Source organism: Paenibacillus sp. GbtcB18, from assembly GCF_019091125.1.
Lineage (GTDB): Bacteria > Bacillota > Bacilli > Paenibacillales > NBRC-103111 > Paenibacillus_F > Paenibacillus_F chitinolyticus.
The window spans coordinates 804,777-862,447 of sequence record NZ_JAGXJX010000001.1; the positions used below are offsets into that span (position 1 = coordinate 804,777).

The 57,671-nt window shown below is 54.8% G+C and carries 48 protein-coding genes and 1 other annotated feature (2 of these 49 cut by a window edge); of the genes, 32 read left to right on the forward strand and 16 right to left on the reverse strand.

Annotated features, from left to right (window positions below; genetic code table 11):
* The 4 genes in view from KVT34_RS03715 to KVT34_RS03730 are tightly spaced (at most 58 nt apart) and all read right to left on the reverse strand, a layout consistent with a single transcriptional unit that may run on beyond the window.
* Window positions 1–374, reverse strand: the 5' end (the start) of a protein-coding gene (locus KVT34_RS03715) for a Ger(x)C family spore germination protein (RefSeq protein ID WP_217556739.1). The gene continues 751 nt to the left of window position 1, outside the view; the window shows 374 of its 1,125 coding nt (coding positions 1–374); the start codon lies at window positions 372–374; its stop codon lies off the left edge, out of view.
* Window positions 371–1,468, reverse strand: a complete 1,098-nt coding sequence (locus KVT34_RS03720) for a GerAB/ArcD/ProY family transporter (RefSeq protein WP_217556741.1) — start codon at window positions 1,466–1,468, stop codon at window positions 371–373. Before KVT34_RS03720 ends, KVT34_RS03715 begins: the two co-directional genes overlap by 4 nt.
* A complete protein-coding gene (locus KVT34_RS03725) occupies window positions 1,458–2,993 on the reverse strand; it encodes a spore germination protein (protein ID WP_254634515.1) in 1,536 nt (511 codons plus the stop codon). The genes KVT34_RS03720 and KVT34_RS03725 overlap by 11 nt, the downstream gene beginning before the upstream one ends.
* 58 nt (window positions 2,994–3,051) lie before the next feature.
* Window positions 3,052–3,780 carry a MerR family DNA-binding transcriptional regulator gene (locus KVT34_RS03730; protein ID WP_217556742.1) on the reverse strand — a complete coding sequence of 243 codons (729 nt, stop codon included), beginning with the start codon at window positions 3,778–3,780 and terminating at the stop codon, window positions 3,052–3,054.
* Window positions 3,781–3,965: 185 nt separating this feature from the next.
* Here KVT34_RS03730 and KVT34_RS03735 point away from each other — a divergent pair, with 185 nt between their 5' ends.
* The 3 genes from KVT34_RS03735 to KVT34_RS03745 all read left to right on the forward strand — a co-directional run bounded on the left by KVT34_RS03735 (window position 3,966) and on the right by KVT34_RS03745 (window position 6,200).
* Window positions 3,966–4,589 (forward strand): DUF5701 family protein, encoded by a 624-nt coding sequence (locus tag KVT34_RS03735; protein ID WP_217556743.1) that lies wholly within the window; start codon window positions 3,966–3,968, stop codon window positions 4,587–4,589.
* 185 nt (window positions 4,590–4,774) lie between these two features.
* A complete protein-coding gene (locus tag KVT34_RS03740) occupies window positions 4,775–5,377 on the forward strand; it encodes a nitroreductase family protein (RefSeq protein ID WP_217556744.1) in 603 nt (200 codons plus the stop codon).
* A 187-nt stretch (window positions 5,378–5,564) separates the two neighbouring features.
* Entirely contained in the window at window positions 5,565–6,200 is a 636-nt protein-coding gene (locus KVT34_RS03745; protein WP_217556745.1) for an FMN-dependent NADH-azoreductase, read from the forward strand.
* Window positions 6,201–6,425: 225 nt separating this feature from the next.
* Here the strand turns inward: KVT34_RS03745 and KVT34_RS03750 are convergent, their stop codons facing one another.
* Window positions 6,426–6,806 (reverse strand): winged helix-turn-helix transcriptional regulator, encoded by a 381-nt coding sequence (locus tag KVT34_RS03750; RefSeq protein ID WP_042227503.1) that lies wholly within the window; start codon window positions 6,804–6,806, stop codon window positions 6,426–6,428.
* A 149-nt stretch (window positions 6,807–6,955) separates the two neighbouring features.
* On the opposite strand from KVT34_RS03750, the gene KVT34_RS03755 reads away from it, so the two are divergent.
* From KVT34_RS03755 to KVT34_RS03775, 5 genes are all read left to right on the forward strand, one after another.
* Window positions 6,956–7,372, forward strand: coding sequence for a BlaI/MecI/CopY family transcriptional regulator (locus KVT34_RS03755; RefSeq protein WP_217556746.1), 417 nt, complete (start codon window positions 6,956–6,958; stop codon window positions 7,370–7,372).
* Window position 7,373: 1 nt separating this feature from the next.
* Window positions 7,374–8,222 (forward strand): M56 family metallopeptidase, encoded by an 849-nt coding sequence (locus KVT34_RS03760; protein ID WP_217556747.1) that lies wholly within the window; start codon window positions 7,374–7,376, stop codon window positions 8,220–8,222.
* 94 nt (window positions 8,223–8,316) lie between these two features.
* The gene (locus tag KVT34_RS03765; RefSeq protein WP_042227499.1) at window positions 8,317–8,718 is read left to right on the forward strand and encodes a DoxX family protein; all 402 of its coding nucleotides are present in this window, start codon (window positions 8,317–8,319) and stop codon (window positions 8,716–8,718) included.
* 314 nt (window positions 8,719–9,032) lie between these two features.
* A complete protein-coding gene (locus tag KVT34_RS03770) occupies window positions 9,033–11,285 on the forward strand; it encodes a 5'-nucleotidase C-terminal domain-containing protein (RefSeq protein WP_217556748.1) in 2,253 nt (750 codons plus the stop codon).
* 613 nt (window positions 11,286–11,898) lie between these two features.
* Window positions 11,899–13,041: a glycerate kinase gene (locus KVT34_RS03775; RefSeq protein WP_217556749.1), complete on the forward strand. Its 1,143-nt coding sequence runs from the start codon at window positions 11,899–11,901 to the stop codon at window positions 13,039–13,041.
* Here KVT34_RS03775 and KVT34_RS03780 read toward each other — a convergent pair.
* Window positions 13,031–13,984, reverse strand: coding sequence for a LysR family transcriptional regulator (locus tag KVT34_RS03780; RefSeq protein WP_217556750.1), 954 nt, complete (start codon window positions 13,982–13,984; stop codon window positions 13,031–13,033). The two genes, KVT34_RS03775 and KVT34_RS03780, sit on opposite strands and share 11 nt — an antisense overlap.
* A 208-nt stretch (window positions 13,985–14,192) precedes the next feature.
* Between KVT34_RS03780 and KVT34_RS03785 the strand changes: the two genes are divergently transcribed.
* Complete coding sequence (locus KVT34_RS03785) at window positions 14,193–14,741, forward strand: flavodoxin family protein (RefSeq protein ID WP_217556751.1); 549 nt, start codon at window positions 14,193–14,195, stop codon at window positions 14,739–14,741.
* A gap of 371 nt (window positions 14,742–15,112) precedes the next feature.
* Here KVT34_RS03785 and KVT34_RS03790 read toward each other — a convergent pair whose 3' ends face one another.
* A complete protein-coding gene (locus tag KVT34_RS03790; protein WP_217556752.1) occupies window positions 15,113–15,868 on the reverse strand; it encodes an arylamine N-acetyltransferase family protein in 756 nt (251 codons plus the stop codon).
* Between the two features lie 205 nt (window positions 15,869–16,073).
* Window positions 16,074–16,329, forward strand: a binding site (T-box leader).
* 54 nt (window positions 16,330–16,383) lie between these two features.
* Here KVT34_RS03790 and ileS point away from each other — a divergent pair.
* From ileS to KVT34_RS03825, 7 genes are all read left to right on the forward strand, one after another.
* On the forward strand, window positions 16,384–19,464 hold the full coding sequence (ileS, locus tag KVT34_RS03795; RefSeq protein ID WP_217556753.1) for an isoleucine--tRNA ligase: 3,081 nt from the start codon (window positions 16,384–16,386) through the stop codon (window positions 19,462–19,464).
* A 378-nt stretch (window positions 19,465–19,842) separates the two neighbouring features.
* Window positions 19,843–20,592, forward strand: a complete 750-nt coding sequence (locus KVT34_RS03800) for a response regulator transcription factor (protein ID WP_217556755.1) — start codon at window positions 19,843–19,845, stop codon at window positions 20,590–20,592.
* The gene (locus KVT34_RS03805; protein WP_217556756.1) at window positions 20,570–22,075 is read left to right on the forward strand and encodes a HAMP domain-containing sensor histidine kinase; all 1,506 of its coding nucleotides are present in this window, start codon (window positions 20,570–20,572) and stop codon (window positions 22,073–22,075) included. Before KVT34_RS03800 ends, KVT34_RS03805 begins: the two co-directional genes overlap by 23 nt.
* Before the next feature lie 81 nt (window positions 22,076–22,156).
* On the forward strand, window positions 22,157–23,260 hold the full coding sequence (locus KVT34_RS03810) for a TolB family protein (RefSeq protein ID WP_217556757.1): 1,104 nt from the start codon (window positions 22,157–22,159) through the stop codon (window positions 23,258–23,260).
* Between the two features lie 32 nt (window positions 23,261–23,292).
* On the forward strand, window positions 23,293–24,192 hold the full coding sequence (locus KVT34_RS03815; protein ID WP_217556758.1) for a penicillin-binding transpeptidase domain-containing protein: 900 nt from the start codon (window positions 23,293–23,295) through the stop codon (window positions 24,190–24,192).
* Window positions 24,193–24,286: 94 nt separating this feature from the next.
* Window positions 24,287–26,317, forward strand: a complete 2,031-nt coding sequence (locus KVT34_RS03820) for a penicillin-binding transpeptidase domain-containing protein (protein ID WP_217556759.1) — start codon at window positions 24,287–24,289, stop codon at window positions 26,315–26,317.
* A gap of 122 nt (window positions 26,318–26,439) precedes the next feature.
* Window positions 26,440–26,724: a hypothetical protein gene (locus KVT34_RS03825; RefSeq protein ID WP_483311420.1), complete on the forward strand. Its 285-nt coding sequence runs from the start codon at window positions 26,440–26,442 to the stop codon at window positions 26,722–26,724.
* Between the two features lie 44 nt (window positions 26,725–26,768).
* Here KVT34_RS03825 and KVT34_RS03830 read toward each other — a convergent pair whose 3' ends face one another.
* A complete protein-coding gene (locus KVT34_RS03830; protein ID WP_217556760.1) occupies window positions 26,769–28,718 on the reverse strand; it encodes a terpene cyclase/mutase family protein in 1,950 nt (649 codons plus the stop codon).
* Window positions 28,719–28,938: 220 nt separating this feature from the next.
* Window positions 28,939–29,058 (reverse strand): YjcZ family sporulation protein, encoded by a 120-nt coding sequence (locus KVT34_RS31690; RefSeq protein WP_254634516.1) that lies wholly within the window; start codon window positions 29,056–29,058, stop codon window positions 28,939–28,941.
* 265 nt (window positions 29,059–29,323) lie between these two features.
* Here KVT34_RS31690 and KVT34_RS03835 point away from each other — a divergent pair, with 265 nt between their 5' ends.
* The 7 genes from KVT34_RS03835 (at window position 29,324) to KVT34_RS03865 (ending at window position 38,473) form a co-directional block, all read left to right on the forward strand.
* Window positions 29,324–30,490, forward strand: coding sequence for a polysaccharide deacetylase family protein (locus KVT34_RS03835; protein WP_217556761.1), 1,167 nt, complete (start codon window positions 29,324–29,326; stop codon window positions 30,488–30,490).
* A 597-nt stretch (window positions 30,491–31,087) separates the two neighbouring features.
* Window positions 31,088–32,050: an ABC transporter permease gene (locus KVT34_RS03840; protein ID WP_217556763.1), complete on the forward strand. Its 963-nt coding sequence runs from the start codon at window positions 31,088–31,090 to the stop codon at window positions 32,048–32,050.
* Window positions 32,051–32,130: 80 nt separating this feature from the next.
* On the forward strand, window positions 32,131–32,955 hold the full coding sequence (locus tag KVT34_RS03845; protein ID WP_427517338.1) for a carbohydrate ABC transporter permease: 825 nt from the start codon (window positions 32,131–32,133) through the stop codon (window positions 32,953–32,955).
* 40 nt (window positions 32,956–32,995) lie between these two features.
* Window positions 32,996–34,663: a type 2 periplasmic-binding domain-containing protein gene (locus KVT34_RS03850; RefSeq protein WP_217556765.1), complete on the forward strand. Its 1,668-nt coding sequence runs from the start codon at window positions 32,996–32,998 to the stop codon at window positions 34,661–34,663.
* A gap of 148 nt (window positions 34,664–34,811) precedes the next feature.
* A complete protein-coding gene (locus KVT34_RS03855) occupies window positions 34,812–36,692 on the forward strand; it encodes a cache domain-containing sensor histidine kinase (RefSeq protein ID WP_254634602.1) in 1,881 nt (626 codons plus the stop codon).
* A 6-nt stretch (window positions 36,693–36,698) separates the two neighbouring features.
* Window positions 36,699–38,282 (forward strand): response regulator, encoded by a 1,584-nt coding sequence (locus tag KVT34_RS03860; RefSeq protein ID WP_217556767.1) that lies wholly within the window; start codon window positions 36,699–36,701, stop codon window positions 38,280–38,282.
* Between the two features lie 23 nt (window positions 38,283–38,305).
* Window positions 38,306–38,473 (forward strand): hypothetical protein, encoded by a 168-nt coding sequence (locus KVT34_RS03865; protein WP_217556768.1) that lies wholly within the window; start codon window positions 38,306–38,308, stop codon window positions 38,471–38,473.
* A 146-nt stretch (window positions 38,474–38,619) separates the two neighbouring features.
* Here the strand turns inward: KVT34_RS03865 and serS are convergent, their stop codons facing one another.
* Window positions 38,620–39,906 carry a serine--tRNA ligase gene (gene serS, locus KVT34_RS03870; RefSeq protein WP_217556769.1) on the reverse strand — a complete coding sequence of 429 codons (1,287 nt, stop codon included), beginning with the start codon at window positions 39,904–39,906 and terminating at the stop codon, window positions 38,620–38,622.
* Window positions 39,907–40,075: 169 nt separating this feature from the next.
* Between serS and KVT34_RS03875 the strand changes: the two genes are divergently transcribed.
* From KVT34_RS03875 to KVT34_RS03895, 5 genes are all read left to right on the forward strand, one after another.
* Window positions 40,076–40,306: a hypothetical protein gene (locus KVT34_RS03875; RefSeq protein WP_217556770.1), complete on the forward strand. Its 231-nt coding sequence runs from the start codon at window positions 40,076–40,078 to the stop codon at window positions 40,304–40,306.
* Between the two features lie 25 nt (window positions 40,307–40,331).
* Window positions 40,332–41,348, forward strand: coding sequence for a potassium channel family protein (locus tag KVT34_RS03880; protein ID WP_217556772.1), 1,017 nt, complete (start codon window positions 40,332–40,334; stop codon window positions 41,346–41,348).
* Between the two features lie 397 nt (window positions 41,349–41,745).
* On the forward strand, window positions 41,746–42,954 hold the full coding sequence (locus tag KVT34_RS03885) for a GTP-binding protein (RefSeq protein ID WP_217556774.1): 1,209 nt from the start codon (window positions 41,746–41,748) through the stop codon (window positions 42,952–42,954).
* A 37-nt stretch (window positions 42,955–42,991) separates the two neighbouring features.
* A complete protein-coding gene (gene rpmG, locus KVT34_RS03890) occupies window positions 42,992–43,141 on the forward strand; it encodes a 50S ribosomal protein L33 (RefSeq protein WP_009673609.1) in 150 nt (49 codons plus the stop codon).
* A gap of 129 nt (window positions 43,142–43,270) precedes the next feature.
* Window positions 43,271–44,893, forward strand: coding sequence for a phospholipase D-like domain-containing protein (locus tag KVT34_RS03895; RefSeq protein WP_217556775.1), 1,623 nt, complete (start codon window positions 43,271–43,273; stop codon window positions 44,891–44,893).
* Window positions 44,894–45,175: 282 nt separating this feature from the next.
* On the opposite strand, the gene KVT34_RS03900 is transcribed toward KVT34_RS03895, so the two are convergent.
* The 6 genes from KVT34_RS03900 to bioA all read right to left on the reverse strand — a co-directional run bounded on the left by KVT34_RS03900 (window position 45,176) and on the right by bioA (window position 52,199).
* The gene (locus KVT34_RS03900; protein ID WP_217556776.1) at window positions 45,176–46,528 is read right to left on the reverse strand and encodes a lytic polysaccharide monooxygenase; all 1,353 of its coding nucleotides are present in this window, start codon (window positions 46,526–46,528) and stop codon (window positions 45,176–45,178) included.
* 369 nt (window positions 46,529–46,897) lie between these two features.
* Window positions 46,898–47,836: a methyltransferase domain-containing protein gene (locus tag KVT34_RS03905; protein ID WP_217556777.1), complete on the reverse strand. Its 939-nt coding sequence runs from the start codon at window positions 47,834–47,836 to the stop codon at window positions 46,898–46,900.
* A complete protein-coding gene (locus KVT34_RS03910) occupies window positions 47,799–48,857 on the reverse strand; it encodes an alpha/beta hydrolase (protein WP_254634517.1) in 1,059 nt (352 codons plus the stop codon). Before KVT34_RS03910 ends, KVT34_RS03905 begins: the two co-directional genes overlap by 38 nt.
* Window positions 48,854–50,041 (reverse strand): 8-amino-7-oxononanoate synthase, encoded by a 1,188-nt coding sequence (gene bioF, locus KVT34_RS03915; RefSeq protein WP_217556778.1) that lies wholly within the window; start codon window positions 50,039–50,041, stop codon window positions 48,854–48,856. Before bioF ends, KVT34_RS03910 begins: the two co-directional genes overlap by 4 nt.
* Window positions 50,038–50,841 carry a dethiobiotin synthase gene (gene bioD, locus KVT34_RS03920; RefSeq protein ID WP_217556779.1) on the reverse strand — a complete coding sequence of 268 codons (804 nt, stop codon included), beginning with the start codon at window positions 50,839–50,841 and terminating at the stop codon, window positions 50,038–50,040. Before bioD ends, bioF begins: the two co-directional genes overlap by 4 nt.
* Window positions 50,838–52,199, reverse strand: coding sequence for an adenosylmethionine--8-amino-7-oxononanoate transaminase (bioA, locus tag KVT34_RS03925; RefSeq protein WP_217556780.1), 1,362 nt, complete (start codon window positions 52,197–52,199; stop codon window positions 50,838–50,840). The genes bioD and bioA overlap by 4 nt, the downstream gene beginning before the upstream one ends.
* 765 nt (window positions 52,200–52,964) lie before the next feature.
* Here bioA and KVT34_RS03930 point away from each other — a divergent pair.
* From KVT34_RS03930 to KVT34_RS03945, 4 genes are all read left to right on the forward strand, one after another.
* Entirely contained in the window at window positions 52,965–54,122 is a 1,158-nt protein-coding gene (locus tag KVT34_RS03930; RefSeq protein ID WP_217556781.1) for an ROK family transcriptional regulator, read from the forward strand.
* Between the two features lie 54 nt (window positions 54,123–54,176).
* Entirely contained in the window at window positions 54,177–55,193 is a 1,017-nt protein-coding gene (locus KVT34_RS03935; protein ID WP_217556782.1) for an asparaginase, read from the forward strand.
* A 72-nt stretch (window positions 55,194–55,265) separates the two neighbouring features.
* Complete coding sequence (locus tag KVT34_RS03940; protein ID WP_217556783.1) at window positions 55,266–56,867, forward strand: glutathione ABC transporter substrate-binding protein; 1,602 nt, start codon at window positions 55,266–55,268, stop codon at window positions 56,865–56,867.
* Window positions 56,868–57,049: 182 nt separating this feature from the next.
* A protein-coding gene (locus KVT34_RS03945; protein WP_217557257.1) for an ABC transporter permease subunit crosses the window boundary here: on the forward strand, window positions 57,050–57,671 show its 5' portion. The gene runs 305 nt beyond the window's last position; the window shows 622 of its 927 coding nt (coding positions 1–622); its start codon is at window positions 57,050–57,052; its stop codon lies beyond the right edge, outside the window.

A 57,671-nucleotide genomic window follows, 5' to 3' on the forward strand; every position in this document is an offset into this window, starting at 1 on the left:
GTCGGATTGCGCGGGTCGCGGTACAAAATATCCAGGTACGGATACAAATCCTTTTCCGCTACGCTTTTACCGAGCAGCATGAAGCCGTACTTGAAGTACCGGATATCGCCGGTTACCTTGGTGCGGATGATGTCGCTCGTCTGCCTGACGGAATAACCGACGCCGGACTCGACCTCGTTCTTGGCCGAGCCCTGCTGCTCGGTTTGTTTGGACTCATCCACAACTTCCATCGTCTGCATCAGCCTGCCGTCGGGAGTGAGATCATACCCGGCTCCGTACCCGAGCCTGGCATTTCTTAAACTATCCTCATCCCAGCAGCCCGGCAGCACGGCGAGCAGGAGCAGCACGGTCCCGATACGTCCGGCCCGTCTCATGCGAGACCACCTTCTTTCTTCTTGAGTGCGTAAGACAGCAGCAGGAGCAGGAGCGGGAATCCGATGAGGAAAAAATAAGCCGACGCGTCGGCGATATACGAAAATAGCTCGAACTGCTCCTTCGTCTGCGGCAGATACGCGATGATACAAGAAATAATTACCGCAAAGGGCGCGGCTTTTTTATGGTCCTTATGCTTCAGCAGATGACCGATGCCGAATGCGGCGGCATAGCAATAGCCGGTCATGGAGGCTACCATGGAGATCATCCAGATGGGGAGGAACAGCAGATCCGCGCGGTCCATCGCCCCGAACGGCAGCGAACGCAGCAGATACATAACCGGCTCCGGAATCATGTTCAACTGCTGGGGACTGAAAACGGTCATGCAGGTAAATACCGTGAAGGCGTAAAACAAAACGACAAACCAGGTGCCGGCCGAAACGGCTTTCAGTTTGCCCGCATGATTTCCTTTTACAAAAGGATAAATGATGAGAATCAGCTCGAATCCGTACATGGCGGTTATCGTTTCTTTCGAGCTTACCACGATATTCCAGATTCCCGCCTCGTTAAGCGGAAGCAGATACAAGAGATTCGCGCGGTGTACACCGTATCCGATAAGGAACATCATCGGCCCGATGAGAAACGTGAACAGGATAAAGATGCGCGTAATGGTGCGAAACGTACCCCGGATCAAATAAACGCCGGTTAGCATAAACAAGAACAACACCGCCCAGCGCGGGGTGTTCTGGAGAATCCAGCGGTTGATGATATCGAACGCGCCCATCATGACGACGCCCCCGACCAGAAGGAAGTAGGCGACGTAGGCGGCTCCGATCAAAGCGCCCGCATATCGGCCCGTGATGGCGGATGCGATCCGGAACACGCTGTAGGAGGGGAACCGTTTCATCAGCATCCACATCATAACGAGGATTACCTGCAGGAAAACACCGGCGATCAGGACCGAAATCCAGCCTCCGCCTTTGGCGAGCTGGTGAAGACGGTACGGCAGCGACAGAATGCCGACACCGATCTGGAGTTTGATAATGAGCAGAAAAAGCTGGCCTTGCGAAATGGTGTCCTTGGGTTCAATCTTCATCCCGTTTCCAGCTCCTTGAGGTCGCCTCTTCTTGCTTCATGAATTTAGGATTGGCGTCATGGGGACGCGCGTTGAGCAGCCAAGAAGGGAAGCGGACAAACACATCCTTCATATCTTTTATTCTCAGCGGTGCGAAAGGAGAGAAGTAGGGCGTTCCGTAAGATTCCAGTTTGCACAAGTGGATCGTCAGAAGCATGAGACCGAAAGCGATTCCCACATATCCGAAAATCGAAGCGGCAATCATCAGCGGAAAGCGTAATATCCGCACGGCCGAGCTCATTTCGTGGGACGGGACAAGAAACGAGGCGATCGCGGTCAGCGAAACGACGATGATCATCGTGTAGGAAACGAGTCCGGCCTGTACGATGGCATCCCCGATGACCAGACCGCCGACGATGCCGATCGTCTGTCCGACCCGGCTGGGCAGCCGGATTCCCGCTTCGCGGAGCAGCTCGAAGATGAGTTCGAGCAGCATGGCTTCGACGATCGCGGGGAACGGCACGCGTTCCAGCGAGCTTTTGATCGTATGTACAAGCTCCAGCGGCAAAATATCCGGATGAAAGGAAACGGTCCCGATGTAAATGGCCGGGAGCGTGAAGGCCAGCAGGAAACTGAACATCCGAATCATCCGGACAAAAGAACTGACGATCCAGCGGCCGTTATAATCGTCCGGCGATTGGTAGAAGGCGAAGAAGGTGACGGGAACGATAAGAACGGTCGGACTACCTTCCGTAAGAATCGCGACGCGTCCTTCCATGATATTGGATGCGGTCCGGTCCGGGCGCTCGGTGGCCAAATGCTGGGGGAACATAGAGAACGGGTGATCCTCCGTCATCTCCTGAATAATTCCCGTGGTAAGCACGGTGTCGGTGGAAATGGCCCGGATCCGTTCCTCGACTTCCTGAACGAGCTCGGCATTGGCGATATTTTTCATATAAACGAGAGCTATCCGGGTTTGCGTATGCGTACCGGCCTTATAGTAGCGTACCGTCAAGTAAGGGCTTGCAATCAGCTTGCGGATCAGAAACAAGTTTACGTTCAGAACTTCGATGAAGCCGTAATGCGGACCCCGGATCACGCCTTCGTTCTGGGGTTCTTCCACGCTTCGTTTGCAGATCGCTTCGGTTGCCAAAATATAAAACCCCTGAAGACCCTCCAGAAAATACACGCATTTTCCCTGAATCAAAGCCTTGACGGCATTATCCAGTGCAGTTTCACGGATCGTTTCCAAAATATGAAAGGATTTGTCCGGCTCTTGGCCGGTGTTCTCGTGCAGAGGCTGAATCACATGAAGCTGTATTTTGTCCTGATCCACGAGGGATTCAAGGTAAACCAGCATTCCGTCCGTTCCGTCGAAGGGGAGAGGTCTCTGCTTCATATCTTCCGTATGGCAGAGACTCTGCTGAAGATAACTGATATTGATGGCAATGGAATCGGAAGCCTGAAGGGGATTTTCCGGTTCCTGGGGATTTTCACCCGTTCCTGAGTTCCGGGCAGCCCGGAGAAGCTTGCGATAGAGACTCATGCAATACACACCACACCTTTGGATTGGATACCCCTAATGTGTTCAAACGGGATTGCCATTATTCTCTACGGGAGGGGGAAAGCGGTACATTCAGCCTTTCGCACAGCCGGTAGACACAGTACGCGCCTTTCAACTGATGCAGATTCATCCGCTCCAAATACCGGAGCGAATCGCGGGCGATGGTTATGGCCGCTTCGAGATTGTCAGGATCGAGAAGGCCGATCGCTTTTTTCAGCTTCGCGAGCTCCTGCGAATAAACGGCCTGCCGGAGCGTGTGGATCAGCCGGATTTTGCGCACCTGCAGGCGGTTGAAAGTCCGGTAGCCGTTGGCGGGATTCCGGTTGGCGGTGATGAGCCCGGTCTTCTCCCAGTGACGGATAGCGGAGCGCGGGATGCCGGTTTCTGCCGACACCCGGCCGATGCTTTGGCCGTCCGGGTCCTGCGGTTCCTCAGCCGCTGTGGCTTCCCCGCTTTCCAGATAGGCGAGCGTGTCGTCGGCTCTCCGCTTGTCCCGGAAGAGAGCGGCTTGCGCTTCGGTCATGCACCAGAGGGCGGATGCCCACTCTCCTTTTTGGAGCCGGCGCATGACTTCCGCGGTGATGTCCATGCCGAAGCCGGGCGACATCGCCTGAATGCACTCGAAATAAGCCGCATGCAGCTCTGTGTATGTCCGGTGACCGGAAACGGTCCGATCTGCGGGAGGGACGAGTCCGGCGGCTTCGTAATTTCTTAAAGCACTTGTGCTGACGTGCAGTTTTCGGGCGATATCGACGGGTCTGAATTTCATGGGAATGACCTCCTCAGCAATCTAAACCTTCAAGTAAGCTTATAAGTATTCTATCAAAAAAGTGCGATTTTCATAGGATTTAATTGTTGAAAACTTACAATTCGCATGCATGTTATACAATGAACATGAGAGTACGGAGAGCCGGAGAGTTTAATAAAGCTAACCGGCGGGAGAGGAGCGGATTGATGATGTTTGAAGAAGAATTTGAAAGACAGATCCGGAATTTAATAGACAAAGGCTACCCCGGTTCCATGGGATTGGAGGAAGCGTCTTTCCGCGAGCTTCTTGCCCCGTTAAAAGAAAGAGCCGCCAAGCGGATGCGGGAAGATTTCAAGACGGGAGAGGGCAGCCTGCTTTTCGTTCTCGTTCTGAGGTCCGGGACAATTCCACGGGATGAGATGATGCGGCGGGTGGAACGCAGCGGGAAAAACGGCTTCAGCGTCATGGAAGCCGAAGATCTCGCGAGGTTCGAACCTATCGAGGGCGTGGAGCTTCCCGAAGGAGAAGCATACTTGCTTCTGGACGTGGATACGGGCTCGGAAACGCTGAACCGGACGCCGAATGAAGCCATGAAATCATTTGCGGAATGGAACCGTTCTCCGCTGACGATCGAGGAGGGAATTGCCGTGATTACCCATTTCCCGGACGTTTTGCAGAAAAATCACGGGTTTTCTTTATGCGGCTCCAGATGCGGCGACCGGAGGGTAAGCGCGCTGTGGATTAGCGGCGGCAAGCCGAAGCTGGGCTGGTGCTGGGCCGGCAATCCCCATACTTGGCTGGGATCGGCCTCCTGCGGAGCGAGAATTTGAACGTGAAGCCTACGTTTCGGATGCCGTCCTGACCGATACAGGTCAAGAAGATTCCTAACGCGGCGCCGCGGGTAATAAGGGAGGATTGTCCTTTAACCCGCCGTGAATAATAAGCTTTGCATAAAAACGGGTACAACGTGGCAAATTACAATCACTTCACTTATACGAATAACGGAGGGATACGTATGTCAGCGGAATCATTTTTGCAAGCGGTCCGGGAAAGACGCTCTATTTATTCAATCAGCGGAGAATCCCCGGTTTCGGACGACAAGATTGTGGAAATCGTGAAGGAAGCGGTCAAACACACGCCTTCGGCCTTTAACTCCCAAAGCGCGCGAGTGCTCGTGCTTCTCGGTGAGCAGCATCATAAGCTGTGGGATATCGTCAAAGATATTCTTCGTACGATCGTCAAGGAAGAGCAGTTTGCCGCTACGGAACAGAAGGTAAACAGTTTCCGCAGCGGTCACGGTTCGGTTGTGTTTTTCGAGGATATGTCTGTCATCGAGGGTTTGCAGGCGCAGTTTCCGAGCTACCAGGACCATTTCCCGAACTGGTCCCAGCAGTCAAGCGGCATGCTGCAATATGTCATCTGGACGGCGCTGGAGAGCGAAGGGCTCGGAGCGACGCTTCAGCACTACAATCCTTTAATCGACGAGAAGGTAAAAAGTACCTGGAACCTGCCGGAATCGTGGAAACTGATCGCCCAGATGCCATTCGGCAAGCCGACCTCGCCTGCGGGTGACAAGGAATTTAAACCGCTTGAGGAACGGGTCAAAATATCCAAATAACACCGGAAAACGCGACCTAAAGCCCCATTTCTTCGGCAGAAATGGGGCTTATTCTGTTACTGACACGTTTACAGTACCTTTTTTTATCCTAACCCACATAGATGTGCCTACTTCCCAGAACGGAAAATATGAGACATAATTACTTTGAAGTCAAGATAATTTCCGATAAGAAGGGAAGAATTCAATTATGGCAACAGTCCTATACATTACGGCTCACCCGCACGATCACCAAACTTCTTACAGCATGGCGGTAGGAAAAGAATTTATCGAGGCGTACCGCGAAGCGAATCCGTCCGATGAAGTGATCGCCCTTGATCTTTACAACTCGGATATTCCGCAAATCGACGCGGACGTATTCAGCGGCTGGGGCAAGCTGCGCTCCGGTTCCTCGTTCGACCAGCTTTCCGCTTCCGAGCAGGCGAAAGTTCAGCGTCTGAACGACATCGTGGAGCAGTACATTGCGGCCGACAAGTATGTTTTCGTATCCCCGATGTGGAACTTTTCGTTCCCTCCGGTGCTTAAAGCCTACATCGATGCCATCTGCATCGCCGGCAAAACGTTCAAGTACACGGAAAACGGCCCGGTCGGCCTGTTGACCGACAAGAAAGCCATTCATATCCAAGCAAGCGGCGGCGTCTACTCCGAAGGTCCTGCAGCGGGCTTCGAGAGCGGCCACAGCTTCCTGAAAAAAATCATGATGTTCCACGGCGTACCTTCTTTCGAAGGCATCTTCGTGGAAGGCATGGCGGCTACGCCGGATAAAGCTCCGGCGATCAAAGAAGCGGCTATCGCCAAAGCGAAAGAAGCGGCGAAACGCTTCTAATCGCTCCCGGCGGGAAGCCGGAGCGTCCGGCCGGGAACGGCCCGGCCGGCGCAGCAAAAATAACCTCCGTTTCCCTGTCAGGGGTGGAGGTTATTTTTGCTGCGCGAGCTCAGGCGCGAGGCGTCCCGCGTCCGCGGCAGGCCGCACACGCCGCGCGAGACGCCGCATCGCGCGGCGCGGAACTGCGCGCTTACGCGGGCGTGGCCGAGGCGACCGGGCGGGGCGCTACGGTCTGGCCGAAGCCGCCCGGCTTTCCGCGTCTGCGGCGGCTTCCGCGTTCCGCTGCTTCATATGCTCGACATGGGCCGCGCCCCAGACGTGCATGGAGTGGAGGATCGGCTCCAGGGTCCGGCCATACTCCGTGATGGAGTATTCCACCTTAGGAGGAACTTGCGGATATACGACCCGCCGGACGATGTCCTGTTCTTCAAGCTCGCGGAGATGCAGGGTCAGCATACGCTGGGTAATATCGGGCATCAATCGTCTGAGCTCGTTGAACCGCAGCGTGTCTTTGCTGATTAAATGTTGAATGACTAGAGGTTTCCATTTGCCGACAATCATGTCCAGAGCCACGACCACTTTACACTGCTCGGGGATAATTTCCATGGGACGGCCTCCTTTCACGGTACCTTTTTTATTACTATAGCATATCTTCGCTTCTACTGCCTCAAGCCCCGCATATAAGGCTATGCGCATGTACACTTGACACCGTTAGGCCGCTAACACTACAATGGGTAGTGGAAGGGGGCGGCCTCGTGAAAATTCATACGTTTAAAACGAACGAAAGCGGGCTTAACCGGTTTTTCGGACCTCTGGAAGCCAAGATCATGAATATTTTGTGGGACGGGCCCGAGATGGCGATCAAGGATGTCCAGCATGCGCTGGAACGCGAGAAGCTTGTGAACTTCAACACCGTTATGACGGTCATGAACCGGCTTTTGGATAAAGGAATCTTGTCGAAAAGAATGGACGGGAGGACATCGCTTTACAAGCCTGTCCAATCCAGAGACGAGTTTCTCGAATGCCAGTCGAAAGAATTGACCCACGAGCTTATGGAGGAATTCGGATCGTCTCTGGTGGTCAACCATATGCTCGATGCCCTGGAAGAGGTGGATCCCATGCTCATTGAGAAGCTGCAACAGAAAATCTTGGATCTGCGGAAGGACAAGTAACATGTGGCAGTCCCGGTCCAGATTCATTTTCCGTTCGTCGGTTTTGATTGCGGGCGTTGTCCTGTTTCAGATGACCATGTATGCCCTGCATGTCCTGTTCGGTATCCGAATCGGGTTTAACGTGCTGAATGTCTGCACCGAATGGATGCGTTCGAAGGGGATTTTCTCCATTGCCCATCTGCTCGACGCCTTTGTGATCGGCACGTTCGTGTACAGTATGTGGCAAATCCTTCGGCAGTTCGTCCTGTCGCGGAGAATTTTCGCCAAGCTGGGCGCATACCGGCACACGAAGCTGTCTGCGGAGTTGAACCGCATGTATCCCGAAGCGCGGGGAAACATAGTCGTAGTCGTGTCGGACGAGCCGATTGCGCTGACGATGGGATTCGGCAAGCCGGCGGTCGTCCTGTCCACCGGACTCTTGGATATGCTGGAGGCGAGTGAGGCGGAGGCCGTTATCCATCATGAGCTGCATCATCAGCAGACGGGAGATCCGCGCAGCATGTTCTTTCTCTCGTTATTGGCCTCGGTGCTGTGGTATCTTCCCGTACTGAAATGGTTCCACCACCAGTACAAAATCGCGAGGGAGATCCTTGCGGACAATTACGCGATTTCACGCCAAGGCTCTTCCCGCGATCTCGGCAGCGCATTGCTGAAACTGCTCCGCAGAGGCGGTACGGTTGCCATGCCATTCGCATACGCATCGTTCGCGGATACGTCGATCAATTACAGAATCAGAAGAATCGTCGATCCGGAATCCCCGATTTCATTTCGCCCGCCATTGACACCGACCATGATTTCCGGTTATGTGCTGGTTGTCATGACGTGGCTTTTCGTCCAGATCTTGTTCTGAAAAAAATTTTTAAGCACAGACACTACAATCCGTAGTGTTCTTGCGACCATAAACACTACAAGATGTAGTGTAAAACCAAGGAGGAAATTAAAACATGAATTCACTTAACAAATGGCAGTATGGAGCGTTTATTTTACGGATTGTTCTCGGTTTGATCTTTCTCGTTCACGGCTATCAGAAATTTGAAGGCGGACTGAGCGGTGTCGCCGGATTTTTCGGCAGTCTCGGTCTTCCCGGGTTTATGGCGTATGTGGTGGCGGTTATCGAGCTGGCGGGCGGCATCCTTATGCTGATCGGGCTTGGAACGCGCTGGATTGCGGCGGCATTTGCCGTTATCATGCTGGTGGCGATCTTCACGGCGAAGCTAAGCCTAGGATTCACGGGAGGCTATGAGCTGGAGCTGGCGCTGCTCGGCATGTCCCTGGGCTTGTTCTTTACGGGCAAGCAATTCCTGGCTTTGGAAAACGTGTTTTCCCGCGGCAAGGCGAACGCCTAGTAAGAAGGAGCTGGCGGCAGACGCGCAGTAAGTATGCACAGCGATTCGCAAGGCCGGTGTATAAAACGAAACCCACAGGGCTATCGGGCTCTGTGGGTTTTTTTCGAAAATTTCCATACCCCATAGACACTGTGAAAATGAATTGTAAAGGTTTCGTAAATAAAAGCATATTCAAATCACCGCTTCTGTTGTAAAATCGGAATTATGTTTCAAAAAGGCAGCAAATTTTGGCATAGCCTTTTGCGGGAAGCAGAGGCCGTTCCTAAAATCGGAAGCGGCCGCCAACTTTACCACCACCAAAGGGGAGAGTCATCATGAAGGCAAAGAAAGCAGTGAGTCTGACTGTATCCGCTATGCTGTTATTCGGAACCGTTTTCACAAGCGGACGGGCTGCGGCGGAAACGGCTGAACCGGCCAATCCGGCCAAGGCCGACACGGAGATTTCCATTCTGGGAACCTCGGACATTCACGGACGTTTCATGCCGTGGGATTATGCGCTGGACGGGCCTAATACGAACGGAAGTCTGACCCAGCTTTTCACCATGATCAAAAAAGTGCGGCAGGAGAATCCGAACACGGTTCTCGTGGATGCCGGGGACATGATTCAGGACAACTCCGCGGAGCTGTTCAACGACCAGCCGAAGTCTCCTATGATGGTCGCGATGAACGAAATGAATTACGACGCCTGGGTCATGGGTAACCATGAATTTAATTTCGGGCTGGACGTATTCAAAAAGATTACTTCGCAGTACAAAGGGCAGATGCTCGGCGGCAATATTTACAAAGACAACGGCGACAGATTTCTCCCTGCGTATACCATTATCGAAAAAGCGGGCGTGAAAATCGGTATTATCGGGATGGACACCCCTATGACAGCCGAGTTTGAGAAGGGAACCGACCATCTGGACGGAATTCAGTTCAAAAATCCGGTGGAAGAGACGAAAAAAGCCGTAAAAGAGCTGGAAGGCAAAGTCGACGTGATGATCGGCCTCATGCACATGGGGATCGAGAACGAGAACGGCGTGCCGGGAACCGGTGTCGCGGACGTCGCCAATGCGAATCCGGAGCTGGCCGCGATTTTCGCCGGACATATGCATAAGCTGGTCAAATCAGAGACCATTAACGGCGTTCTTATCGCCGAACCGGACAAGTACGGTACCCATGTTTCCCGGATCGACCTGACCTTCACGGAGAAGGACGGGAAAATGGTCCTTAAGGACAAGAAAGCGGCGGCTCTCCCTGTCAAGGACGCAAGCGGAGTTACAGTCGTTTCCGATCCCGAGCTGGAAAAAACGCTGAAACCGTTTCACGACTTTGCGCGGGCGGACGCCAATATCGAAGTGGCTCAATTGAAAGGCATGAACCTCGTTCCGAAGAACGAGATTGAAGGCATTCCGAGCGTACAAATCCAGGAGACGCCTTTATCGGACTTTTTCAGTGAAGTGATGCTTCATTACAGCAAGGCCGACGTAGTCGCGCACCAGATCGACAACGACAAGGCGCGTCTGGATATCGGGCCGATCAAGAAGAAAGATATCGCGTACAACTACCAGTTCGCCCTCGGCGAAATTACGGTTTATAAAGTAACGGGCAAAGATGTGAAGGATTATATGGAATGGGCGGTAGGTTATTTCAATTCCACCCGTCCGGGCGACGTGACCGTCAGCTTTGACAAAAAACGGCGCGCCTCCAAATACAGTACGAACGATTTCTTCGGCGGGGTCAAGTACGACATTGATTTGACGAAGCCTTACGGCAGCCGCATTACGAATCTGCGTAAAATGGACGGCACTGCCATCCGGCCGGAAGACAGCTTGAAGCTGGGCATGAACGCTTACCGTATGGACGCGCTGAAAGCGAAGGGCGGCGCTTTGGAAGGCCGCAGCTTCGAACAGCTCTGGTCGTCGAAAGATGCGACCGCCTTCGGTGAGATGGGCGGAACGATCCGCAGCCGCGCGATCGCTTACCTGAAAGAAGTGAAGAACGGGGTCTACGAGCCGCAAGTCCAGAACAACTGGAAAATTATCGGTGTGGACACGACTTCCCCCGAGCGGGCCGATGTGGTCGAGCTGATCAATTCGGGCATCCTGCCGATACCGAAGACGGAAGACGGCAAGTACACAAACGTCGAGTCCATCAATATCCTGGACGCCGTTACGAAAGAAGAAATCGCCGCTCTTGCCGGAAAAGCCAAGGTGGACGTAAGCCTGTTCGACGGCGTTCAAACCAAAGGCGAATTTTACCGCAAGCTGAACGCCGCGGTTAAAGCGGCCGGAAACGGCAGCGGAGAACCGACCGCGCCTCAGCCGAAGCCTGAGCCGAAACCGGAACCAAAGCCGGAACCGAAACCAGAACCAAAACCGGAACCGGCCGTTAAGAAGCAGGCGCAAGTGACGTCCTACTTCCTGAATGTGCGGACAAAGGCTTCCGCGACAGCGAAAATTATTACCGCTGTTCCGAAAGGGACGATTCTGGAAGTGCTCGGCACCAGCTACGGCTGGGTGAAAGTATCCTATAAAGGTAGCATCGCTTATGTTTACGGCGAGTATGTGAAGATGCTCCCGTAACGAATGCAGCAGTCCGGCCTCGTGGCCGGGCTGCTTTTTTTTGCGGCTGCTTTGCATGCTGCGCTTGGACTTAGAGTTCACTCTAATCCGTAGACTTACCTTTGTAAGCCTGCTCGGAGTTCGTCTTCATAACCTTATACGCCAGGGCAGGACTCGGTGGGGGTAATTGACGGAGCCGGACCGGACGTGCAACAATTTTCGGTAGGAGATTCCGCCGCCGTCCTTTTAGCAGCACGCAGTTGCAGCGGGAGATTCCCGACTAATTCTGGCGAAATTCGGTTCCTGCCCGGTATGCCAGGGCCAGACAAAATTAATCCGGTGCGGTTGATTTTCGGAGATGGATGCGGAAGTAAACTTGAAGCGGCGGGGCAAGCTACCGAACAACATAACGAACAGCAGCAATAGATGATATGAGGGCTAGAAGCGGTCAAAAGCGCCGTCTTCGACAAACGAATTTACTACCGGGCCAAACCGGACGGAATCAATGGCAGCGCCCAACCGCGATCTGCCCAAGCGCCGGAACGAATAACGGTTGGTCCGCCAGCCATCTTGTTTTTTGGCCTGATCGGCAAGAAAGTGTAACAGCCACTACAAGTAAAAGGAGCGAATGTCCTTGAAAATCGTCATTGCGCCGGATTCCTACAAAGGCAGCCTGTCCGCTAAGGAAGCGGGGCTTGCCATCGAGAGAGGCGTTCTCCGGGCAGGCATCGGGAACGTCAAAACCTCCGTTATTCCGATGGCGGACGGAGGCGAAGGGACCCTGGAATGTCTCATGGAATTTTCTAAAGGCAGGATGGTTCGCGCCGTCGTGAAGGACCCACTGGGCAGGGACATACCCGCCGACTTCGGCATTCTCAGTGACGGCAGGACCGCGATCATCGAGATGGCCAAGTCATCGGGACTGTATTTGCTGGAAGAATCCGAACGGAACCCGCTGCTGACGTCCACGTACGGATTCGGACAGTTGATTGCGGCTGCGCTGGATGAAGGGTGCCGCCATTTTATACTCGGCCTGGGCGGAAGCGCCACGAACGACGGGGGAGCGGGGATGCTCCAGGCCTTGGGCGTGGAGCTGCACGACAGCGGAGGCAGGCCTCTCCCGGCCGGGGCAGGCGGAGGGGCGCTGGGCGAGGTCGCCGGTATTTCGGCGGAACGTCTCGATAAGCGGCTGGCGGGCTGCACCTTTACGCTGGCGTGCGACGTGACCAACCCCTTTACGGGTCCTCGCGGCGCATCCGCCGTTTTCGGGCCCCAGAAGGGAGCGGCGCCGGACATGATCGACCGCCTGGAGAGCAACCTTGTCCGCTTTGCGGATGTGATCCGGGAGGCTACCGGCACGGCCCTTCACAGGCTTCCCGGAACGGGAGCGGCGGGCGGTTTGGCCGGCGGCATTCTCGCTTTCTTGAATGCCAGGCTGGAACCGGGCTTCTCGATCGTCTCCGCGGTTACGGGACTGGAGGCGGCGGTCAAGGGCGCCGATCTGGTCCTGACCGGAGAAGGCCGCATCGATGCCCAGACGGCCGGAGGCAAAACGCCGGCCGGAGTCGCCGGGCTAGCCGCAAAGCACGGCGTGCCGGCTGTGGTGCTGGCCGGGTCCGTCGGCGAAGGGATCGAGGAGCTTTACGGGCAGGGAGTCACGGCCGTGTTCAGCCTCGTAAACGGGCCGATGACCCTCGAAGAGGCGATGCGCCGCACTCCCGAGCTGCTGGAACAGACAGCCGAGCAGGTCATGCGCGTTTTCGCCGTCAGGAAGTGAACGTTTTTTCCACCGGCTTCGCGTCATCGGTATTGTGCTCTGGAGCCGTCTGTCCGGCATGGAATACTTTCCGTGTCAGTTCGATAAAAGCCAGCAGAGGCGGCGTCATCCATTTGTCCTTGTGCCAGGCGATTTGGGTGAACAACGCGTCTTCGGGCGCTTCCCAAGCCAGCTCGGCCAACTTCCCTTCACGCAGGTCGGCGGCTACAACCATGCCGGGCAGAAAAGCGATTCCGAGGCCGGACATGACACACTGCTTGATGGCTTCGATGCTTGCAAATTCGAATTTGTTTAGCGGATAGACGGATACGGAAGCGAAGGTCCGCTCCAGGATAGTCCGGTAGGAACAGCCGGCTTCCGTCAGCAGGAACGTTTCGTGCTCCAGATCCTTCGGCGTCAGGTTTTTCGCGTTCGCGAGCGGATGATCGGACGAGGCGACGATTTTGAGCTCCTCCCGGATCAGCGTTTCGATATGCAGCGCTTCCCTCGGCTTACAGCTGTCCATAATAAAGGCGATATCCAGAACGCCTTCCAGCAGCTGCTCCCTGGCATGAGCATCCGAATTCGAAGGCCGGAACACGAGCTTCACATTCGGAAACCGGGCTTTAAATTCTTTGAGCAAAGCGGGAAGACGGTACGTGCACTGGCTTTCCTGGGCGCCGATCACAAGCGTTCCGGTCTGTTCTTCGTCCCCGCGGACGACCTGTTTGGCCTCTTCCGTCAGGGTAATGATTTTGTCGGCGTACAATTTAAACTGGCGCCCCGCTTCCGTTAAAACGAGCCGTTTGCCGAGCCGTTCGAACAAGAGGGCTCCAAGCTCGGATTCCAGCGCTTTGATCTGCGCGGTCACACTGGATTGGGCAAAATTAAGCATCCGGGCCGTCTGGGTAAAATTCAGGTTTTCGGCGGCGGTTTTAAACGTCAGAAGTTGTTTGGTTTCCATCGCTGGATCTCTCTTTCATCGGAAAAATTGATTGATGATATCGAAATAATCGTCTTTGGTGATCGTTCTCTTTATTGTAAAATGAGAGGGTAATGTCCGGCAAGAGTTGAAACACCGGAACACATAATGAAGAGAACGAGGCATCCCGCGCTCGCACTGCGGACGGGCAGGAGCCTGCCGACTATCGAACCGAGGAGTGAACGCAACCATGTCAATCGCAGTCATTTACGGGGGAACGCGTCCCGATGGAAATACGGAGCAGCTGACGGAGGAAGCCGTCAAAGGTCTGACAGTCGACCGGATTCAGCTTAACGCTTACACAATCCGGGCGATTATCGACGGACGTCATGCGGAAGAGGGATTTCCGGAGATGAACGACGACTACAAAGAAGTGATCGACCGGGTACTTGCCGCGGACGTTCTTATTTTTGCGACTCCGGTGTATTGGTACAGTATGTCGGGTATTATGAAAAACTTCGTGGACCGCTGGTCGCAGATGATGAGGGACGGGGACTACCCGGATTTTAAAAAAACGATGGCCGCCAAAAAGGCCTATGTCATCGCCGTCGGAGGCGATCTGCCGGAAATCAAGGGTCTGCCGATGATTCAGCAGTTTCAATATATTTTCGATTTTATGGGCATCGGTTTCGAGGGCTACATCCTAGGCAAGGGGAATAAACCGGGCGATGTCCTGCAGGACGCGGAAGGAATGTTTGCGGCGGAACGGCTGAGAAGCAGGCTGGCGGCGCTTAGCTAAGAATCGGCATGCCAACAAGGCGCAGTCCGGGAAACGCAGGCAGGAAGCCAGTCCGAAAAAGCGCCGAAGCTGGATGCGGCGCGAAAAACCGGTATGCTCTGTTGCGAGTATACCGGTTTTTCGCATTCGGGGCGCTGCTGCAAGCCGCTGGGCCCGAAGTGCTATCGCCGCTGTGGCAGGGCACAGAGCCCGAAGTGCTACCGTCGCTGCCGCAAGGCGCAGGGCCGCATGTGCTGTCGCAGCTTCTGCAAGCCTCAGGGCCCGAAGTGCTATCTCCGCTGCCGCAAGGCGCAAAGCCCGAAATACTACCGCGCTGCTGCAAGCCGCGCCGGAATCCGGTCCGCCCTACGAGCATACCGGCTTTCCGTTATTCAGATGAAGAGGCCTAAGCGGCTGTTCAGCGTCTTTTCCAGTTCCTCCGGGGCTAGCGGCCGCTTGCTTTTGACGTCACCGTCCGTCTCGATCAGCTGATCGCCCGAAATCGTCACCCGTCCCGTCGCGGTCGCTTTTGTCGCAAGCAGCTTCTGCGTAAAATGGGACTCGGGCGACGTCTGGTTGAACGTGCACGCTTCGGCAAAGCTTCCCAGGGAACGGGGCGCTGCCGAGAAGCGGTACAGCGCTTTCCAGCCCCCGTCCTCGCCGGCCCGCTGGAGATCATACAGGAGGCCGTCCGCCTCCGGCACTTTCGCGGCCCGGTATACGCCGCTTACATCCTCCACGGGTATCCCGTCCAGCGGAACAGGCGAGCGGGCCGAGTCGCCGAAGCCGACGTCGACCAGATAGGCCCGGTCCAGTTCGGCCAAGATGGTCGCATGGCTTTCCGGCATCCCCCACGTTCCGTCCGGCTTGGCGACGGTAGCCGCAATGAGGCGCACCGAGAAACCAAGCTCTTTGAGGAGAGTACTGAAAAGCCCGTTGAGTTCGTAGCAGAAGCCTCCGCGGCGGCGCCCGATCACCTTTTCGTAAAAGGAAGCGATGTCCAGAGTGATCGGCACTTGACGGATTACGTCCAGATTTTCAAAAGGCACGTGAAGCATATGACGGCGCTGAAGCTCCGTCAGAGCAGCCAAATCCGGCTTGGCCGGACGGCTCGCGTCGATTCTTTTCAGATAGGCCTCGATATCCATGCAAGCACCACCTCATCCAATAGAAGTCCGATTGATTTTTCTATTCCAGACTACCTCCTTATGGAAAGCCATACAAGTGCCCGATGGGAAAACCAGGTAAAAAAAGACCGGGGCCGCGAAATCACCGCCGCAGCTCCGAAAGACAACCGCGGGTTGACATTTTGCCGAAAATGCTGTAAAAATGGAATATCTGAAAATGAACCCGAGAAATTCATTGACGAGAACGAGTACGCTGATCCCTTGTTCCCCAGAGAGTTGGCCGCGCGCTGAAAGCCAATGTACAAGAATGAGCAGAAAATCCTCTCCGAGAAGGAAAGCTGAAGCAGGCCAGTAAGCTGACCCGGGATCCCGCCGTTACAAGGGACGCGTATGATCGTACGCAGATGAGGTGCCGCAGAGCTTGAACGACAAGGCTATGGCGGAACAAGGGTGGTAGCGCGAGAACCAATCTCGTCCCTTACGGGGCGGGATTTTTTTTGTTGTCTTCAGAACGAAGCCGGAAAGGATGACGGAACATGAACAAAGTCGATGTCAAAGAAAAAGCAAGAACCCGGGAGCTGCGCGTCCTGAACCAATGGAGGGAGGACGATACGTTCCGCCGATCCATCGAGAACCGTGAAGGCAAGCCGAACTTCGTCTTTTACGAAGGTCCGCCTACGGCGAACGGCAAGCCGCATATCGGGCATGTGCTCGGCCGCGTCATCAAAGATTTTATCGGCCGCTACAAAACGATGTCGGGCTACCGAGTCGTCCGCAAAGCCGGCTGGGATACGCACGGGCTGCCGGTCGAACTGGGCGTCGAGAAGCAGCTGGGCATTTCGGGCAAGCAGGAAATCGAGGAATACGGCGTGGCCAAGTTTGTGGAAACGTGCAAGAACAGCGTGTTTGAATATGAAAAGCAGTGGCGCGAGCTGACCGAGGCCATCGCTTACTGGACGGACATGGAGCATCCGTACGTGACGCTGACGAACGATTACATCGAGAGCGTCTGGCATGTGCTGTCGACCATCCATAAGAAAGGGCTTCTGTACAAGGGTCACCGTGTCAGCCCCTACTGTCCGGATTGCCAGACAACACTGAGCTCGCACGAAGTGGCGCAGGGCTACGAGGATGTGAAAGATCTGAGTGCCACGGTCAAGTTCAAGAGCAAAGCGGCCGACGAGTATTTCCTCGCATGGACGACGACTCCCTGGACGCTTCCGGCTAACGTGGCGCTCGCGGTAAACAAGGATCTCGACTATGTCAAAGTGAAGTATAACGGTGACGTGTACGTGACGGCGCAGAACCTCGCCGAAAAAGTTTTCGGAGACGAAGCGGAAGTCCTCTCCGTGCATAAAGGGGCCGAGTTCGTCGGAACCGCGTATGAGCCGCCCTTCGGCTATCTGGAGCTGAACAAAGGCCATCTGGTCGTAGACGCCGACTATGTCAGCGATGCGAGCGGGACCGGGATCGTGCATATCGCGCCCGCGCACGGGGAAGACGATTACCGCACGACACGCCAGCATGGGATCGATTTTGTCCATGTCGTGAAGCAGGACGGCACCTACGCTGCGGAAATTACCGATTTCGCGGGCCGTTTTGTGAAAGATTGCGACGTGGATATCGTGAAAAAGCTGTCTGAACGGGGACTGCTCTTCTCCAAAGAACGTTACGAGCACAGCTATCCGTTCTGCTGGCGCTGCAAGTCCCCGCTGCTTTATTACGCGATGGAAAGCTGGTTTATCCGTACGACGGCTGTCAAGGACCAGCTTATCGCGAACAACAACGAAGTAAACTGGTACCCGGGCCATCTCCGTGAAGGCCGTTTCGGGAAATTTCTGGAGGAGCTGGTGGACTGGAATATCAGCCGCAACCGGTACTGGGGAACTCCCCTTAACGTATGGGTATGCGGGGATTGCGGAGAGGAATTCGCTCCGGGAAGCCACCAAGAGCTGCGTGATCGTGCCGTCGATCCCGTGGATGAAAGTCTTGAGCTTCATAAGCCTTACGTGGATGACGTCAAGCTCCGCTGTTCGTGCGGCGGGGTGATGGAGAGAACGCCGGAAGTGATCGACGTCTGGTTCGACAGCGGCTCCATGCCGTTCGCCCAGTATCACCACCCGTTCGGAGACGAGAAGACGTTCAACGAGCAGTATCCCGCGGATATGATCTGCGAAGGCATCGACCAGACGCGGGGATGGTTTTTCAGCCTGCTTGCGGTTTCGACCCTGTATAACGGCCGGGCTCCGTACAAAGCGGTTATTTCAACGGGGCACGTGCTGGATGAGAACGGGCTGAAAATGTCCAAGAGCAAGGGGAATGTCCTCGATCCGTGGAACATTATCGAAGAGTTCGGGACGGATGCGTTCCGCTGGGCGCTTCTGTCGGACAGTGCTCCTTGGAACAGCAAACGTTTCTCCAAGCAGATCGTCGCGGAAGCAAAATCGAAGATCGTCGATACGATTCATAATACGCATGCGTTCTTTGTCTTGTATGCGGATATCGACGGCTTTGATCCGGGTTCGTTCGAACGGAAACCGCCGCGCAATGAGCTGGACCGCTGGATTTTGTCTCGGCTGAACAGCACGCTGGGTAGTGTCGTCAAAGGGCTGGACGCGAACGACTTCCTCAATCCGGCGAAGCAGATCGAGGTGTTCGTGGATGAGCTGAGCAACTGGTATATCCGGCGTTCGCGGGACCGTTTCTGGGGAAGCGGCATGTCGGAAGACAAAGTGGAGGCGTATCAGACGCTGCACGAAGTTCTGCTCACGCTGGCGCGCGTGATCGCGCCGTACGCTCCGCTGATCGCCGAAGACGTGTACGGCAATCTTGGAGGGAAGGGCAGCGTGCATCTGGCCGACTATCCGAAAGCGGACGAAGCCGCCGTCGATACCGCGTTGGAAAGAGAGATGGAGACGGCCCGGCAGATCGTCGAACTGGCCCGCAGCATCCGCAACGAAACGGCGATTAAGACCCGCCAGCCGTTGTCGGAGCTTCTGATTTCGCTTGACCGCGAGTTCGCGCTGGACCGTTTTGAACCGATTATCCAGGAAGAGATCAACGTGAAGCAGGTTCGTCTGGAGCACAGCGATGCCGGTTTCGTCCAGTTTGCGTTGAAGCTGAACCTGAAAGCGGCCGGTAAAAAATACGGCAAACTGGTCGGTCCTCTGCAAGCTTATTTGAAGAATCTTTCGCCGGAAGAGACGAAGGAAGCGGTCAGCCGGGGAGTTTTGGATACGGAAGTGCAGGGGGAAAGCGTGCACCTGACGCTGGATGAGCTGCTCGTGGAAAAAACGGCGAAGCAAGGATTTGCTTCCGCATCCGGCTACGGCCTTACCGTCGCCCTGAATACGGAAGTGACCGAAGCGCTCAAGCAGGAAGGGGCTGTCCGCGAGGTCGTCCGCGCCGTTCAGGACTACCGCAAAAAGCTGGACCTGCCGATTGACCGGCGCATCACCCTTGTGCTGGACGCGGACCCGCAGCTTAAAGAAGCCTTACTGCGGTACGAACAGGTACTCCGCGATAACGTGCTGGTCAGCGCGATCCGTTACGAGAACGCGGAAGGCATGGAGGAAGTCGCCCTCGGCGAATCCACTCTACGGATGCGGGTAGAATAAACGAAGATAAGAAGCCGATTTCACCCGGAAGCGCGGCTCGCAGAATGAGGAAACGGGTTTTTCCGCGAAGCGGAAGAACCTGCTCCTGAGACTGATTGCCCCCGGCATGAGCAGCAATTAATCGGGGAGACCATGTTCCTACGCATGCGGCAGAAGCTATGCCGTCCAAGCGGCTTCTCAGACTTAAGCCGCAGAAGAAACAAGAGCGTTCAGCCTTCGGCTGGGCGTTTTTTGCGTTGAGCCGGTTTTAGCCAGGGGGGGCCACGATGTTTACATTTTTGAAACAAAAGGTGCGCTGTTTTAAAATATAATGAAGGGTACGTAAGAGATATGAAGTGAATTTTTTTCGCGCCGGCCCGTCCGGACAAAGGAGTTTTCATGAATAAACTATTAATTGTCGATGACGAAAGCCAAATCGTCGACATTCTCTCTTATGCGTGCAAAAGGGAAGGGTTTGCCGTAGAGACGGCGTTTTCCGGTCAGGAGGCGCTGCGGAAAATAGAAGAATGGGGACCGGCCATCCTCATTCTGGATTTGATGCTGCCGGATATGAACGGCTTCGAGGTGTGCCGTAAAATCAAAGATCCCGATTCGCTCGGCATCATTATGCTGACGGCGAAGAACGACATTCTGGACAAGCTCGTCGGGCTTGAACTGGGAGCGGACGATTACATGACGAAGCCGTTCGACATCCGCGAGCTGATTGCCCGTGTCCATTCCCTGCTCAGAAGAATGCGGAAAAAGAGCGAAGAAACGGAGAGTCCCGACAGGCTGGCTTACGGCAAGCTTGTTTTGAGCCGGGCCAAGCGGAAGGTAAGCCTGGACGGGGAGGCGCTCGTTTTTACGCCGAAGGAATTCGATCTGCTGGCCCTGCTGCTCCGCCACCTCGACCGGGTGTATACCCGTGAAGAGCTGCTGGAGTCGGTCTGGGGGTTCGATTTCGCGGGTGGAACCCGTACGGTGGATATCCATCTGCAGTGGCTCCGCAAGAAGCTGGGGCCCGTCTATCAGCAGATATTGGTCACGATTCACGGCGTGGGATATAAAGCGACGCTGGAGAGAATCGGGGAAGAGCCGGAGCCTGAACATGAGGATGAGCACAAAGATGGACATAAAGATGTCCATTAAGAGGAAATCGCAGCTGTTTCTGGGTCTGCATCTTCTGCTCACGATTGCGATTCTCGGCTTCGCCGTTCTGCACGGAATCCGCAAGGAGCAGCAGAAGCAGGTGGAGGACTATCTGGAGCAGCAGACCAAGACGGCCAATGTGTTTATCCGTCAGGCATTGCTTGACCGGGCGGGCAGACCGGAGACGGAAGGAGAGGCTGCGCTCGGGAATGACCTCGCCCGGCAGCTCGGTCTCATGAGCGGGATGCACACGATGCTGTTCGGCATGGATGCGGAGAAAACCGGAGATTCCATGCCGTCGCCGGATTCTCCCGATGTGAAGGAGCTGCTCCCGTATGCGATCCGGGGAAAAACCGCCTACGAGATCAACGGAAGCAGGCTAGTCTATTTGGCGCCTCTGTCCGACGGCCTTAAGCAGATCGGAGCGGTCGGCTTCCAGTATTCGGTTGAGATGAACCAGTCGTTCTATTCGTCTATCCAGCGGCTGTTTGTCCTTGTCGGCGCCCTGATTCTCGCCGTAAGTTTCGCGGCTGGGACACTTTATTACAACCGTTTGTCCGGCGGTATCCTGAAATTGAGGCGTTCGACCCAGGAAATCCGACAAGGGCGTTACGACCGGGCGGAACTGCTCAAAACCGGGGACGAGCTAGGCGAACTGAGCGAGAACATCTATCAGATGGGCCGGGAAATCCGGAGAAACTTCGCAACCCTGGAAACGAAACAACTTCAACTGGAAAAAACCGTTCAAAGGCTGACCCGGCTTGAAAAGCAGCAGAAGGAGTTCATCGGGGCCATTTCGCACGAATTCAAAACCCCGCTCACGGTCATCCGGGCTTACCTTGATCTGCTTGACTTGTACAAAGACGATGCGGAGCTGGCCGCTCAGGCCAAAACGAGCCTCGTAAAAGAGACGGCCCGGCTTCAGGAGATGGTGGACACCATACTTCGGCTAGCTGCCCTGGATTTGTACGAGTTTCAGGACCATGAAGAGATCATTGGCCTTCAGTCGTTTCTCGGGGAGCTGACGAACCGCATGCATGGAAAAGCCCGTAAATTCGGCCTGCATATCCATGCCGAAATTCCCGACGTCTATGTTCGGGGGGACCGGGAACATTTGACGATCATTTTCGTTAATCTGCTGGACAATGCGATTAAATTCAACCAGCCCGGAGGCGAAATCCGGTTAACCGGCTGCCTGGACAGTGGAAAGGTGAAAATCAGGGTAAGCGACACGGGAATCGGCATTCCCGAAGAGCGGAGAGCGGCTATTTTCGAACCGTTTTCGACCGCTCATAAGGCGTTATACCGCGAGCTTGGAGGAACGGGGCTCGGTCTTGCGCTCGTCAGACAACTGCTGGACAAGCAGGGGGGAACGATCGAGCTTCTCTCCGGCTCCCCCGGAGCCGTTTTCGAGGTGACGCTGGAGGCGGCCGAGGCTGTGGAAACTGCCGACGCCCCAGCCAAGGAACCGGACGGCGCGTAAATGTTTACAATTCCGAAACATCCGGCGGCTGTTTTCGATACAATCACCCGTTATGCTTGTGCCTGGGGAGAGAGGATAAAGATGTTCAAGATGTTCAGCAAAAATTCGGCTTTAACCGCGGCAGCCGGCTGTTTACTGCTTTCCGGCTGCGGGCCGGGCGGCACGGAGGGGCGCGAAGTGATCCGGCTGGCCGGCAAAAGCATCACCGTTATCGAAAATCAGAACGAGCTTGTCGTCAACAAGGCGGCCCTGATTTCCCTGGAACGCTACGAGGACCGGATCGGCCTGGGCTGGGTGGACGAAGATACCCTCCTGATGGCCAAGACCGAGCAGTCCTCGCTTAACGCGCTTATCCGGCAGAGAATGCTGCTGTTCCGTCCGGGGACGGGGAAAGAGGATTTTTTTCCGGGCTCCGCCTATAACCAGGTGGAAGCCGAGCTTTCGCCGGACGGCTCTGCCGTTTTTTATAAGGAAGCGGAAGGGGTCAACGCTTCGGCGACAGGCTACGTGGCCCGGACCTCGGACCGGACTCCCGTGCGGATCACCGAAGATAACGCCATACCCGTCAAGGAAGGCCGCTGGGCGGATAACGGGCATATTCTGTACGCCGGTCTCGACGGCAGCCTTTATATATGGGATACCGGCGGACGCACCCAAAAACTGCTGGGGCCGGACACTGCGGGCGCCATGGGCGTGCGAAGCGTGATGCGGACGGACAGCGCCGTATTTTACATCGGCGGGGACGGCCGGTTGTACGAGGCGCGGCCGGACGGCGGAGCCGTATCTGCGGTAGCCGAGCGCGTGCAGACGGCGGTTCCTTCGCCGGACGGAACCCGCATTGCCCTCGTAAAAGCCGACGGTCCGAGGCAGGCTTCGCTTTCTTTGTACAGCGTGCAGACGGGAAAAGAACGCCCGATCGCCAGCGGGACGGCCTTTCACAGCCCCTGCTGGTCGGGGGACGGAAGCCGGCTCGCTTACTCGGCGGCGTCGGACCGGGCGGGGCAAAGCGGCCTTTTCATCACGTCGGCCGATCCCGGCGGAGAGACGGTGCAGCTGTCGGCGGACGTATTTCCCGGCTACCCGATCACGTTCAGTCCTTCGGGACGGCAGCTTCTCGCCACCAAAGTCATTGCGGATGGAACCCGGAACAAAACCGTAACCTACCGCATGACCTTTAAGAAATAAACCGCGCATCGTCCGGTAGGAAGGAATTCATTATGCGAAAATTTGTCTGGGTCACAGCCGGACTCGCCGTCGTTATCCTGACGGTATTTGCCGTCCTGTACGGGATGGGGAAGAATCAGGTGGATTCGGGCCCGCCCGCGAAAACAGCTTCTCTGGCCGAGAACAAGCCGGTTGACCTTCTTCGCGACGGCCGCGTGCAGATGCTGGATCTGGCCGGGAAATTTGCCGGATATGAAGGCTGCTTTCTGCTGTACGGGTTGCAGGATCAAACCTATTACGTGTATAATCCCACGCAGTGCGAAAAAAGACTTTCTCCGGCGTCCACTTTTAAAATCGCGTCCTCTCTGATCGGACTGGAGACGGGAACCGTCGACGAGAAAACGGTCATTCCGTGGGACGGCCATCCTTACCGGTACCCCGAGTGGAACAAGGACCACACCCTTGCCTCGGCGCTTGCCAACTCGGTCACCTGGTTTTACCAGAAAATGGTCGTTCGGATCGGAAGCGATCGTATGAAGGATTATCTGCATCGGATCGGGTACGGGAACGAGGATATACAGGGAGGCATCGACACATTCTGGCTCGGTTCCTCGCTGCAAATATCGGCCGTGGAACAGGTGGATTTTCTCGCGAAACTTTACACGGATAAGCTGCCTTTTTCCATAAAAACGACCGGGCCGGTTAAGCAAATGCTCGTGCTGGAGAAGCAGGGAAATGCCGTCTTATCCGGCAAAACGGGTACTTGCAACGCGGGAGCCTGCGTGTCGGAGGAACCCCGCAACGATGTGCTGGGCTGGTTTGTGGGACACCTTGAGAAGGACGGTCAGGAGTATGTGTTTGCCCTAAATATAGAGGCGGATATGAAGGCAAACGGAAGCGCGGCCCGCAAAATCGCGGGAGAAGTCCTGCACGGCATGCGGCTCTGGAATTGACCGACGCGAATATGCAAGCGCGAATCAAAATAACGGGAAGAGACCCGAAGCAACCGCAACAACCTATGCATTCGAACATTCAGGGGGCGATCTCATGACAAGAAACGGAAAGACGCTGGCGGGAATCGGAGGTATCCTTCTTTTGCTGCTTTTGCCGGCTTGCAGTCAGGAAGAAACACCGCAGCACGCTTTCGAGGCCTATGTGAGCGGCTGGCAAGCACTCAATTACGAGGCGATGTACGACAAGCTGTCACCGGCGTCACAGACTAAAATCAGCAAGGATGATTTCGTCAAAAAATACGAAAGCGTCTATAAAGGGATTGAAATGACGGATTTGACCGTAAGACCGGCTTTTCCGGAAGAACTGCAAAAACCGGTCAAGAATAAGGACGAGGTTTCCGTCCCGTTTCATGTGGAGCTGAACACGCTTGCCGGTCCGGTAAAATTCGATCAGACCGCCCGTCTGGTGAAGGGCAAGAAAGAGAAAGACACCGTCTGGCAGATCGATTGGTCGCCTTCCTACCTGTTCCCCCAATTGAAGGATGGGGATAAAGTAAGGGTCCAGAGCACCGAAGCGGTGAGGGGCGAAATCGTGGACAGGCGGGGCAACAAACTTGCTTACAACGGACCGGCCAAGCAAATCGGGGTCGTACCCGGCAAGCTGGGCAATGCGGCGGAGCAGACCAAAGCGAAGCTGGCGAATAAGCTCGGGATGAAGGTGGAGGAAATCAACCAGAAGTTGTCGGCATCCTGGGTGAAGCCGGAATCGTTCGTTCCGCTCGCATACATACAGGACGGCGAAACGGAGGCTTACGCGAAGCTCCCCGGTGTCACGTTCAGCAGCAAAGAAATCCGGACCTATCCGTTTGACGAAGCGGCAGCTCACTTGACCGGATATATCGGACAGATCAGCGCGGAAGAGCTTAAAAAGCTTCAGAGCGAAGGTTACCGGACGGGCGACGTGATCGGCAAGGCGGGACTGGAGCAGATTTACGAAAAGCGGCTCAAGGGCCAGCCCGGTTATAAAATCTTCATTACGGGGGCGGACGGAACCGAGAAAGAAACGCTGGCCGAGAAAGAAATGGTTCCGGGTCAGACCGTGACGCTCAGCATCGACGCGAATCTCCAGAAGCTGGTCTACGAGCAGATGAAAAAAGATGCCGGATCGGCTGCCGCAATCCAGCCGCTTACCGGTGAAGTACTCGCTCTCGTGAGCAGTCCGTCGTACAATCCGAACGATTTTGTGAAGGGCATATCCGGCACGCAGTATAAGCAGCTGAGCGAGGACCCCAAGAAGCCGTTCCTGAACCGTTTTACGAAAACCTTCTCGCCCGGTTCGGCTTTCAAAATGCTTACGGCGGCGGTGGCGATCGACGGTGGAGTGCTGAATCCTGACGACCAGAAGCCGATTAAAGGGCTTCGCTGGACGAAGGACACTTCCTGGGGCAGCTACTACGTGACCCGGGTGCATGATTCGAGTCCGGTCAATCTGCAGAGTGCGCTGACGAACTCGGACAACATTTATTTCGCCCAGGCCGCTCTGGAGCTGGGGAAAGACAAGTTTGTCGAAGCTTCCGCCAAGTTCGGCATCAACGAGAAGCTTCCGCTGCCGTATGCGTTCGATACCTCGCAGTTGTACAACAAGCAGATCGCGAACGATATTCAACTGGCCGATTCCGGTTACGGACAAGGCGAAGTGACCATGACTTCCCTGCACACGGCTTTGACTTACTCGGCGCTTGTGAATCAGGGCAATATCATTTATCCGTCGCTTTTGAAGGAAGACAAAGGCAAGGAGAAGTACTGGAAACCCTCGGCGATGAAGCCGGAAACGGCTGAACTTTTGAAAAAAGATCTTGTCGAAGCGGTCAAAGATCCGCGTGGCGTAGGACATGGAGCGGCTGTACCCGGCAAGCTCATCGCAGGCAAAACGGGCACGGCCGAGCTTAAAAAAGCCAAAGGGGAAGAAGGCCAGGAGAACGGCTGGTTCGTCGGTTTCGATGCGGCCGATCCGCAGCTTCTCGTGTCGATGATGATCGAGGATGTAAAAGGAAGAGGAGGGAGCGGTTATATCACCTCAAGGGTTAAAGCCGTCTTCCAGCAGTATGCGAACGGAATTAATTAACTGACGGCAGGCGAAGACTCTTTTGCGTAAAAAGAGTTTTTGCCTGCGCCTGCTGCGCAGCCGGGACGTCGTGGTGTAGGCTCTCTTTTAACCGGGTACTATATAAAGAAGAGGTTCCCGTCATGAACGGGGGCGATTTAGGAAAGGAGCGTACCGGGATGGATGCCAAAGAAATGGAAGAACAGCTTGTCCGCAAACTGACGGAAGGCGAGATGAAGGAAGAAGACAGAGAGGAAGCCGCGAGAAAACGGCTCTTGGCTAAGACGGAGATCCGCATACAGGCCACGACTGATCCCGTGGTCGAGGAAACCCGGAAATATCGCGAAATGGCCGAAGAGCTTGACGGCCGGTACGACCGGTATACGCACTTATTGGAGGCAAAAGAACCGGATTCCTCCAAAGATTAGTCTTGAAGGACAGAGAGAAGCACCCGCCTGAACTATCAGGCGGGTTATTCGGGTTTGACGTACTTCTCTCCGTACTTATTGCGGTAACGGCTGAGGGCAAGGAGCGGCCAGATGTACCGGTAGCTTTCGTAAGTGTTGTAGAAGCTGCCCGGCAGTCCCGCCCCTGTCGGATAGAAGGAAGTCCAATCCCGCTCACCGAGAGCGGCGAGAAGTCTCTGGATGCCCCGGTCGATTGCCGCTGGCGGCGTGGGATGGACCGCGATCAGCGCGTCGAGAGCCCATGCGGTTTGGGACGGGGTGCTGGCCCCGAGACTTTGGTAGCGGCCCGAAATGTCGCTGCCGCACGATTCTCCCCAGCCCCCGTCGGGATTTTGAACGCTCAGGAGCCAGCTCACTCCTTTCGCGACGGCGGGATGCGACGGTTTCAAACCGACTGCCGCCAGCCCCGTCAGCGCCGCCCACGTTCCGTACAGGTAGCAGACCCCCCAGCGTCCGTACCAGGAACCGTCCTTTTCCTGGTTAGCCGCCAGCCAGTCCGCCCCTCTCCGAATCCAGTGGTGCTTCACGTCCAGACCCGCTGTGCTGCCAAGAAATTCCAACGTCCGGCCTGTCAAATCGGCTGTAGAAGGATCGATTGCCGCATGCTTCGCCCCTTCCAAGGGCAGGAGCGTGAGCAGCTTGTCGTCCGTGTCCTTCTCGAAAGCGGCCCAGCCGCCGTCATGGTTCTGCATGGACATGATCCAGTACAGGCCCCTGTTCCATGCTTCCCGGCCGGCGGCCCCTTCGGCGCGCAGAAATTTAACCGCGCGGAGGGAGGCTGTCGTATCGTCCACATCCGGATTGCGCGTATTGGAGGGGGAGAACCCCCAGCCTCCGGGTACCGGATGGGAAACCTTCCGCCCCCAGTCGCCGATCTTCCGCTGCTGTTTGGCGAGCAGGTAGGAAGCGGCCTTCCGGATTGCGGGAGCTTCCGGCCGGACGCCCGCTTTCTGCAGCGCATGGGCGATGAGAGCCGTATCCCATACGGTGGGCGGGGCGTTCTGCATAAGAAGCCTGCCTTCGGACACGCACAGCATGGCTTTCAGGCCCTTTACCGCCTGCGCGATAGTCGGATGGCGGCGCTCATAGCCGAGCGAGAGCAGCGCGAAGACGAGCAGGCACGTGCTGCTGGCGTAGCTGTACAGCGTCCCGTCGGGCTCGATCCGCTCGAGCATAAACCGCTCGGCTTTCTTCACCGCGCTCTCGTGAAGCTGGCCGGGAAGTGCGGCGAGCTGCGAGATCCCCGCCTGGATGGCCGACAGCAGCTCGCCCGGACCTCGACCCGGCTGTGCGGAAGCGCCGGGCACCGAACCGGAAGAGCCGCCGTTCCTCCGGTCCTCGTCCCGGCGCGCATCCAGCGCGGACAAGTCCGGTGTCCGGCTCGTACGGACGGAGAAGTTCCGGTCCGCCATCAGCAGAACGGGCGCCAGATGAACCCGCGCGTAGGCGGATAAATCGAAGAAGCTCAAAGGAGCCGACGCCGGCAGGAGCAGGAACTCCAGGGGAACCGAGTACTCCGCAGGCCATGGAATCTGCCCCGTTGCGGCCAGAATGACACGTGTCAGGACATTCGTAACGCCGGCGATCCCTCCCCGGGAGCGGATAAAAGCCCGGGCGTTAACCAAGGACGGGCTGCTTTCGTCTGAATAGCCGGAGAACAGCAGGGCGTAATAGGCTTCCACGCTTGCGGCCAAATTGCCGTCCGGCTCGTCGGCATACAGCTTCCAGGAGCCGTCGGGCTGCTGGGTGCGGACGATGCTGTCGTGCAGCCGCCGGATCAGCGCCTCGTCGTCCGCATTTTCCGTTTCCAGCGTGCGGAGCAGAATAATCAGGTAGGCGCTTGTTGAAATTCCGTTGTCGTAGCAAAATTTCCACGTTCCGTCCTTTTCCTGTTTTCCCAGCAGCCATTCGGAAAGGCTTTGAATAGCATGATCAACCTCCCGCATAACACGCATCGGATTACACCCCCTTTTTACAAAATCGGGTTTCATTGAATAAACGGCGAAAAACGGTAACTTTTTTCATTTCCAATCGTTCTTATCAGTGTATGTAAAAAAATCCCGGATAGTTGCGCGGTCGGGGGAGGCGCGAAAAAAAACAAACAGGCACCTGCTGGAGGCGCCTGTTCGAACGATCGTCTGCTGATGCGGATCGGTTTAAAGTGCGTTCTTTAACTTAGTACAGGAAAGTGCGGCTAACGATAACCAGCAGAATGAAGAGAACCAGAATTACAGCCGTGCTAGTGAAAAGTCCACCGTAACCTGCTCCTGTTCCTACTCCTCCAACGTATCCCATATCGATCCAACTCCTCTTAATTTGATTGATACTACCCTACAACATATGACGAAGGGAGGGGGGGCGATTGTGCGTTTGACCCATAAGGGAAAACGCCTGAATGGAAAAGGGCGGGGGAAGAAACGCATTTTTTAAAATGGAATAAAATGGATAAATAAGTTACAAAAATTTAATGTTTGACGAAGCTGAATGCGGAAGGAAGAGGACGGATAGGGATGGAACCTTATAAAGTCTTCTTTATTTTGAAAAAGGGGTTATAAGCAGTATGAAGAAAGCACTCAAAATTTTTCTTTCTCTTCTCCTCGTTGCAGGATCGATTTACCTGGTGCGCCAGAGCGCCCCGCGTTTCACTTACAAAGACCAGGTTGCCGTCCTGCTTTATCACCACATCAGCGATACGGACACGAGCAATGTCACGATTACACCGGCGTTGTTCCGCAGCCAGCTCACTTTTCTAAAGAAAGAAAATTATCACTTTATTACGCTCCAGCAGTTCAAAAGCTTTATGGCGGGCGGGAATGTGCCGGATAATGCTGTGCTGGTTACGTTCGACGACGGTTACGAAAGTTTATACGACCAGGCTTATCCGGTGCTGAAGGAGCTTCAGGTTCCGGCCGTTAATTTCGAGATCACGGGAACGCTGGCGGACCCTCGTGCGCGCAAGCTCCATTTTCTCGACGAGCGGCAGCTGAGAACGATCGCAACGGATCGCGACGCCAATATTTCCTGCCAGTGTCATTCCGACAGCATGCATGACAAACAGAACGGAAAACCTCTGCTGACGACGAACATTGTGGTAGACGGCAAAGAGGAGACGGAGGAGCAGTATAAGAAGCGGGTTCTTAACGACGCCCTCGACTGCAAGAAGAAGCTGAAAAAGGCGGGAGAAGAGGAAGTTGATTCCTACGCGTATCCCTACGGCTATTATGATGAAAGGGCTACCTCGCTCCTTCAGAGTGTCGGGTATAAGTACGGATTCACGGTGCTCAGCGAAATGACGACAAGAGCGGACGATCCTATGCAGATTTCGCGCATCACGGCCGGAAGTCCGGATATCACGCCTCAGGTCCTGAACCGGACTATCCAGCGCAATGTGATGGACTTCAACCAGGATTATAATTACGTGCCCCTGCGGGACACACTGAAAGATCTGGGCGGTACGATGACCAGGAACAAGGACCGTACGATTACGTTCTACCTTCATGGCAAGCCCTATCAGTTGGACCCCGAATCGGGAACGATTGAAACGGCGGGGAGACAAATTCCGCTTAAACATCCCATTCTGTTAAAATCGCGCAAAGCGTATATTCATTTCAAGGATCTGGAGAATGTGCTGGGTGTACAAATCGCCCATAATCCTTTGCGTAATTCGTTTTTCGAGCGTTTGACTCCGGCCAAAACAAGAAACATTGAAACGCTTACAAAATCATAGAAAAGGTTAGAAAATACGAGAAAAAGGGTGAATGGAACCGGTAAAACGGTTCTTTCGCCTATTTTCGATATTTTCTGAATATTTACAATAGTTTAATATTTGAGGTAAGATAAAGCCAAGGAGGAACACAAATTTTAAATGGGTATAAGGACATAACCACTTCAACTTGACAACCAGGGGTGATCCCTATAGGACCATAACCACGAGAAGTCCAGACTACAGGAAGGGAGATGAATCCGTTGTACCCAGTTAGCGAAGCATGCCCTTAATAATCGTAGCGGAGGCATGCGGGAACCCAGGAAACGAATGAAGCAGAATGGAGTGTAAACGGACAATTGAATACGTTCAATCAAGCATAGGGGCCTGCCGATTATCACGGATAACCGGGGTCCCTATTTACGTGTCTGTTTACTCGGAGTTTGATCCGAAACGGTGCCGGAGGGCACTTTTTTTATGTCTTTTTTTGGCGGTCCAGCGTGTCCGGCTACCTGAAATTTTAATCCCCAATGAAAAAAAAGAGGCCTTATGACCGTTATCCGCCCGCTGTACAATAAAGAAACCGGGATTTCCACTCTAACCGACAGGAGGTGCGGATACTTGCCAAGCAGCAATCGCTCCCGGACGCCGGCGGCATTTCAGAGCAAACGGGGAGCGGCAGGCTGGATACGCCTGTTTTACAGACAGCGCCAGCTGCAGACGATGGCCCTTCTCGGGGTCGCCTGGATTCTTATTTTCAACTACATACCCATGTATGGGATTTTGATCGCTTTCAAAAATTTCAGCATCATTAAGCCCGTCTCCGAGGCGCCCTGGGTAGGGTTTGAACACTTCCGGGCTTTCCTGGAGGACGAGAACTTGCTCCCCGTCATCCGGAATACACTCGGAATGAGTCTGCTCAAGCTGGTTATCGGATTCCCGCTTCCGATCCTGTTCGCACTTTTTCTAAATGAATTGAGATCGGTGCGCTTCAAAAAAACGGTTCAGACGATCTCGTATTTACCGCACTTTTTGTCCTGGGTCATTCTGGGGGGAATCTTGTCTACCTGGTTGGCGGATACGGGATTGATCAACAAGCTCCTGGAAGGACTCGGTATTCTTCGTGAACCGGTCGCATATTTGGCTGAACCGGCTTATTTCTGGGGCATTGTCGTTTCGACCGACATTTGGAAGGAGCTGGGCTGGTCGGCGATCATTTATTTGGCGGCGATGGCCGGGGTTTCCCCGGAGCTTTACGAAGCGGCCACGATGGACGGGGCGGGGCGTTTTCAGAAAATGTGGGCCATTACGCTGCCGTCGATTAAGGGAACGATCACGATTCTGTTTATTCTCGCCATCAGCGGAGTGCTCAATTCCAACTTCGACCAGATTCTGGTGCTTCGGAATTCGTTGAATGAAAGCGCTAGCAATGTGGTGGATGTTTATGTGTACCAGATGGGGATCGCAAACAGCCGGTTTTCATACGCGACCGCGGTCGGACTCATCAAATCCGTCATTGCCCTGGGTCTTCTGCTGGGAGCCAATTACGTGACCAAAAGATTTAATCAGACATCACTTTTCTGAAGAAAAGAGGCTTGGATTTGATTTTGTTTAAACGGAAAACAGCGGGGGAAGCAATTTTTGACGGATTAAACGGGCTCGTGATGCTGCTTGTCTGTTTTGTGACGCTCTATCCCATCTGGTACGTGCTGGTTCATTCGTTCAACAACGGAACCGATGCGATGCAGGGAGGGATTTACTGGTGGCCGAGGGTGCCGAGCCTGGACAATTACCGGGCCGTTTTTGAAAATACGGGGATTATGAAGGCCATGGGCATTACGGTGGCAAAAACGGTAATCGGCACTGCGGCACACGTGTTTTTCACCTCCATGGTCGCGTACGCGTTCTCCCGCAGGGAGCTGGTCGGACGCCGGGCGTATATGATGCTGGGCACGGTAACGCTTTTTTTCAGCGGGGGGCTGATTCCGACCTATTTGCTCATCCGTGACCTGGGACTGCTGGACAGCTTCTGGGTGTACATCGTTCCGGCGCTGTTTAACTTCTTCGACCTGATTATTTTTCTCGCCTTTTTCCGGGAAATTCCGGCGGGGCTCGAAGAAGCGGCGAAAATCGACGGAGCCGGCGACTTTACGATTTTTTGTAGAGTCGTGCTGCCGGTATCCATGCCGGTCGTAGCCACGATCGCTTTGTTTCACGGGGTATATCAGTGGAACGATTATTTTACGGGCATGATCTATATCAACAATTCCGATCTTCAGCCGATCCAGACCTTCCTTTACAGGGTAGTGGCCCAATCCAGTTCGAACCAGATGCTGGCCGCGGCTCCGGGCGGGATGGCCAAGAACGTCACTTCCCAGTCAATCAAGCTGGCGACGATGGTCGTCACCACGCTCCCGATTGTTCTGGCGTATCCGTTTCTGCAAAAGTATTTTGTGAAAGGGTTTATGATTGGTTCCATCAAAGGTTAGTTTGAACCACTTATGATTCGTATAAAAGGAGACCGATCTTATGCGCAAAACGAGCAGGCTGATTCCTCTGGTTCTCAGCGGCGTCCTCGCTTTAACGGCCGCGGCATGCACGCAAAGCGGCCCGGGAGGCGAAACGGCCAAGCCGGGCTCCACACCCGCGGAAGTCAAGATCGACCCGAACGCGCCGGGGTGGAAGAGCGACACGTCGCCCGTCACGTTCGACTGGTATTTGAATTTCTCCTGGTTCGGGAGCAAATGGGGAGCCGATCCGACCTCGCAGTATATCACGAAGAAAACCGGCGTGAATCTTAACCTGATCGTACCCGCCGGCAACGAGAACGAGAAGCTCAATACGATGATCGCGTCGGGCAAGCTGCCGGATTTTATCACGCTCGGCTGGTATGAGGACGGGGTCAAGAAAATGATCGAGGGCGGGATGGTGCTTCCTCTCAACAAGCTTGCCGACCAGTACGATCCGTATTTCGTCAAGGTGGCGGACCCCGCCAAGGTGTCGTGGTATACGCAGCCGGACGGTAACGTATACGGCTACCCCAACGCCGCGGCTTCTCCTAAGGATTACGAGACTTCGGGGGACAAACAGACGTCGAACCAGACATTCCTGGTCCGCAAAGATATGTACGAGGCGCTCGGCAAGCCCGATATGCGGACGCCGGAAGGGTTTCTCGGCGCGTTGAAGGCCGCGAAAGAAAAGTTTCCCGAAGTGGGGGGACAGCCGCTCATTCCGCTCGGACTGCACGAATTCGGGGACACCGGCAATTATTCGCTGGAAGATTATAACCAGCGTTCTTCCATTCTGCAGAACTTCCTTGCCATTCCGATGGAAAAAGACGGCAAGCTGTACGACCGCACCACGGACCCCGAGTACGTCAAATGGCTGAAAACGTTCCGCAAAGCCAATGAGGAGGGGCTGCTGGCCAAAGACATTTTTATCGACAAGCGGCCGCAGATGGAAGAGAAAATCGCCCAAGGGCGCTACTTCGCGATGATGTATCAGCGCACGGACTTCGCCGCTCAGCAGAATGTGCTGTATGCCAAGGACCCGAACTCCGTGTATATCGCCGTGGACGGTCCCGGCAATGCGAAACAGGACCCGCCCGTCTTGAGCGGAGGCACGATTTCGGGCTGGACGGTCACGCTGATTTCCAAAGACGTCAAGGATAAAGCCAGGGCCATCCGTTTTCTGACGTATATGCTGAGCGAAGAAGGTCAGAAGGATTTCTATCTCGGAGAGAAAGGCGTTTCCTACGATACGATTGACGGCAAAGACCAGTTCAAACCGGAGGCGCTCGCTCTGCTCAACAAAGACCGTACGGCGTTCGACAAACGGTACGGGTCCGCCTATACATTCTGGATGCTGATGGATACGACGATGAACTTGAAATGGGCGCCGCCCGCCGTGGAACCGTTCAAGCAACTGGAAGATTGGACGAAAGGGAAGACGAAAAGCTTCTCTCAATTCGATCAGGTGAATCCGACGGGGACTTCCGAGGAAGGGATCATCGCGGGCAAAATTTCGGCGCTGTGGGGCAAGGCGCTGCCGAAGCTGCTGCTCGCCAAGAGCGACGGGGAATTCGACCAGATTTTCGCCAAGTTTCTGAAAGATCGCGAAAACGCGGGCATCGCCAAAGTGGAAGCGTACCGGCAGAAAATGTACGAGGACAATCTAAAGAAGCTTAAGCAGTTTTGAAATAAGCTTTTCAAAGAACCCAGACTTCTGGGTTTTTTGGAGTTTTGGCGATATACTGGAACTAGTCCGATTCCCATAATTTTTCTTTTGCGCTGCGCGGTAGGGCTTTCTTTTTTCCGATACTCGACTAGGGTGTGATGCGGTGGATATGACAAGCCGGCTATCCGGCTGGAAAGCCCGGACGATCCAGGCGGCAGGCGCCGTTCCGCTGCAGACCCGCTTGATCGTCTCGTATATTTTTATCATGCTGATTCCGGTTGTGCTGCTTTCGATGTACTTGTTTAGTTCTTTCTACGAGAGCACGATTCGGGAAATTGTGAAATCGAACGAGTCGATGCTGGAAGTGGAGAAAACCAATATTTACAATCATATGGAAACGATGGAGAGAACCGCCCAACTGATCGTTTCCGATACGGCCGTCGCGGAATATTTGCAGAGCAACCGCAATCTCGAAGTGAACGAGCTGCTCGAATACCGCCGGAACGCTTACGACAACCTGCTGCGTCTTCAGTTCAACAACCCGAATCTCGCTCATATCCGGTTGTTCACGAGCAATGCGAACGTGAAAGAGATATGGCCGGTTTTTTTCAGCGAGTCCCGGATTACCGGCCAGCCCTGGTACAAACAAGTAAAAGAAAGCTCGGGCACTGTCCAGTGGGTTTTCGGACATTCGGACCCGGATCTCACACGGGATACGTCCGTCCCCTCGATGGATGAACGGGGGAAAGTATCGCTGCTGCGGGAAGTCAGCTTCGTTAAAGGCCAGCATGAGGCGATCGTGCAGGTTGATATGTTCTTCGATCTATTCTTTCCGAAAACGTTCAGCCGGGTGCAGGACGGACAGTCGCAGATGATGATCGTCGACGGAAGCGGGGCCGTTCACACCCTTTATGATACCGCTTTCTTTCGCAAATTGGCGCCATCCGGGTTTCTCGACCGGTTGAACCGGGATGCTTCTTCCGGCGGCAGCTTTGAATTTACAAGCAAAGGAACCCGGTATTTGTGCGTGTACGCGAAGCTCGACCGGCTTGATGCTTTTATGCTGAACATCGTCTCCCTGGAGGAGCCGTTTTCGGATATCGCGAAGACGCGCAATAACCTGATTTTGGCTATGACCGGCCTAATCGCGCTGTTGGCGGTGACGACGTATTTTCTGCTGTCGCTCATTCTGAAAAAGCTGCATGTGCTTCAAAATTCGATGAAAAGGGTGCGCCAGGGCAATTTTCATTTCGATATCGACATTCAAGGCGGAGGCGAAGTGGGGGAACTGGCCCATCATTTTCGTCTTATGCTGCGCAAAATCAACGAGCTGATCGTGGAGGCGGTCAATAAGCAGGCGGCGACGAAAGAAGCCGAGCTGAACTCGCTGAAAAACCAGATCGACTCCCATTTTATGTACAACACGCTGGAAAATTTGAAAATGATGGCTGAAATCAGGGGACAGTACGCGCTTTCGGACGCCCTGACCTCGCTCGGCGGCATGATGCGGTACAACCTGAAATGGACCAGCGATTATGTGCGACTGGCAGACGAGATTCAGCATATCGGCAATTACATCGCCGTTATGAACATCCGTTATGACGATAAACTGCGGCTGCAGCTTGAGATTCCGCCTGAATTTTGGGACCAGAAGCTGCCCAAGATGTCTCTCCAGCCGATCGTGGAAAATGCGGTTAAGCACGGAATCCGCTCGGCAGGCGGCGAGGATGTGCTGGTGATTACCGTGAAGGCGCGGGAGCTGGACGGCCGCATGTCCATCAGCGTTCACGATGACGGCAGAGGAATGTCGCTGCATAAGCTTGAGCAGCTTAGGCTTACGATGAACATGGAGGACGAAGCGTTCCGGCACCGGCATTCCGCCGAAGAACTTCGCGAACGGGAGGGCAGCGGAATCGGCCTGAGAAATGTGAACCAGCGCGTCCGGCTTTACTACGGCAGGGAGTACGGGCTGCAGGTAACGAGCAGGGAAGGGGCATGGACGGAGGTTATCCTGAACCTGCCGTTGCTTTCATTAACCGGAGGGGGATAACGGCTTATGCGCAAATTGTTGATTGTAGACGATGAAAAAAACATCCGGCTGGGGGTTTCCTCCATGATCCGGAGGGAATTTGCCGGGACTTACGAGATTGAACTCGCCTCTGACGGAGAGGAAGCGCTGCAGATTGTGCGCCAGGGGGGCGTCCATATCGTCATTACGGACATCCGCATGCCCGGAATGGACGGAATAACGCTCCTTCGCGAGCTGCAAACATTGCCCGCCAAGCCGCTCGTATTTATACTGAGCGGGCATGACGACTTCGCTTACGCCAAGGAAGCGATCCGCAACGGAGTCAAAGGCTATCTGCTAAAGCCGATCGTGCGCGAAGAGCTCTACGAAGCCTTGCGGCAGGCCGAGAAGGAGCTGGACCGGCAGCTAGCCCGGCAGGAGGCGCAGCCGGGTAAGTTCCCAGCCGGCTCCGGCGAGCTTGAATCGTTCCATTCGAGTCAGCTGAATTATATTCTGATGCATCCGGAGATGGAAGCAGCCGAAATCCGGCAGCGGCTCGCTACCGTTGGATTCACGGACAGCGGCAGCGTCTGGAGGCTCGGGCTGCTGCGCTTTCCGCCGGATCTGCGCCCCCGTGAGCTGGACGAAGGACTCGCACGTTTGGAACGGCTGATTCCGCCGGACCTGCAGCCGCTGCTGAACAGCGCGAGCACGTTCGTCTTCATGGACAAGGACCGCAGCCTTGTCCTGCTGGCGCCGGGCGAGGGCGTGCCGCGCCTGCTGCGGGCGGCTGTCCCGGCCGGGGGGCGGCCTTTGCTGCGCGGAGGCGTCAGCCGGGAGAAGAGCGATGCGGCGCTGTTCAAGGAAGCCTACCGCGAGGCGCTGAGGGCCCTCCGCAGCACCTTTATCGCTTCGGCGGGGGGCAGCGTGCAGCTTGCAGAGGAGCTGGAGGAAAAGCGGGACCGCGGAGAAATCCCGCGCGAGCACATCCGGCAAATTTCCAATAAGCTCGGAACGGGACGGCTCGGGGAAATCAAAGCGCTGCTTGCGCATGTTCTGGACGCGCGTACAGCGCGCGAAGAAGGCATTGCCTACGTGGAAGCGGTCTCGAGCCTGCTGAACAAGGATGTGTTCGATCAGGTTTTTCATACGTACGGGGAGCAATCCGTGGAGATTTTGAGAATATACAAAAAAGCCGGCACGATTGACAATTTCGAACATTACCACGAATACGCGGATTGCGCGGAACGTCTGGTCGAGCTGCTGGACGAATACGTCGGCCGAATGAAACAAGTGCACGTCGATCATATCGAAATCAAGCGGGCGGTCAAATACATGGAAGAAAATTATGCCCGGGATCTCAATATGGCGATGGTATCCAACTATGTATCGCTGAACTATACGTATTTCAGCAAAATTTTTAAGGAATATACCGGGGACAACTTCGTCGGCTATCTTAAAAAAATCCGCATTTCCCGGGCTAAAGAGCTGCTGGAAAGCAGTCATTCCAAAGTGTATGAAATCGCCGAACAGGTCGGCTTTGAGAATACGAAGCTGTTTACCCGGGTCTTCAAGGAAAAAGAAGGCATCACCCCGCAGGAATACCGCGCTAAACGTTACATGGAAGGATAACCCGAAATAACGGACATCCTGCAGTGGGAGAAGTTCCGGCAAATCGCGCTGCCGAACGGAAGCGTGGGATTGAAACGCCGGCGAACGACCAAGTGGTTAGCGCCGTTCTGAATCAGGGAGCTGTGCTGATCGCGAACCGGGACTCCGCCCGCGGAGCCTGGGAAGCTTTCGTCCTTACGGCGGCTCCGTAAACCTTTGCGAACCGTTTGCGTACCTTTAATGCGTACCTTTAATGCGTACCTTTAATGCGTACCTTCAATGCGTACCGTTAAAAAGAGGCTGTCCCTTAGTCACTTTCGTGACTTTCGGGGCAGCCTCTTCGGCTCCGGCAGTTTTTCTATTCCTGTACGGCTCGGATCTCCCCGAAGCCGTTCATGTATTTTCTCAGCGCCTCGGGAATGCGGATCGAGCCGTCCTCCCGCTGATGATTCTCAAGCAGCGGAATCAGAATACGCGGCGAAGCGACCGCGGTGTTGTTCAGCGTGTAGGCGTACGTCAGCCGTCCTTCCGCATTGCGGAAGCGGATGTTCGAACGCCGGGCCTGGAAGTCAAGCAGGTTGGACGACGAATGCGTTTCCCCGTAGGCATTTCGGCTCGGCATCCAGGTTTCGATGTCGAACTGCTTATACGTTTTTTGCCCCATATCCCCGCAGCAAACCGCCACGACCCGGTACGGAAGCTCCAGCAGCCGCATCAATTCTTCCGCGTTTTCAGTAATCTCCCGCAGCAGCGCATCCGATTTCTCCAGACTGTTCTCGCAAATGATGACTTGCTCCACCTTGGCGAATTGATGGACGCGATACAGTCCGTGGACGTCTTTTCCGGCCGATCCGACTTCGCTCCGGAAACAGAGGGAGACGGCCGCCATCTTTACAGGCTCGGCAAGATCCACGATTTCATTGCTGTAGTAGGAGACAAGCGGGACCTCCGAGGTGCCGACCAGCCATTTGTCTTCTTCGGCCAGCTTGAAAGTCTGATCTTCCCCGAGCGGAAAGTAGCCCGTGTTCACAAGGGCATCCCCTCGCGCCATCAGCGGCACGTCCACGGGCATAAAGCCTTTCTCCGTGAGCAGATCGAGAGCAAGCTGCTGAACCGCCCGGTGCAGTAGAACTCCCGCGCCCGTCAAATAATACTGGCGGGGGCCGGCTGTTTTCACGCCGCGGGGGATGTCGATCATGCGATGAAGGTTTCCTAGCGCTACGTGATCCTTCGGCTCGAACGCGAAATCGGGGAGAGTGCCTGCCCGGTACAGCTCGATATTGTCTTTGTCGGACTGTCCGGCCGGCGTATCGGGCGACACGGGATTCGGCACGCGCAGCATCGCCGCCGTGTATGCCTGATCGGCTAACCGGTACGCCGCCTCCAGATCGTTCAGACGCAGATGAATGTCCTTCACCGCTTGTTTCTTGCGTGCGGCCTCAGGCTGATCGCCCTGCTTAAGAAGCATGCCGATTTCTTCGGTAAGCGCATTGCGCGACTGCCGCAGCCCTTCGATCTCGGCCAGTCGGCTCCGCCGCTCCTCATCCAGTTCCAGAAGCTCCGGGATGGAAACTTCGATTCCTTTGTGCCGGGCTGCGTACTCGACTTCCGCTTGATGGGCCCGTATCCATTTTACGTCTAACATGGCACCGCACTCCTTTTTTTGGGTATACAAAAAGCGCCCGTCGTCTTCATGGGACGAGGAGCGCTTTTATGTTCTCGCGGTGCCACCCAAATTGACCGGACGTTTGCGGCGTCCGATCCACTTTAGTTCCGCGGTAACGGGCGGACCCGGTTAACTTAGGGGAAGCGCTGTGCTTCTCCTTGGCGAAAACGCCTCCGAGTTGGATTCTCTTCACGGGCGTGATACCGATATCAATGATTTTGCTAAGTATATACCAGGTCCGCGCAGGATTCAACCCCCCATCCGCCGACATCGGACGGAAACCCGGATTGCCCGCTCCGTTGTTGAGTGGAACGCCACCTTGCGGCAGCTTGTTTTTTTCTTCATGCCAAATGAAGACAATTTCCGTTATTTTCCGTAAAATAAACACATGGAGGTGTCGAGGTTTGCATTTTTTTCTGCGTTACGCCCACCGGATTTTACGTTTAAGCAACGGGCTGCTGGCGGTTTTGGCCCTGCTGTTCGTGCTGTTCGCCTCCGTGTTCGCTTATTGGCTGGAACCGGACACGTTCGAGACCTGGTTCAACAGCCTGTACTGGGTCATGACGACGATGGCGACCGTCGGGTACGGCGATTATTTTATGAAAACAGCTTTGGGCAAGCTGTTCACGATCTTTCTGTATCTGTTCGGAATCGGACTTCTCAGTCTCGTAATCGGAAAAATCATTGATGCCTTTGCGAACTTGAAAATAAGGAGGGAAACCGGAAAAGTGAACTATCATGGCCGCGATCACATTGTTGTGATCACTTGGAACAAGAAGGCTTATTCCGCCGTAGAAGAACTCATCGCAACAGACCCCGAACTGGAAATCGTCATCATAGATGAAAACGAGAAAATTCCGTATGATCACAAAAAGGTTCATTTTGTAAGCGGCGATCCCACTCTAGATAAGACGCTAATCCGGGCCGGGCTGGATAAAGCCAGGTCGGCCATTATTTTCGCCGATGAAATGAGCAGCGGTTCGTCGCTGGTGGACGGCAAAACGCTGCTTATCGCGGCCAGCATCGAAAGACTCGCTCCCGATGTTTATACGACCGCGGAAATTATGTCGGAGAAGCATATTCAGAACTTCCGGCACGTAAAGGTAAACGATTTCATTCTATCGCACGACGCGGTTTCCATGCTGGCCGTCCGGTCGGCGCTGAACGAGGGCAGCGTTGAGCTGTACATGCAGCTGATCAGCAGGCAGTACGGGGGAGAAATTTACGAAGTGCCGGTCAATCCCGCTTGGGCGAACTATTCCGATGCCTTTCAGGACCTCCTTAAAAAAGGGGCGACGCTGCTCGCCGACCGGCAGGATTTAAGCATCAATACACGGTTGAACGATCCGATTCCGGCGGACGCGAAGCTGTTCGTCGTATGCTCGCCCGAGACGTACAAGCATTTGCGAGAACATACATAACTTAATCGTTCAAAAAAGCGGGCTGCCGGAGATAAACGGCGGACCGAGCAACAACCAACAAGCCAAACCTTGGAAAAGGTTTGGCTTGTTTTTATGCAGAACCGGGCTTAATGGCTCATATGAGATCCCCAAAGCGTGTCTTTCAACGTTTCGAGATTCGGTTGAAGCGGGGGATATGTTTCGTGGACGCTCAATTTGATGTTGACAGGAGTATTAAAAGACGGTATATTTTCCGTTATACGTAATCGTAACGATTACTATTAATATAAGGGCGAGAAAGTCGTTTACCTTACATAGCGGGATTGAGAAGGAGACGGAAATGCTAATCGACGCTTTAACGAGGCGGAATTCGGTTATCGTGACACGCTACTAAGTACCAATAAAGGAGTGCGAAGAAATGGATAACAAAATACCCGTGACGGTCTTAAGCGGCTACCTGGGTGCCGGAAAAACAACGCTGCTGAATCATGTGCTGAATAACCGGGACGGCTTAAAGGTGGCCGTTATCGTCAATGATTTGAGCGAAGTGAACATAGATGCGGATCTGATCCGCGACGGCGGGGGGATTTCAAGGACGAACGAAAGTCTCGTCGAGATGTCCAACGGCTGCATCTGCTGCACCCTGCGCGACGATCTGTTGAAAGAAGTGGAGCGGCTGGCGAAAGAAAACCGGTTCGATTATATTCTGATCGAATCGACCGGGGTCGGAGAACCGCTGCCTATAGCTCAGACTTTTACTTATATCGACGAGGAGCAGGACATCGATCTGACCCGGTACTGCCGTCTGGACACGATGGTTACGGTCGTGGACGCTTTCCGGTTCTGGCATGATTACGCTTCGGGAGAAACGCTGCTGGACCGCAATCAGGCCGTCAGCGACGACGACAATCGGGACGTGGTCGATCTGCTCATCGACCAGATCGAATTTTGCGACGTGCTTGTGCTTAACAAATGCGACAGAATCGCCCCGGACGAGCTGCTGGAGCTGGAACGCGTTCTCCGTTCCCTTCAGCCGAAAGCGAAATTCATCCGGTCCGTTATGGGCGAGGTGGCACCGGCCGAGATTTTGAACACGAATTTGTTCAATTTCGAGGAGGCCAGCACTTCCGCGGGCTGGATAAGGGAAATGGAGAAGGAGGAGCATACGCCCGAAACAGACGAGTACGGAATTTCTTCTTTCGTGTATGAGCGCGCCCTGCCCTTCGAGCCCCGGCGTCTGAAAAGCTGGATGGAGGACTGGCCGGCGGAAATCGTCAGAGCCAAAGGAATCATGTGGCTCGCTACCCGGAACAAGTTCGCTCAGAATCTCAGCCAGGCGGGGCCTTCGATCCGGTTCGGACCGGCGGGCTACTGGGTGGCCGCGCTCCCCGAAACGGAGCAACAGGCTATCCTTGCTGAAGAAGGAGATTCCATAACGCACTGGGACCCCGTTTACGGTGATCGCATCAACAAAGTGGTGTTTATCGGGCTTGATCTGGATCAAGAGGAAATTGTCCGTTCCCTGGACGCCTGTCTGCTGACCGAGGAAGAAATGCGGAGCGACTGGAGCCGGTTTGCGGATGAACTGCCTAATTTGGTCGGTGAGCTGAACGAGCCCACTTTTTAGACGAAGCAGGAAGAGTATGAAGAGGAGGTGAATGGGCATGAGAGTGACGGTTACGCTGGCGTGCACGGAAACGGGCGACCGCAACTACACGACGACGAAAAACAAGAAAACTCAGCCGAACCGGCTGGAGCTGCGCAAATACTGTCCGCGCCTTAAGCGCCACACGCTGCACAGGGAAACGCGCTGAAGAAACGGCATCAAATCCATACATGAAGAGCATCTCCTGATTTTGGATGAAAAAGAGCGGGTGACCGCTCTTTTTTTTGTTTAAAAGTATAGTAGACATGGCCTCAGCTAAGAGAGAGAAGGGTTGACGATGGAAAAACCGAAAGATACGAAACAAACTTCCTGTGAGGATGTGGCAGCAGTGCGGGAGGGAATTAAAAATTTCATTAATTACCTGCTTTCCCGGGGGCCGGTGGATAAGGTGATCGAAGGAGCTCGGCAGGCCGTGGATTTTGCCTCCGCTAACATCCCGTTCGAGGCGGCCGCCCGTTACCGGCAGGAAATCGGGGGCATTTTTACGAGTTATGAGCAGCTTCTGTCTATCCCCGGCGTCAGGCGGGAGGTAATCGAAGAACTGGGTTCATATGTGGGGCGCTTGGATTTGGCGAAGCTGAACGCCCTGCTGCCGCAGACAACGTCCGGTAACAGGGTCGAAGCCTACGTGAACGGTCCGGACTGCCTGCGTGTCCTGCTGGACGAGATCGGGAAAGCGGAGCGGTATATCCATTTTTCCGTGATGCTGTTTTTTAACGACCGATCCGGGAAAAAAATTGCCGGAGCGCTGCTGGATGCGCTGAAGCGGGGCGTCGAAGTCCGGCTGATGGCCGATTTCGGAATTACGGCTTTGGGGTACGACAAGAACCTCGACGTGGGAGATATGGAGGAAGTGATCGAACAGCTCGAAGAAGCCGGAGGACAGGTCATCAATACGTTTAAAACGTGCTACGGCAAAGACGAATGGCCTGCCAAGAGAGCGGAGCTGGCTTCCCGGGGAGTGCCCGAAAGCAGCCTGTTTCTCCAGGATTACGTTCAGGAGCAGATGACGATGGGAGTCAACGTGGTGAATCACCGCAAGTTTATGATTGTCGACGGAATCAGCTCCATTGTCGGCTCCGTGAACGTGGGGGATCAGTATTTGTTCGATACGCCGGTTTTGACCGATCCCGAACCCATTTATGCGGAGGGGGACAGGGGTCCGAAGCTTGGCGTACCGGCCCGGGAAGAAGAGTGGCACGACGGGTGTTTCCGAATCCGGGGAGCCGCAGCGTTAACGCTGAACCGGATCTTTTCCTTCCAATGGACGGTGCTTGGCGGCGACGTTTTCGATCCCGAAGATTCTTTCTACAAGCCGGAGACGGATATGCGCTTCGGTGACGAAGAGTGCACGTTATACGCGAGTTTTCCCGGGAATCCGGTGAACGTGATCCAACAGTATTATTTGTCCCTGCTCACGTATGCCGGTGACGAAACGGTGATCGTCAATCCGTACCTGATCGACCAAGCCTTCTGGGACAAGCTGAAAAGCCTGGATGAAGAGAGGTCGAGGTGCATCGCGTTATGCAATCCCCTGCGTGTGAACGACCATCCGACCAACGGTTCGGCGGTGCGCAGCAACATGTACGAGCCTTTTCTCAAAGGCGTGGCTTTCTATGACTACAGTCATACGGAGCGGTTTTCTCATTGGAAAATCACCTATGACAAACGGTCCGGCTGCGTGTTTCACGGTTCCTACAATATTAATGAACGAAGCGCCTGCCACGATTTCGAGCTGGGGGTGCTGGTCAAAGGCAGATCGTTTGCGGACCAAGTGAAAAAAATGATCGACTATGATTTGAGAGTTTCGGAGAAAATCTCCGGGCCGGAAATCTTTTTTAAATATCCCGCCCTGCATCCATCCACGTATTGGAACAAACTGACGCAAAATTTTACCTGACCGGCTCCACGGGATCGACGGGATATACATGATGTATGGGACATACGGGAAGTACGGCGTGTACGGGATATACGGGCCGAACGGTAAGAATGACGGGACTTCCTGCCCGATATTCCGCGTGCGATTACATGCAGCCGTACAGCTCCGCATACGGTACGACGGGTGCGTACACCTGAACCGGTTTAGCGTCACAAAATAAGAGCGGCGCCTTCCGTCGGATAACGGGAGGGCCGCTCTTGTTCGTTTAAAAGGAGGAGCGAACGGAAGCGCACGCACTGAAGTTTATTTTTTCAGCCACAGGGTCGGAACATTGGCAGGCTCCCAGCCGACCAGGGAAGTATGCGACTGCCTGCACTCGTATGTGCTGCCGTTATACGTTACGAGCGTGCCCGCCGTATATGCGGTGTTCGGAGCCCACGGAGCGGTTGCCGGAGGAGCGGAGGTCGTAGCGCTGACGGCATTGCTGTCAGCCGATTCGTTGCCGGCCGCATCGAATGCGCGCACCGTGTACGTGTAAGCGGTACTGGCGCTCAATCCGCTAATCACGGTATCCAGCGTTGTGCCGGAGACGGATTTTACGAGCGCGGCGCCTTGATAGACACGGTAGCCGGTTACACCGACATTGTCGGTGGAAGCGCCCCATTTAAGCGAAACGGACGAAGAAGTCGGCGAACCGACGACCTGCAGCCCGGACGGAGCGGTAGGCGCTGTCGTATCGGATGCGGCAGCCGTTGTTTTGAACGTCACGGCGTTGCTGGCAGCCGAATCATTGCCGGCCGCGTCCGTGGCGCGGACCGTGAACGTATAGGACGTGTTCGCCGTCAATCCGGTCGCGTTGTAGCTCAGCGTCGTTCCGTTCGCAGTCGTGCCCACGAGAGTGGAGCCGTTATAAATCTTGTAGGCCGTCACTCCGACGTTATCCGTCGACGCGCTCCAGCTAATCGTCGCGCCGGTCGCCGTAATGTTGGAAGCTGCCGCGTTTGACGGGGCTGTCGGCGCCGTTGTATCCACCGGGCCTCCGCCGCCGAAATTGGCATCGATTACGTTGTAGAAAGCATTCTCCGTATCCGCGATTTCCCAAACGGCCAGAATGACCTGGTAACCCGTTCTGCTCGGCACATTACAGGTGTCCGTGTACGTGAATCCCGGTTGTTTTCCTTTGAAGTTGACGGAGCAGAAAGGCTGCAGATCGAAGGAAGCGCGGCTTAAAGGCGCGTTCGGATCCCAGTTCTGCTTGGTGATATAGTACTTCCAGCTTGTAGTCGCATGATTGGCTTCAATGGTCCACTTGAACGTATTCGTTCCCGAAGACATGTTCACTTTGGTCCAGCGTGTGGCCGATTGCTGATCGAGTTCCGGAAAGAGGCCGCTTGCGCTGGCAATTTTGCCGTCCGCCGGTCCGGCTGCCGGGAATCCCTTGTAGGCTTCGAGACTTTGCGGCTCGTAAATAATAGCGCCGCAGTTTTTATTTTTGCCGGCAGCGCACAGGTAACCGCGGCTTCCCGGTGATTCGATATATCCGTGCGCCAACGCTTTTTCGGTAAAAAGTAGCAGGCAGAACATCAAAGCAAGTGCCAGTCCGCTTGCGATCAGACACTTGGCCAGGACGGGATTGCGGAGCGAGATTGGGGTCATAATAGAGCCTCCTTGAATGGGTTGGGGTTCGAATCGGAACGAAGGGACGCTGCGCACAAACGCTACTAAATTCGTCATAACCTCCTTTCGGTAAAACCGGTGTTTTCGGACGATTGCGTTCACAAGGTTGCCGGTCTGCCTCCTTTCGGTAGGGGAGTTATATAAACTCTCGTGAGAGCTTATACCAGGTTCGAATGCAGGGTTTTAAAACGCTTACATAAAACAGGGAGGAGACTTACGAAGTAAGCTCCAAGGAAACGAACAAGCCTTTTATAACTAAAATATACATCATTTACCATGTGGTCTCAATCATTTATTTCTAAACTATCGAGGGAAAAAGAAAAGAGTCGAACGAAGGCATGAATCGTTTCAAGTCGCCCGGATCAACAGCAGCTCGTAAGTAACCGGGATACGTCCCTGTGTGCCGAAATCTTTTTCGTAGTGTTCAAACATGCTGCCGAAAAGCCGCCTGGGGCTTAGTCCGGGCACCTGTAAGGCGTTAGTCGTGCTTGCGCCGAGAGCTTTCACGCTTTTTAAGAAGAGGGCGACGTTGGGAAAATACTCGGTCCGCACGAGGCGCGTCGTCCGAATCTCGCCAAAGCCTGCTTGACGCAACATATCCGTCCACTCGTCCCCGCTATGAAAAGACAAACCGTGCCGCTGCGGCGGGACTTCCATAGACCGGTAAGCTTTGTCGAAAGACCGGTGCAGCTCGGTAAACGTAGCGGGGCCGAAGGTGGCGAACATCAACTTGCCGCAGGGCTTTAGGAGCCTGTGCAGGTGAAACAGCGTCTGCGCAGGGCGGGTGAACCACTGGAAGCAGGCGCTGGAAGCGATCAGCCCGTAAGAAGAAGCGGAGGCATCGGCGGCCCATTTCTCGATATCCGTCTGGAGGAAGCGGACTGAGTCGGGCCAGTTGTCCGGGGATTCGGGCGATGCAGGCGCCGGCGCCGAAGATTTCCGGGGAGCGCCGGATCCGCGATCGCTTTGCCCGCTGCGTGCCCCCAGCCGGTTTTTCGCCGCTTCCAGCATGGCGGGCGAGAGATCGGCCGCGGTCATTTCGCCGCCGGGCGGCAGCAAAGCCGCCAGCCGCTCCGTGAGCAGGCCCGTGCCGCAGCCGATTTCCAGCACCGGCAGATGGTCTGCCGGAATACGGGCAAACCGGCTGTGCGGCGGGGACTGCAGCTCGTCCCGGATCAACCGGGCAAGCTGCGCGGTCATATACCGCTGAACCGCGGCATTCTGGTCGTAAAGCCCGGCTGCGCTCCGGTCAAACTGGCGCCGGATTCTGCCGCTCAGATGAGTCATTCCACCAGCTCCTTATCGTTTCGGCGGTTTGCCGTTCTTTTTGCAGAAAGGGACCATGTCCGCATCCGGCGGCTTCCACGAGCACGGCCTGCGGAACGCCCGCTTGTATTTCCAGTGCCGCGCCGTAAGGGCATATCTTATCGTGCGTACCGTGAATCAACAGGGCCGGACAGTGAATGTCCGGCAGCTCGTCCCGCACATCCTCGGAGACAAGAAGCTCAAGGCCGGCGATAAGCCCCGGCACGCTCCAGCCGCTCGCTTCGGGAAGGCCGGCGCCAAGTCCGTCCCGCCGCTCCTCTTTCGTGAACATCTGCCTGCGGAACTGATGCAGCACCCGGTCCGCATCTTGGCGGAGCGCGGGAATCATGGCCTGCACGGAAGCGGGAGCCCAGCCGGACTGCTGCTCGGCGGGCTGGCGCACAAAACGCGCGGTAGCCCCGAACAGCACTAGTCCTGCCGCTAATCCTTCCGAAGCGAGCCGCAGGGCGAGCAGCCCGCCGAGTGACCAGCCCGCGATCAGCAGGGGAGCGGGAGCCGAGCTCTCATGCGGCTCGCTGCTCGGTTCGCCATGCGGTGCGCCGGTCCGGAGGGACAGAGCGAGGCGCCGGACCGACTCCGTGATAGCCCCGGGGGATTCCGCCGAGCCGTAATCCGCATAGAAATGGCGGAATTCCGGCAGCTCCTGCCGGATATCATCGAAGACGGCAGGCGGCATACTCCAGCCGCTGAGCCACAGGATCGAGCCGCTTTTTTTCGAGTAAGCCCGGGGACGTTCATTATATTTACCCGGTTGGAGGACAAACGCCGTGTCGATTGGTGTGGAGTGCTTTGCGCGCTGCTTTGCACGCTGTTCTGCGTTATGCTCGGCAACACGTCTATCTCCGTGCGCTGTGCCATGTCCTAAATTGCGAGCTGCGCTATTTGTGCTGCACTCCTCGCTAAGGTTTTCGCCGTGCTCTGCGCCTCGTTCCATTACCGGGTGAATGCCTTCGCCGGAGGTTTGATAAGGGGCACGCTTCATGCGTGAATCCCCGCTTCCTCTGCCGCGCACACGATACTTTCGGCAGCCTTGTCCAAGACGGCATCGCTATGCGCCGCCGAAAGAGAGAAGCGGACCCGGGCGCTGCCGGCCGGAACAGTCGGAGGGCGTATTGCGGGGGCGGCGATACCGTGCCGTTCAAGCGCCTCGCACAAACGAAGCGAATCGCGGCTGCTTCCGGCAATCACGGGAACGATAGGCGAGTCTCCCGGCATCACGCTCAAACCGGTTTGCGCAAGCTTTTGGCGGAATCTGCGGGAAACTTCCCGGAGATGATTCCGCCGGTCATGGGCGGTCTGCACAATCCCAAGTGCTCGGAATATCCCGGCAGCAACGGACGGCGGCAGAGCGGTCGAATAAACGAGTGGGCGAGCTTTGTTGACCAGCAAGCGGATCAGGGTCCGGCTGCCGGTAATATGCGCTCCGTACACGCCGAAAGCTTTGCTGAACGTTCCCATGATGACGTCGGCTTCCCGGTGCACATCCAGGGCGTGGCAGAGCCCTTCGCCGCTGGGTCCATACACCCCTTCGGCGTGAGCCTCGTCGACCATGAGCATCGCGCCGTAATTATGTTTCAGCTCCACCAGTTTGTGAAGGGGGGCCGAATCTCCATCCATTGAGAAAATGGAATCCGTTACGATCAGCCTGCGCCCTGCTTTATCGGATTTTTTGAGCAGATGTTCCAAATGCTCCACATCGTTGTGCCGGTAGCGGACATGCCCGGCTCGGCTCAGGATGATGCCGTCCGTTATGCTGGCGTGATTGAGCCGGTCGGAAAAAACGGTGTCCCCCCGGCCGACCAACGCCTGTATCGTACCGAGGTTGGCCATATAACCGTTGGCGAAGACGAGCGAGGCTTCCTTCTTCTGCCAGACGGCCAGCTCGGCTTCCAGCTCGCTGTAAGGCGGCCGGTTGCCCGTAAGAAGCCGGGAAGCCGCCGCTCCCGAGCCGCATTTTTCCTGCAGCGCACCGCGCATCGCTTCCGCGATGTCCGGGTGACGGCTCAGGCCCAGATAATCATTGGAAGTCAGATCAAGAAGAGTCTGTCCTCCGCGCACCAAATAGCCGGGAAGCGCGCGGGATACTCCCGTATCCGTCAGCGTGCGTTCCAGAGATTCGTCCTCCAACGCCCGCAGTTCGTTATCGATCCAGCTCATTGTGTTCATATCCGCACCTCGGGAGCTTTTCCGGATAGTTCCGGCGACGGCTCCAGGCACTTAGACAAAAAGGAACGGACCGGAGCCAGATCCAGTGTCGAATGTATGGTATCCGCGAGCAGTTGCGGCCCCGGCCCGTCCCCTATAGGAGGAAAACGGCCCAAAACCTTGACGCCGCCGAATGTTTCGATTAAGGCGGCATTTCCGGCGATGCTCGGGTCCGGCACGTCCGGCGTGTTTTGTACGTCCGATGCTTCCTGAACCCCCGGAGCGCAGATGCCCTCGTTAAGCACGACACCCAGAATGTCAATCCCGAGCTGGCTTAGGAACGAGACCGTCAGGAGGGTGTGGTTGACTGTGCCGAGTCCCGCGCGGGCCACGATCAGCACCGGCATGCGGAGAAAGGCGATCCAATCCGCGAGCAGGGCGTCTTCCGTCAAGGGCACCGCCGCTCCGCCCGCTCCTTCGACGAGCATCGCGTCGTAGCGTGAACATAACGGCTGCCCGGCTTCATAAAGCATGTCCATCGTCAAATGAACGCCTTCTGCCTTTGCGGCGAGAGAAGGCGCAAGCGGTGCGCGAAACGTGAAGGACGCCACTTCTTCCGGCGGATCGGAAATGCCGCTTCCCGCCGCAAGTTTTTCGGCGTCGCTTAGTCCGCTGCCGATAGGTTCGCCGGACTGAACCGGCTTCCAGACGCCCACGTTCCAGCCTTCCGAGCGCAGCGCGGCGGCCAGGGCGGCCATGACGACCGTCTTGCCGATCCCGGTATCCGTCCCGGTTACGAAAATTCCCCGGATTCCACTCAAGGCCGCCACCCCTGTTCTGTAACGTCACGAATAGAAGCGGCGATAATGTCCGTCATGGCCCCCAGCTCTTCGTTTGTGCTTGCCAGCGGGGGGATGAAGACGATCACATTGCCGAGCGGCCGTGTCAGCAGCCCCAGCTCCCGGGCTCTCGTACATACGTGAACGCCAACCCGTTCCTCCCAGGCGTAGGGCTCCTTGGTATTCCTGTCGCGGACCAGTTCAATTCCAATGAGAAGACCTTGCTGCCGGATATCACCCACGTGGGGGCATGCTTTCAGGGGAGAGAGCTTGCCGGCTACAAATTCGGCTTTGGCGGCAACGCTTTCCACCACACGGCGTTCTTCCATCAACCGGAGATTTTCCAAGGCGACCGCACAGCCCAGCGGATTTCCCGTATAGGAATGACCGTGGAAAAACGTTTTCTGCTCCTCGTAGTCCGCATAAAAGGCTTCGTACACTTCGTCGGTCGCAAGAGTAGCCGCCACCGGAAGATAGCCTCCCGTCAAGCCTTTGCCCACCACCATGAGATCCGGTGCCACGTCTTCGAGATCGCAGGCAAACATAGCGCCCGTGCGTCCGAATCCGGTCGCCACTTCGTCGGCGATCAGCAGTACGCCGTGCTTGCGGCACAGCCGGGCGATTTCGCGAAGGCAGCCCTCAGGCATGACGATGATTCCGCTGGCGCCTTGCACAATCGGCTCGACGATGAGACCGGCAATTTCATCCGCGCGTGCTTCGAGCAGAAGCCGCAGCGTTTCCAGCGTTTCGGACATCGCGCCGGATGCGCCGCCCGGGTGCCGGTAAGAATCCGGGTAAGGGACCGTATGCGCCTCAAAAAGCAGCGGACGGAAAACTTCATGATACAGCGGAATCGCTCCTACACTAACCGCACCGATCGTATCCCCGTGATAAGCTTCTTTCATCGTGATAAACGTTCGTTTACCCTCCATGCCTTTGTTTCGGGCGTATTGATACGCCATTTTAAGGGCAATTTCCACGCCGGTTGCGCCCGAATCCGAGAAAAATACTTTCCGGAGCCCGTCAGGCGCGATTTCCGACAGTTTCGCGGCCAGCTCGATGGCCGGAATATTGCTTAGTCCGAGCAGGGTGGAGTGTGCGACGAGTTCAAGCTGCCGGATAATCGCCTGGTTCAGTTCCGGAACACAGTGGCCGTGAACATTGAGCCAGACGGAGGAGAAGCCGTCATAATAAGCTTTTCCCTCCGTGTCAAAAAGCCGGACGCCGTCTCCGCGTTCGATAATGACGGGATCGGCGGCACAGTAATCTTTCATCTGAGTAAAAGGGTGCCAAAGATGGGCTTTGTTCAGTTCGGCCAATTGATTGTAGGTTGTAAGCAAACGAACCGCATCCTTCCGTTTTAATTGTCAACCTTATTCTATAAATACAGGTTAACAATATAACGTTCATTCGAAAATATCAAGTTCGCACAATAAGTGACAATCTCATGGAAAGGAATAAGATTCGCTCTGACCGGCAGTTGGTCCATAATAATCTCAGGACTGCGAAACTTAAACAAAATCACTTTAACTACGACGTACATATATGCGGCAAATATCGACGCGATCACCGTGCTGGTGTTCATTCTTCTAGCATTATGCATTGCAATTCCCCGTTTCGTGCTGGTCTTTGTCCTACCTCTCAAAGCTAAAGCACAACATTTAAGATGATGCCATTACCTCACAATTAATTTCTCCACGGTAAAAATCTAATCTGCTAGCCATATCTCCTTACACATCCAGCTAAAATCTATTGAAATTCAAGGTTCAATTGACCGTGTGTATTCTAGTCACTTGCGTTTATTAAGCCTAAAAAAAGTTATCTATGTCAGATTTATGTCATGTATATGCGGATTAGCAATCATTCTGGTTATGAAAATAAAATTCCAGTTAAATTTAATCGCTTACATTTTCCTTTAAAAATTTTATTTATAAATCATGTTATTTATATTGACACAGTATAAGGCTATGACTATTATTATAAATATCACTGGAGAATATAAAGAAAAAAAGATGGAATTTTCGTTAAATATTCGTCAAAAACATCATTTTACAGTAAAAACCCTCATTAATTAATTCATTGGTAAAAATAATGGAGAATGAATAGTGAAAAAACATGACCAGGATTTTATGAAACGCCAGAATCGGCTGACGGTGTTTGAGATCATTAAGCACCAGCAGCCCATCTCCCGGGCTTCCATTGCCAAGCAGACCGGTATGAGCCCAACTACGGTAAGCCGCATTGTGGCGGAGCTTGCAGAGGAAGGGTATCTGCTGGAGTCCGAACAGGTCTCTGCCGGGCTCGGCAGGAAGTCCACGCTGCTTGAAATGGTAGATGCCGCCGTGCTTTCGGTAGGCGTTGAGCTGGACCGCCATCAAGTGAATATCGGCATTGTGGATTTGCAGGGAAATGCTGTAGCCATGAGCCAATATCCGCGGTCAGTGGAAGAGAGTCCCGAAGTTACGCTGGAACGCGTTGGAACAGAGATTGACCAGCTTACGAAATCCAATGAGATCGACTGTGAGCGGATCATCGGAGTTGGTGTAGGCCTTCCCGGGATTATAGATAATGACACGGGAGAAGTTATGTTCTCCGTACAGCTCGGTTGGAGAAATGTCCGGCTTGCTGAACGGCTTAAAGAAATCACGGGTTATGATGTGGCGGTGGACAACGAGCTCAAGGCCAAGGCCCTGGCCGAGCATATGAAGGGCGCGGCGATCGGCTCACAGCGGACTGTCCTGCTTGGTTTCGGGAATGGAGTAGGTTCGGCGTTCATCATGGATGGGGAGATCTACCGGGGCAGGACGAACAGCGCCGGTGAAATCGGCCATACGACGATTGATCCGAACGGCATGCTGTGCGACTGCGGGAAGGCGGGCTGCCTTCAGACTTACATCAATATCAAATCATTGCTGTCGGAAGCAAACAAGATCCGGCCGGTCCGCTCGATCGAGGACCTTTTTGAAGCCAAGAAGGCAGGGGAACGCTGGGCATTGCATCTGATCGAACGCGCGTTGATGTACATGGCGATCACCATTAACAATGTGGTCTGCATGTACAACCCGGACAGTGTCATCCTTAGCGGGGAACTAACCGACAAATTCCCGGAGATCTTCGATGAGGTGGTCGACCTGTGTTATTCGAAATATGTGTGGGAGCCCCTCAGGGGTGCCTTCCGGATTCTGAAGTCTGAACTGCATGAGCAGGGCGTGGTCATCGGCTCGGGATTGATTTCGCAAAACTGTTTTTTTGCATTGGAATAAGTCAGAAGAGTTAAGCAGGGGAGTGCAGGATTGGACATTAAGGAGGGGACAACGATGAGATTTACACCATTAGTTGAGGAGTACCGCGGCGGTGTGCTGGAGAACGTGCATTACGGAGCGGTCAGCATCGTGGATGAGAAGAGCCGAATCCTCTATTCGGCAGGTGACCCTGAACATCTCACGTTTCTAAGGTCGGCTGCCAAGCCGTTCCAGGCGCTTCCGGTTATGAAAAGAAAAGTTGACGAGGTGTACGGACTCACCGGACAGGAGGCGGCTCTGTTTTCTGCATCTCATCGTGGAGAGCGCTTTCATATTGATGCGCTGGAATCCATGCTTCTGAAGACAGGCATCAAGGAGGAAGGGCTGCACTGCTGTGAGTCGTATCCGCTCAATGAAGATGCGAAGGCCGAGCGCCACCGGGACCGCGAACCTAAGCGGAGAATCTTCCATAACTGCTCGGGCAAGCATATTGGACTTATTGCGCTGAGCAAGCATATGGGCTGGGATGAGCGGACGTATTACGAACCTGAGCATCCTGTTCAGAAGGAGATTGTGGAGACCCTTGCTTATATTGCAGAGGTTCCCGAAGCTTCGATCCCGCAAGGGATTGACGGCTGCGGACTGCCGATCTTTGCACTACCGCTGCACAAGATCGCCTATTCCTTCCTGAAGCTGGCCTGTCCGGACCTCATTGAAGATAAGGAGACACGGGAGGCGGCGGCCCGGATCGCCCGGCTGATGAATGAGTACCCCGATATGATCGCGGATACCCGGTTCGTCTGCTCGGAGTTGCTCAAGGACTCGAACCTGTCGGCCAAAGGCGGCGCAAAGGGTGTGTACGGCATCGGGCTGAGAAACGAAAGACTCGGAATCTCCCTTAAGGTGTCCGACGGTTCCGAACAGGTGTGGCCATGCATTATCGCTTCGATCCTCGAGCGCCTCGGATACAGCAATCAAGAGACAATTAACCGCTTATACAAGCTTGTACCGAATTCCATCGTCAATGATGGGGGAACGGAAGTGGGAGAGCGCCGGGCGGTGTTTGAACTGAAGCCTTCATCCAGGGAATAACCTCCAATCCTGCAAGTAAGCATACCGGACATGGAGCGATTCTATATTAACTACTTTTGAGGAGTGAGACGAATGAAGGTTCAAGGAAAAATGTGGTCCACACTAATGCTGCTTCTGATCTTCGCGGTAGTTGCCGCAGGCTGCGGAGGCAATACGGAGACTGGCAAGGAAAGTGCGAATACGGGCAAGAGTGAAGGTACTAAGACCGTATCCAAAAACAAAAAAGATGTTGTTATTGCCATTAATGCCAACTTTATTACACTGGACCCTCACAACACGAGCGATACTCATTCGATTACCGGAGCAAGAACCATGGTTGAAGGCCTGATGGGCTTCGACGAGAACATGAAAGTCGTTCCAGTGCTGGCCGACTCCTACAAAATTAGTGATGACGGTCTGGTATACACGTTTACATTGAAGCAGAACATCAAATTCCACGACGGTACGGACTTCAACGCCGAAGCAGTTAAGGTGAATCTGGACCGCATCCGTGATGAGAAGAACAATCTGAAGATGCGCAAGAGCTTCGCCAAAGTCAGCAAAGTTGAGGCACCGGATGCCAAAACCGTAGTCATCACCTTAAGCGAACCGTATAACGCCTTCCTGAACAAAGTGGCGATGGCCCTGATCGTAAGCCCTAAAGCACTGAAGGAGCATGGCGAGAATATCGGTAAAAATCCGGTAGGTACAGGTCCTTTCAAATTTAAGGAATGGGTGCAGGGTGACCGCCTTGTGGTGGTGAAGAACCCGGATTACTGGCAAAAGGATCTGCCGAAGGTGGAGAGCATCACCTTCAAGCCGGTACCGGAGAACGGTTCCCGGATTGCGATGCTGAAGACAGGGGAAGCGGATTTCATCTATCCGATGCCAACTGAACAAGTCTCCCAAGTAGAGGGGGACAGCAATATTGTGGTAGATAAAACGGATTCCACAATTGTCCGTTACGTCACACTCAACACGATGAAGAAGCCGTTTGATGATGTGAAGGTTCGTCAAGCGATTAACTATGCGATTAACAAAGAAGCTTACATTAAAGTCGTCAAATCCGGTCTGGGTGTGAAGCTGGATTCTACCATGTCATCCAAGACGCAATACTACTCCAAACAGAGCGGTTACGACTACAATGTGGAGAAAGCAAAGAGCCTGCTTGCAGAAGCCGGTTATCCTGATGGTTTCACGGCCGAGATTTGGGGCGAGAATGATTCCGAGACAATGAAAGGCATGCAGTTCATTCAGCAGCAACTGGCTCTTGTTGGCATCAAGCTGGATGTGAAGTCGATGGAAGGCGGTACCTTGTCTCAGCAGATTAACTCCGCTGCTACACCAGAGCAGGCCAAGATCCAAATGTGGTATGTAAGCTGGTCCCCGTCTTCCGGTGACGCAGACGGCGCTACAAGAGGTCTGTTCAGCAGCGAAATGTTCCCTCCGGCAGGAGCCAATACGGCGTACTATAAGAATCCGAACGTGGATCAATGGATTGCCGATGCCAACAAGGCGACCGATCCAGAGAAAGCGAAATCCATTTATGCCGATATTCAAAAAACAATCTGGGCTGATGCCCCATGGGCCTTCATGGGTGTGGATCAGGTGATTTCAGGCAAGAGAGCCAGCCTGAGCGGCGTAAAAGTATTACCGGACGGATCCATCACCGTTCGTGATGCGGAAGTGAAGTAATCGTTACTTAAGGACGAACAAGTCAGGGGATACGAGCAGGGAGCAAGAAGCAGAAAGTAAGAAGCTAGAAGCACTAAGCAAGCAATAGCTTGGGGTTGTTGATGCAAAACAAGGGGCCGTTTCTGTCTGTAGCTGAGGAGCGGCCCCTCTTATGTACTTGTTCGATGAAGGGGGCTCACATGATGGGAAGATACGCGCTACAAAGACTACTTGGAGTCATTCCGCTGCTGTTTGTCGTATCGGTGCTGGTTTTCATGTTCATACACTTAATTCCCGGCGATCCGGCCCGGCTTGTCGCGGGCAAGGAAGCCACGCTGGAGGAGATTAACGGCATACGGGCACAACTCGGGCTGGATCTGCCGCTATGGCAGCAATATTTCAATTATATGGGCAGGCTGCTGCATGGCGATCTGGGCAGTTCTCTACGGTCCGGCCTGCCGGTATCCGACATGCTGATGAGCAGATTGACGCCAACCCTTATTTTAACGTTTTTGAGCTTGGGTTGGGCATTAATCATCGGTCTGCTGATCGGTACGATCTCTGCGGTTAACCGCAACCGGTGGCCGGATTACGTGGGCATGCTGACCGCAATTTCAGGCATCTCGATCCCGGGCTTTTGGCTGGGGCTAGTGCTGATTCAGATCTTCTCGGTACAGCTCGGCTGGTTCCCTACCGGCGGAGTGGATTCCTGGAAGTCCTATATCCTGCCTTCCCTCACACTTGGAGCGGGAATTATGTCCATGCTTGCCCGGTTCTCCCGCTCATCCATGCTGGAGACGATGCGGGAAGATTATATCCGGACGG

Bases quoted from the DNA above. Each gene is read 5' to 3' on its own strand.
- KVT34_RS03720 (WP_217556741.1), bottom strand. From the start codon at position 1,468: ATGAAGATTGAACCCAAGGACACCATTTCGCAAGGCCAGCTTTTTCTG.
- KVT34_RS03725 (WP_254634515.1), bottom strand. From the start codon at position 2,993: ATGAGTCTCTATCGCAAGCTTCTCCGGGCTGCCCGGAACTCAGGAACG.
- KVT34_RS03730 (WP_217556742.1), bottom strand. From the start codon at position 3,780: ATGAAATTCAGACCCGTCGATATCGCCCGAAAACTGCACGTCAGCACA.
- KVT34_RS03735 (WP_217556743.1), top strand. From the start codon at position 3,966: ATGATGTTTGAAGAAGAATTTGAAAGACAGATCCGGAATTTAATAGAC.
- KVT34_RS03740 (WP_217556744.1), top strand. From the start codon at position 4,775: ATGTCAGCGGAATCATTTTTGCAAGCGGTCCGGGAAAGACGCTCTATT.
- KVT34_RS03745 (WP_217556745.1), top strand. From the start codon at position 5,565: ATGGCAACAGTCCTATACATTACGGCTCACCCGCACGATCACCAAACT.
- KVT34_RS03750 (WP_042227503.1), bottom strand. From the start codon at position 6,806: ATGGAAATTATCCCCGAGCAGTGTAAAGTGGTCGTGGCTCTGGACATG.
- KVT34_RS03760 (WP_217556747.1), top strand. From the start codon at position 7,374: ATGTGGCAGTCCCGGTCCAGATTCATTTTCCGTTCGTCGGTTTTGATT.
- KVT34_RS03765 (WP_042227499.1), top strand. From the start codon at position 8,317: ATGAATTCACTTAACAAATGGCAGTATGGAGCGTTTATTTTACGGATT.
- KVT34_RS03770 (WP_217556748.1), top strand. From the start codon at position 9,033: ATGAAGGCAAAGAAAGCAGTGAGTCTGACTGTATCCGCTATGCTGTTA.
- KVT34_RS03780 (WP_217556750.1), bottom strand. From the start codon at position 13,984: ATGGAAACCAAACAACTTCTGACGTTTAAAACCGCCGCCGAAAACCTG.
- KVT34_RS03785 (WP_217556751.1), top strand. From the start codon at position 14,193: ATGTCAATCGCAGTCATTTACGGGGGAACGCGTCCCGATGGAAATACG.
- KVT34_RS03790 (WP_217556752.1), bottom strand. From the start codon at position 15,868: ATGGATATCGAGGCCTATCTGAAAAGAATCGACGCGAGCCGTCCGGCC.
- ileS (WP_217556753.1), top strand. From the start codon at position 16,384: ATGAACAAAGTCGATGTCAAAGAAAAAGCAAGAACCCGGGAGCTGCGC.
- KVT34_RS03800 (WP_217556755.1), top strand. From the start codon at position 19,843: ATGAATAAACTATTAATTGTCGATGACGAAAGCCAAATCGTCGACATT.
- KVT34_RS03805 (WP_217556756.1), top strand. From the start codon at position 20,570: ATGGACATAAAGATGTCCATTAAGAGGAAATCGCAGCTGTTTCTGGGT.
- KVT34_RS03810 (WP_217556757.1), top strand. From the start codon at position 22,157: ATGTTCAAGATGTTCAGCAAAAATTCGGCTTTAACCGCGGCAGCCGGC.
- KVT34_RS03815 (WP_217556758.1), top strand. From the start codon at position 23,293: ATGCGAAAATTTGTCTGGGTCACAGCCGGACTCGCCGTCGTTATCCTG.
- KVT34_RS03820 (WP_217556759.1), top strand. From the start codon at position 24,287: ATGACAAGAAACGGAAAGACGCTGGCGGGAATCGGAGGTATCCTTCTT.
- KVT34_RS03825 (WP_483311420.1), top strand. From the start codon at position 26,440: ATGAACGGGGGCGATTTAGGAAAGGAGCGTACCGGGATGGATGCCAAA.
- KVT34_RS03830 (WP_217556760.1), bottom strand. From the start codon at position 28,718: ATGCGTGTTATGCGGGAGGTTGATCATGCTATTCAAAGCCTTTCCGAA.
- KVT34_RS31690 (WP_254634516.1), bottom strand. From the start codon at position 29,058: ATGGGATACGTTGGAGGAGTAGGAACAGGAGCAGGTTACGGTGGACTT.
- KVT34_RS03835 (WP_217556761.1), top strand. From the start codon at position 29,324: ATGAAGAAAGCACTCAAAATTTTTCTTTCTCTTCTCCTCGTTGCAGGA.
- KVT34_RS03845 (WP_427517338.1), top strand. From the start codon at position 32,131: ATGCTGCTTGTCTGTTTTGTGACGCTCTATCCCATCTGGTACGTGCTG.
- KVT34_RS03850 (WP_217556765.1), top strand. From the start codon at position 32,996: ATGCGCAAAACGAGCAGGCTGATTCCTCTGGTTCTCAGCGGCGTCCTC.
- KVT34_RS03855 (WP_254634602.1), top strand. From the start codon at position 34,812: ATGACAAGCCGGCTATCCGGCTGGAAAGCCCGGACGATCCAGGCGGCA.
- KVT34_RS03860 (WP_217556767.1), top strand. From the start codon at position 36,699: ATGCGCAAATTGTTGATTGTAGACGATGAAAAAAACATCCGGCTGGGG.
- serS (WP_217556769.1), bottom strand. From the start codon at position 39,906: ATGTTAGACGTAAAATGGATACGGGCCCATCAAGCGGAAGTCGAGTAC.
- KVT34_RS03885 (WP_217556774.1), top strand. From the start codon at position 41,746: ATGGATAACAAAATACCCGTGACGGTCTTAAGCGGCTACCTGGGTGCC.
- rpmG (WP_009673609.1), top strand. From the start codon at position 42,992: ATGAGAGTGACGGTTACGCTGGCGTGCACGGAAACGGGCGACCGCAAC.
- KVT34_RS03895 (WP_217556775.1), top strand. From the start codon at position 43,271: ATGGAAAAACCGAAAGATACGAAACAAACTTCCTGTGAGGATGTGGCA.
- KVT34_RS03900 (WP_217556776.1), bottom strand. From the start codon at position 46,528: ATGACCCCAATCTCGCTCCGCAATCCCGTCCTGGCCAAGTGTCTGATC.
- KVT34_RS03905 (WP_217556777.1), bottom strand. From the start codon at position 47,836: ATGACTCATCTGAGCGGCAGAATCCGGCGCCAGTTTGACCGGAGCGCA.
- KVT34_RS03910 (WP_254634517.1), bottom strand. From the start codon at position 48,857: ATGAAGCGTGCCCCTTATCAAACCTCCGGCGAAGGCATTCACCCGGTA.
- bioF (WP_217556778.1), bottom strand. From the start codon at position 50,041: ATGAACACAATGAGCTGGATCGATAACGAACTGCGGGCGTTGGAGGAC.
- KVT34_RS03935 (WP_217556782.1), top strand. From the start codon at position 54,177: ATGAGATTTACACCATTAGTTGAGGAGTACCGCGGCGGTGTGCTGGAG.
- KVT34_RS03940 (WP_217556783.1), top strand. From the start codon at position 55,266: ATGAAGGTTCAAGGAAAAATGTGGTCCACACTAATGCTGCTTCTGATC.